62 protein-coding genes, 1 tRNA gene and 1 pseudogene (1 of these 64 cut by a window edge) are annotated in these 55024 nt (G+C 67.7%); 34 read left to right on the forward strand and 30 right to left on the reverse strand.

Going from position 1 to position 55024, the window contains the following annotated elements:
* Positions 1-1275 (forward strand): glutamine synthetase family protein (locus A5713_RS20580; protein ID WP_068098189.1); only part of this gene is annotated, 1275 nt, incomplete at its 5' end.
* A gap of 11 nt (positions 1276-1286) precedes the next feature.
* The gene (locus tag A5713_RS20585) at positions 1287-2390 is read left to right on the forward strand and encodes an amidohydrolase family protein (RefSeq protein WP_068098247.1); all 1104 of its coding nucleotides are present in this window, start codon (positions 1287-1289) and stop codon (positions 2388-2390) included.
* A 17-nt stretch (positions 2391-2407) separates the two neighbouring features.
* On the opposite strand, the gene A5713_RS20590 is transcribed toward A5713_RS20585, so the two are convergent.
* Positions 2408-2863, reverse strand: a complete 456-nt coding sequence (locus tag A5713_RS20590; protein ID WP_067924154.1) for a nuclear transport factor 2 family protein — start codon at positions 2861-2863, stop codon at positions 2408-2410.
* Positions 2864-2942: 79 nt separating this feature from the next.
* Here A5713_RS20590 and A5713_RS20595 point away from each other — a divergent pair, with 79 nt between their 5' ends.
* Positions 2943-3290: a hypothetical protein gene (locus tag A5713_RS20595; protein ID WP_142393428.1), complete on the forward strand. Its 348-nt coding sequence runs from the start codon at positions 2943-2945 to the stop codon at positions 3288-3290.
* Here A5713_RS20595 and A5713_RS20600 read toward each other — a convergent pair.
* From A5713_RS20600 to A5713_RS20625, 6 genes are all read right to left on the reverse strand, one after another.
* The gene (locus tag A5713_RS20600; RefSeq protein WP_068098191.1) at positions 3287-4618 is read right to left on the reverse strand and encodes a cytochrome P450; all 1332 of its coding nucleotides are present in this window, start codon (positions 4616-4618) and stop codon (positions 3287-3289) included. The genes A5713_RS20595 and A5713_RS20600 overlap by 4 nt on opposite strands.
* A gap of 54 nt (positions 4619-4672) precedes the next feature.
* Complete coding sequence (locus A5713_RS20605; protein ID WP_067924147.1) at positions 4673-5092, reverse strand: lipoprotein LpqH; 420 nt, start codon at positions 5090-5092, stop codon at positions 4673-4675.
* A gap of 13 nt (positions 5093-5105) precedes the next feature.
* Positions 5106-5936 carry an SDR family oxidoreductase gene (locus tag A5713_RS20610; protein ID WP_068098192.1) on the reverse strand — a complete coding sequence of 277 codons (831 nt, stop codon included), beginning with the start codon at positions 5934-5936 and terminating at the stop codon, positions 5106-5108.
* Between the two features lie 4 nt (positions 5937-5940).
* On the reverse strand, positions 5941-6414 hold the full coding sequence (locus A5713_RS20615; protein WP_197516430.1) for an SRPBCC family protein: 474 nt from the start codon (positions 6412-6414) through the stop codon (positions 5941-5943).
* Positions 6415-6452: 38 nt separating this feature from the next.
* The gene (gene rpfC, locus A5713_RS20620) at positions 6453-6890 is read right to left on the reverse strand and encodes a resuscitation-promoting factor RpfC (protein ID WP_067924131.1); all 438 of its coding nucleotides are present in this window, start codon (positions 6888-6890) and stop codon (positions 6453-6455) included.
* 105 nt (positions 6891-6995) lie between these two features.
* Positions 6996-7580: a chorismate mutase gene (locus A5713_RS20625; RefSeq protein ID WP_068098194.1), complete on the reverse strand. Its 585-nt coding sequence runs from the start codon at positions 7578-7580 to the stop codon at positions 6996-6998.
* A gap of 54 nt (positions 7581-7634) precedes the next feature.
* Here A5713_RS20625 and A5713_RS20630 point away from each other — a divergent pair, with 54 nt between their 5' ends.
* Positions 7635-8252, forward strand: a complete 618-nt coding sequence (locus A5713_RS20630; protein WP_197516426.1) for a hypothetical protein — start codon at positions 7635-7637, stop codon at positions 8250-8252.
* A gap of 89 nt (positions 8253-8341) precedes the next feature.
* Here A5713_RS20630 and ag85B read toward each other — a convergent pair whose 3' ends face one another.
* Entirely contained in the window at positions 8342-9334 is a 993-nt protein-coding gene (gene ag85B, locus A5713_RS20635) for a diacylglycerol acyltransferase/mycolyltransferase Ag85B (protein WP_067924124.1), read from the reverse strand.
* Between the two features lie 633 nt (positions 9335-9967).
* Here ag85B and A5713_RS20640 point away from each other — a divergent pair.
* Positions 9968-11074 carry a hypothetical protein gene (locus tag A5713_RS20640; RefSeq protein ID WP_068098195.1) on the forward strand — a complete coding sequence of 369 codons (1107 nt, stop codon included), beginning with the start codon at positions 9968-9970 and terminating at the stop codon, positions 11072-11074.
* A gap of 18 nt (positions 11075-11092) precedes the next feature.
* Here A5713_RS20640 and A5713_RS20645 read toward each other — a convergent pair whose 3' ends face one another.
* The 3 genes from A5713_RS20645 to A5713_RS20655 are packed head-to-tail and all read right to left on the reverse strand — an operon-like array spanning position 11093 to position 13964.
* Positions 11093-11641: a YceI family protein gene (locus tag A5713_RS20645; RefSeq protein ID WP_068098196.1), complete on the reverse strand. Its 549-nt coding sequence runs from the start codon at positions 11639-11641 to the stop codon at positions 11093-11095.
* 13 nt (positions 11642-11654) lie between these two features.
* A complete protein-coding gene (locus tag A5713_RS20650) occupies positions 11655-12668 on the reverse strand; it encodes an alcohol dehydrogenase (protein ID WP_068098197.1) in 1014 nt (337 codons plus the stop codon).
* Between the two features lie 9 nt (positions 12669-12677).
* Complete coding sequence (locus A5713_RS20655; RefSeq protein ID WP_067924110.1) at positions 12678-13964, reverse strand: cytochrome P450; 1287 nt, start codon at positions 13962-13964, stop codon at positions 12678-12680.
* A gap of 211 nt (positions 13965-14175) precedes the next feature.
* On the opposite strand from A5713_RS20655, the gene A5713_RS20660 reads away from it, so the two are divergent.
* Genes A5713_RS20660 through A5713_RS20670 form a run of 3 tightly spaced genes read left to right on the forward strand, consistent with a single transcriptional unit; the run spans position 14176 to position 15155 of the window.
* Positions 14176-14574 carry a hypothetical protein gene (locus A5713_RS20660; protein ID WP_068098198.1) on the forward strand — a complete coding sequence of 133 codons (399 nt, stop codon included), beginning with the start codon at positions 14176-14178 and terminating at the stop codon, positions 14572-14574.
* Position 14575: 1 nt separating this feature from the next.
* Positions 14576-14872, forward strand: coding sequence for a hypothetical protein (locus tag A5713_RS20665; protein WP_068098199.1), 297 nt, complete (start codon positions 14576-14578; stop codon positions 14870-14872).
* A gap of 58 nt (positions 14873-14930) precedes the next feature.
* On the forward strand, positions 14931-15155 hold the full coding sequence (locus A5713_RS20670) for a hypothetical protein (protein WP_068098200.1): 225 nt from the start codon (positions 14931-14933) through the stop codon (positions 15153-15155).
* 6 nt (positions 15156-15161) lie between these two features.
* On the opposite strand, the gene A5713_RS20675 is transcribed toward A5713_RS20670, so the two are convergent.
* Positions 15162-16292 (reverse strand): nitronate monooxygenase, encoded by a 1131-nt coding sequence (locus tag A5713_RS20675; RefSeq protein ID WP_067924093.1) that lies wholly within the window; start codon positions 16290-16292, stop codon positions 15162-15164.
* 124 nt (positions 16293-16416) lie between these two features.
* Positions 16417-16881 carry a hypothetical protein gene (locus A5713_RS20680; RefSeq protein ID WP_068098201.1) on the reverse strand — a complete coding sequence of 155 codons (465 nt, stop codon included), beginning with the start codon at positions 16879-16881 and terminating at the stop codon, positions 16417-16419.
* Between the two features lie 106 nt (positions 16882-16987).
* On the opposite strand from A5713_RS20680, the gene A5713_RS20685 reads away from it, so the two are divergent.
* The 7 genes from A5713_RS20685 to A5713_RS20715 all read left to right on the forward strand — a co-directional run bounded on the left by A5713_RS20685 (position 16988) and on the right by A5713_RS20715 (position 24894).
* Positions 16988-18028: a LacI family DNA-binding transcriptional regulator gene (locus A5713_RS20685; RefSeq protein WP_082973075.1), complete on the forward strand. Its 1041-nt coding sequence runs from the start codon at positions 16988-16990 to the stop codon at positions 18026-18028.
* 89 nt (positions 18029-18117) lie between these two features.
* Entirely contained in the window at positions 18118-19335 is a 1218-nt protein-coding gene (locus A5713_RS20690; RefSeq protein ID WP_068098202.1) for a cytochrome P450, read from the forward strand.
* 131 nt (positions 19336-19466) lie between these two features.
* Positions 19467-19982, forward strand: a complete 516-nt coding sequence (locus A5713_RS20695; protein WP_068098203.1) for a hypothetical protein — start codon at positions 19467-19469, stop codon at positions 19980-19982.
* The gene (locus A5713_RS20700; RefSeq protein ID WP_068098204.1) at positions 19979-20827 is read left to right on the forward strand and encodes an SDR family NAD(P)-dependent oxidoreductase; all 849 of its coding nucleotides are present in this window, start codon (positions 19979-19981) and stop codon (positions 20825-20827) included. Before A5713_RS20695 ends, A5713_RS20700 begins: the two co-directional genes overlap by 4 nt.
* 36 nt (positions 20828-20863) lie before the next feature.
* A complete protein-coding gene (locus A5713_RS20705) occupies positions 20864-21805 on the forward strand; it encodes an alcohol dehydrogenase catalytic domain-containing protein (RefSeq protein WP_068098205.1) in 942 nt (313 codons plus the stop codon).
* A gap of 121 nt (positions 21806-21926) precedes the next feature.
* Complete coding sequence (locus A5713_RS20710) at positions 21927-23858, forward strand: NAD(P)/FAD-dependent oxidoreductase (protein WP_068098206.1); 1932 nt, start codon at positions 21927-21929, stop codon at positions 23856-23858.
* 10 nt (positions 23859-23868) lie between these two features.
* A complete protein-coding gene (locus A5713_RS20715; protein ID WP_068098207.1) occupies positions 23869-24894 on the forward strand; it encodes an alcohol dehydrogenase catalytic domain-containing protein in 1026 nt (341 codons plus the stop codon).
* On the opposite strand, the gene A5713_RS20720 is transcribed toward A5713_RS20715, so the two are convergent.
* Positions 24895-25806, reverse strand: coding sequence for a class I SAM-dependent methyltransferase (locus tag A5713_RS20720; protein ID WP_067924083.1), 912 nt, complete (start codon positions 25804-25806; stop codon positions 24895-24897).
* 69 nt (positions 25807-25875) lie between these two features.
* Positions 25876-26307, reverse strand: coding sequence for a D-aminoacyl-tRNA deacylase (gene dtd / locus A5713_RS20725; protein ID WP_068098208.1), 432 nt, complete (start codon positions 26305-26307; stop codon positions 25876-25878).
* Between the two features lie 51 nt (positions 26308-26358).
* On the opposite strand from dtd, the gene A5713_RS20730 reads away from it, so the two are divergent.
* Together A5713_RS20730 and A5713_RS20735 are read left to right on the forward strand one after the other, a co-directional pair.
* The gene (locus A5713_RS20730) at positions 26359-26664 is read left to right on the forward strand and encodes an MTH1187 family thiamine-binding protein (RefSeq protein ID WP_067924078.1); all 306 of its coding nucleotides are present in this window, start codon (positions 26359-26361) and stop codon (positions 26662-26664) included.
* Positions 26665-26711: 47 nt separating this feature from the next.
* Entirely contained in the window at positions 26712-27986 is a 1275-nt protein-coding gene (locus A5713_RS20735) for a competence/damage-inducible protein A (RefSeq protein WP_068098209.1), read from the forward strand.
* A gap of 78 nt (positions 27987-28064) precedes the next feature.
* Here A5713_RS20735 and A5713_RS20740 read toward each other — a convergent pair whose 3' ends face one another.
* Positions 28065-29417 (reverse strand): sialate:H+ symport family MFS transporter, encoded by a 1353-nt coding sequence (locus A5713_RS20740; protein WP_369804506.1) that lies wholly within the window; start codon positions 29415-29417, stop codon positions 28065-28067.
* On the opposite strand from A5713_RS20740, the gene A5713_RS20745 reads away from it, so the two are divergent.
* The 3 genes from A5713_RS20745 (at position 29416) to A5713_RS20755 (ending at position 31282) form a co-directional block, all read left to right on the forward strand.
* Positions 29416-30480 carry an amidohydrolase family protein gene (locus A5713_RS20745; protein ID WP_068098211.1) on the forward strand — a complete coding sequence of 355 codons (1065 nt, stop codon included), beginning with the start codon at positions 29416-29418 and terminating at the stop codon, positions 30478-30480. The two genes, A5713_RS20740 and A5713_RS20745, sit on opposite strands and share 2 nt — an antisense overlap.
* Positions 30481-30582: 102 nt before the next feature.
* Positions 30583-30828 (forward strand): hypothetical protein, encoded by a 246-nt coding sequence (locus tag A5713_RS20750; protein ID WP_067924059.1) that lies wholly within the window; start codon positions 30583-30585, stop codon positions 30826-30828.
* 61 nt (positions 30829-30889) lie between these two features.
* Complete coding sequence (locus tag A5713_RS20755; RefSeq protein ID WP_067924056.1) at positions 30890-31282, forward strand: phage holin family protein; 393 nt, start codon at positions 30890-30892, stop codon at positions 31280-31282.
* On the opposite strand, the gene A5713_RS20760 is transcribed toward A5713_RS20755, so the two are convergent.
* The 6 genes from A5713_RS20760 to A5713_RS20785 form a co-directional block, all read right to left on the reverse strand.
* Positions 31279-32061, reverse strand: a complete 783-nt coding sequence (locus A5713_RS20760) for an enoyl-CoA hydratase/isomerase family protein (protein WP_067924053.1) — start codon at positions 32059-32061, stop codon at positions 31279-31281. The two genes, A5713_RS20755 and A5713_RS20760, sit on opposite strands and share 4 nt — an antisense overlap.
* Positions 32058-33029, reverse strand: coding sequence for an FAD-dependent oxidoreductase (locus A5713_RS20765; RefSeq protein WP_068098212.1), 972 nt, complete (start codon positions 33027-33029; stop codon positions 32058-32060). The genes A5713_RS20760 and A5713_RS20765 overlap by 4 nt, the downstream gene beginning before the upstream one ends.
* Before the next feature lie 62 nt (positions 33030-33091).
* Entirely contained in the window at positions 33092-33673 is a 582-nt protein-coding gene (locus A5713_RS28825; protein ID WP_068098213.1) for a hypothetical protein, read from the reverse strand.
* A 103-nt stretch (positions 33674-33776) separates the two neighbouring features.
* The gene (locus A5713_RS20775) at positions 33777-34271 is read right to left on the reverse strand and encodes an SRPBCC family protein (protein WP_068098214.1); all 495 of its coding nucleotides are present in this window, start codon (positions 34269-34271) and stop codon (positions 33777-33779) included.
* Positions 34271-34900: a nitroreductase family protein gene (locus A5713_RS20780; protein WP_068098215.1), complete on the reverse strand. Its 630-nt coding sequence runs from the start codon at positions 34898-34900 to the stop codon at positions 34271-34273. The genes A5713_RS20775 and A5713_RS20780 overlap by 1 nt, the downstream gene beginning before the upstream one ends.
* Positions 34901-34913: 13 nt before the next feature.
* Positions 34914-35396, reverse strand: coding sequence for a carboxymuconolactone decarboxylase family protein (locus tag A5713_RS20785; protein ID WP_068098216.1), 483 nt, complete (start codon positions 35394-35396; stop codon positions 34914-34916).
* Between the two features lie 126 nt (positions 35397-35522).
* On the opposite strand from A5713_RS20785, the gene A5713_RS20790 reads away from it, so the two are divergent.
* Genes A5713_RS20790 through A5713_RS20800 form a run of 3 tightly spaced genes read left to right on the forward strand, consistent with a single transcriptional unit; the run spans position 35523 to position 38389 of the window.
* Positions 35523-36212 carry a hypothetical protein gene (locus A5713_RS20790; RefSeq protein WP_231980572.1) on the forward strand — a complete coding sequence of 230 codons (690 nt, stop codon included), beginning with the start codon at positions 35523-35525 and terminating at the stop codon, positions 36210-36212.
* 11 nt (positions 36213-36223) lie between these two features.
* On the forward strand, positions 36224-37660 hold the full coding sequence (locus A5713_RS20795; RefSeq protein ID WP_068098250.1) for a class I adenylate-forming enzyme family protein: 1437 nt from the start codon (positions 36224-36226) through the stop codon (positions 37658-37660).
* A 15-nt stretch (positions 37661-37675) separates the two neighbouring features.
* The gene (locus tag A5713_RS20800) at positions 37676-38389 is read left to right on the forward strand and encodes a hypothetical protein (RefSeq protein ID WP_068098251.1); all 714 of its coding nucleotides are present in this window, start codon (positions 37676-37678) and stop codon (positions 38387-38389) included.
* Here the strand turns inward: A5713_RS20800 and A5713_RS20805 are convergent.
* Positions 38375-39352, reverse strand: coding sequence for a nitronate monooxygenase family protein (locus A5713_RS20805; RefSeq protein WP_068098218.1), 978 nt, complete (start codon positions 39350-39352; stop codon positions 38375-38377). The genes A5713_RS20800 and A5713_RS20805 overlap by 15 nt on opposite strands.
* Entirely contained in the window at positions 39349-39741 is a 393-nt protein-coding gene (locus A5713_RS20810; protein WP_068098219.1) for a tautomerase family protein, read from the reverse strand. The genes A5713_RS20805 and A5713_RS20810 overlap by 4 nt, the downstream gene beginning before the upstream one ends.
* A 93-nt stretch (positions 39742-39834) precedes the next feature.
* Here A5713_RS20810 and A5713_RS20815 point away from each other — a divergent pair, with 93 nt between their 5' ends.
* Positions 39835-40704 carry a LysR family transcriptional regulator gene (locus A5713_RS20815; protein WP_068098220.1) on the forward strand — a complete coding sequence of 290 codons (870 nt, stop codon included), beginning with the start codon at positions 39835-39837 and terminating at the stop codon, positions 40702-40704.
* A gap of 80 nt (positions 40705-40784) precedes the next feature.
* On the opposite strand, the gene A5713_RS20820 is transcribed toward A5713_RS20815, so the two are convergent.
* Complete coding sequence (locus tag A5713_RS20820; protein ID WP_067926593.1) at positions 40785-41384, reverse strand: TetR/AcrR family transcriptional regulator; 600 nt, start codon at positions 41382-41384, stop codon at positions 40785-40787.
* 107 nt (positions 41385-41491) lie between these two features.
* Here A5713_RS20820 and A5713_RS20825 point away from each other — a divergent pair, with 107 nt between their 5' ends.
* On the forward strand, positions 41492-43054 hold the full coding sequence (locus tag A5713_RS20825) for an NAD(P)/FAD-dependent oxidoreductase (RefSeq protein WP_068098221.1): 1563 nt from the start codon (positions 41492-41494) through the stop codon (positions 43052-43054).
* Between the two features lie 7 nt (positions 43055-43061).
* Here A5713_RS20825 and A5713_RS20830 read toward each other — a convergent pair whose 3' ends face one another.
* Positions 43062-43670, reverse strand: a complete 609-nt coding sequence (locus A5713_RS20830) for a YbhB/YbcL family Raf kinase inhibitor-like protein (protein ID WP_068098222.1) — start codon at positions 43668-43670, stop codon at positions 43062-43064.
* A gap of 39 nt (positions 43671-43709) precedes the next feature.
* On the reverse strand, positions 43710-44156 hold the full coding sequence (locus A5713_RS20835; RefSeq protein WP_067926600.1) for an SRPBCC family protein: 447 nt from the start codon (positions 44154-44156) through the stop codon (positions 43710-43712).
* Between the two features lie 99 nt (positions 44157-44255).
* On the opposite strand from A5713_RS20835, the gene A5713_RS20840 reads away from it, so the two are divergent.
* The 4 genes from A5713_RS20840 (at position 44256) to A5713_RS20855 (ending at position 49622) form a co-directional block, all read left to right on the forward strand.
* The gene (locus A5713_RS20840) at positions 44256-44975 is read left to right on the forward strand and encodes an MBL fold metallo-hydrolase (protein WP_068098223.1); all 720 of its coding nucleotides are present in this window, start codon (positions 44256-44258) and stop codon (positions 44973-44975) included.
* Positions 44976-45199: 224 nt separating this feature from the next.
* Positions 45200-47488: an isocitrate lyase ICL2 gene (aceA, locus tag A5713_RS20845; protein ID WP_068098224.1), complete on the forward strand. Its 2289-nt coding sequence runs from the start codon at positions 45200-45202 to the stop codon at positions 47486-47488.
* Positions 47489-47913: 425 nt separating this feature from the next.
* Positions 47914-48120: a hypothetical protein gene (locus A5713_RS20850; protein ID WP_067926608.1), complete on the forward strand. Its 207-nt coding sequence runs from the start codon at positions 47914-47916 to the stop codon at positions 48118-48120.
* Between the two features lie 338 nt (positions 48121-48458).
* Complete coding sequence (locus tag A5713_RS20855; RefSeq protein ID WP_068098225.1) at positions 48459-49622, forward strand: LLM class flavin-dependent oxidoreductase; 1164 nt, start codon at positions 48459-48461, stop codon at positions 49620-49622.
* 512 nt (positions 49623-50134) lie between these two features.
* Here the strand turns inward: A5713_RS20855 and A5713_RS20860 are convergent.
* A complete protein-coding gene (locus A5713_RS20860; RefSeq protein WP_068098226.1) occupies positions 50135-50599 on the reverse strand; it encodes an SRPBCC family protein in 465 nt (154 codons plus the stop codon).
* Between A5713_RS20860 and A5713_RS20865 the strand changes: the two are divergent.
* Both A5713_RS20865 and A5713_RS20870 read left to right on the forward strand, forming a co-directional pair.
* A pseudogene (locus A5713_RS20865) lies at positions 50597-50770 on the forward strand (redoxin domain-containing protein); the annotation flags it as partial. The gene A5713_RS20860 and the pseudogene A5713_RS20865 overlap by 3 nt on opposite strands.
* 44 nt (positions 50771-50814) lie before the next feature.
* A tRNA-Val gene (locus tag A5713_RS20870) sits at positions 50815-50886 on the forward strand.
* Positions 50887-50914: 28 nt separating this feature from the next.
* Here the strand turns inward: A5713_RS20870 and A5713_RS20875 are convergent.
* Entirely contained in the window at positions 50915-52195 is a 1281-nt protein-coding gene (locus A5713_RS20875) for an NRAMP family divalent metal transporter (RefSeq protein ID WP_197516428.1), read from the reverse strand.
* 91 nt (positions 52196-52286) lie between these two features.
* Between A5713_RS20875 and A5713_RS20880 the strand changes: the two genes are divergently transcribed.
* Positions 52287-53408 (forward strand): epoxide hydrolase family protein, encoded by a 1122-nt coding sequence (locus tag A5713_RS20880; protein ID WP_082973077.1) that lies wholly within the window; start codon positions 52287-52289, stop codon positions 53406-53408.
* On the opposite strand, the gene A5713_RS20885 is transcribed toward A5713_RS20880, so the two are convergent.
* A complete protein-coding gene (locus A5713_RS20885) occupies positions 53405-54220 on the reverse strand; it encodes an oxygenase MpaB family protein (RefSeq protein ID WP_068098253.1) in 816 nt (271 codons plus the stop codon). The genes A5713_RS20880 and A5713_RS20885 overlap by 4 nt on opposite strands.
* A gap of 76 nt (positions 54221-54296) precedes the next feature.
* On the opposite strand from A5713_RS20885, the gene A5713_RS28450 reads away from it, so the two are divergent.
* Both A5713_RS28450 and A5713_RS20890 read left to right on the forward strand, forming a co-directional pair.
* Positions 54297-54449 (forward strand): hypothetical protein, encoded by a 153-nt coding sequence (locus A5713_RS28450; RefSeq protein WP_156751965.1) that lies wholly within the window; start codon positions 54297-54299, stop codon positions 54447-54449.
* A gap of 45 nt (positions 54450-54494) precedes the next feature.
* Positions 54495-55024, forward strand: the 5' portion of a protein-coding gene (locus tag A5713_RS20890; RefSeq protein WP_068098228.1) for a cobalamin biosynthesis protein. 415 nt of this gene lie beyond the right edge of the window; the window shows 530 of its 945 coding nt (coding positions 1-530); it begins with the start codon at positions 54495-54497; its stop codon lies off the right edge, out of view.

Raw genomic sequence — 55024 nt, forward strand, 5'->3', positions numbered from 1 at the left:
GTGAACCCCGCCGGGCTCACCCTGGCCAAGACCGTTCCGATCCGGCGGACGAACGCGTTCGCCGATCCCGGCCTCGGCGCCAGCCCGTCGTGGCACGCGTTCGCGATCGACCAGAGCGGCATCGCCTTCACCCCCGATGCCGGCGTGATCGGCGACCAACGCCTCCGCATCGACCTGGCGGCCCTGCGCATCATCGGCGACGGGCTCGCGTGGGCGCCGGCCGCGTTCTTCGCCCAGGACGGCGCGCCCGTCCCCGCCTGCGCCCGCGGCACGCTGAGCCGGATCGAGACCGCCCTGTCCGAGGCCGGGATCGAGGCGATCGTCGGCCACGAGGTCGAATTCCTTCTGGTCACCCCCGACGGCGGCCGCCTCCCGTCGACGTTGTGGGCGCAATACGGCCTCGCCGGCGTGCTGGAGCACGAGGCGTTCGTCCGTGAGGTCACCCGGTCGGCGGCCGCGGCGGGCATCGCGATCGAGCAGTTCCATCCCGAGTACGGTGCCAACCAGTTCGAGCTCTCCCTGGCGCCACAAGCCCCGGTGGCCGCGGCCGACCAGCTGGTGCTGTTGCGGCTCATCATCGGGCGCGTGGCCCGCCGCCACGGGCTTCGCATCAGCCTGTCACCCGCACCCTTCGCTGGCGGCGTGGGATCCGGTGCACACCAACATTTTTCGCTGACCATGCCGGACGGGCCGCTGTTCTCCGACGGTTCGGGCACCCGGGGCATGACGGCCGCGGGGGAGAGCGCGGTCGCGGGGGTGGTTGCGGGACTGCCCGCGGCGCAGGGTGTGCTGTGCGGGTCGATCGTGTCCGGCTTGCGCATGCAGCCCGGCAATTGGGCCGGGGCGTACGCGTGCTGGGGAACCGAGAACCGCGAGGCGGCGGTGCGATTCATCGCGGGTGGGCCCGCGAACCCGCGCGGTGGAAACGTCGAGGTGAAGATCGTCGACCCGTCCGCGAACCCCTACCTGGCGTCGGCGGCGATCCTGGGGCTGGCCCTGGATGGGATCAACCGCCAAGCCCCGCTGCCACCGGAGATCACCACCGACCCGGCTTCCCTGTCCGATTCCGAGCGCGATCGCGACGGCATCGTCAGCCTGCACCGGGGACAGGCCGAAGTGATTGCCGCACTGGACCGTTCGGACCTCCTGCGGAGCATTCTGGGCGACCCGGCGGTCGACATGGTGGTTGCGGTCCGCCGCCTGGAACGCGAGCGGTACGGCGATCTCGACACCGAGCGACTGGCGGACAAGTTCCGCATGGCCTGGAGCCTGTGACGGGTCTCGCGATGACGTCCGACGCCCTGGCCCAGCACATCGGCGAAGTGAGGCTGATCGATCAACACGTCCACGGTTGCTGGTTGGCGGCGGGGGACTTGCCACGATTCGAGAACGCGCTCAACGAGGCGAACACCGAACCGATCACGGGCCCGGGTTTCGACTCACAACTCGGCTTTGCGGTGCGCGCCCACTGCGGGACCATCCTGGGCCTGCCCAAACACGTTGATCTTCAATCATATTGGGAGCGCCGCAGCCGGTTCAGCGAGACCGAACTGGCCCGCATGTTCCTGCCGGCCGCGGGAGTGAGCGACTGGCTGGTGGACACCGGGATCGGCGCGGACACCGCCGGCCCCGACGTCATGGGGGAGCTGTCCGGCGGTCGCGCCCACGAGATCGTTCGCCTCGAGGAGGTGGCCGAACAGGCCGCGCGCGCGCCCGGTGACTACGCCGCGGCGTTCGACGACATTTTGCAGCGGCGTGCGGCGACAGCGGTCGGCACGAAGTCGATCCTGGCCTACCGGGGAGGGTTTGACGGCGACCTGAGCGAGCCGCCGGCCGCGCAGGTCGCCGAGGCCGCGGACCGGTGGCGCGAGAGCGGCGGCACCCGGTTACGGGACCGGGTGCTGCTGCGTTTCGGGTTGCACCGGGCGCTGCGGTTGGGCAAGCCCCTGCAGTTCCACGTCGGCCTCGGCGACCGGGACTGCGACCTGCATAAGGCCAACCCGCTGCTGCTGCTCGACTTCCTGCGGCAGTCGGGGGGCACCCCGATCGTGTTGTTGCACTGCTACCCCTACGAGCGTGAGGCCGGGTATCTGGCGCAGGCCTTCAACAACGTCTACGTCGACGGCGGATTGAGCGTGAACCAGCTCGGAGCGCGCTCACCGGCGTTCGTGGCCCGACTACTCGAGCTGGCGCCCTTCCGCAAAATCCTCTACTCGTCGGACGGGTTCGGCCCCGCGGAACTCCACTTCCTCGGTGCGCTCCTGTGGCGCAAGGCAATTCATCGCGTGCTGGACGGTTTCGTAGCCGACGACGATTGGAGCGAGCGCGACGCCATCCGGGTGGTCGACTGGATCGCCCACGACAACGCCGCCGGACTCTACCGGCTCTGACGCCCGATGACGCCGGGTCAGACCAGGTCTGACGCGTCGAATACCCAGCTGGTGTCCGCGTTCGCGAGGTTCTCGAAGTGGTTCGGGGGAGCGAAGGCCACCAGGCTGTTCATGTCCCAATAGTCTTTCCAGACGGTGATCTTGGCCTCGCCGTCTTGCGCGGCGACCTTGTGGACGGTCACGAATCGCAGCACGCCTTGCTCGCCTGAGGTGAACGTCCAGGTCTCGGAATGCTCGTACATCACGTCGGAACCGTTGGACACCAGCACGCCGTCGTGGTTCTCGTAGCCCGCCAGCGGCTCGAGACCCATCTTGAGCCGCTGGACGATGTCTTCCGGTCCGCGCGCCGACAGCGCGGGCACCGGCATGTCGACGTACAGGCAGTCATCGGACAGGAACGTCTTGACCGCGTCCCAGTCCCGGCGCGAAAGCGCCCGCCACAACCCGAGTACGGCGCCCTCGACCGAGATCATAGAGGTTTCTGTCATAGCGCAAATAAACTCGGTAACCGCACGGGTGTCAACACCCGCCAGACCCTGAATGATGAGATCCATGAGCGGACGGGCAAAGATGCTGATCGCGATCGCCGCGGCCGCGATGCTGGCCGGCATATGCGGGGCCATCGCTTACGGATACTGGGGCACCAGCCAGGATTGTCGCGACTGGGTGGCCGCCAACGGCTACCGGCTGACGCGCGACGAGTGGTGGGCGAAGACCCGCGGCTGCGCGGCCAGGACGCCGGCCGGTGACGAGGTGATCCACAGCGAAGGCCTGGCCAGCAAGGCGCTCGGGTGGGTCTGGCAGTTGGCGATCTTCGCGGCGGGCGCCCTGCCGACGGCGATCATTCTCGCGCTCTTCGCTTTTCGGTGGCGCGGCGATTCCCTCGGCGGGAAGCCCTAGCCGTCCACGCGGGCCATCGACCGCGCCGGCCCCAGCGCCACCGGCAGAGACGACCAGCCCCGCAGTACACGCGTGTCGCGCCTGCTTCCCGCACCCGCCGCGCGCACCTCGGGAAACCGTTCGAAGAACGTCCGGAGCCCGACCTCGCCCTCGGCGCGCGCCAGCGCCGCGCCCAGACAGAAGTGCCGACCGCCGGAGAACGCGAGATGCCTTCCCGCGTTGGGTCGTTCGATGTCGAAGCGGTGCGGTTCGTCGAAGACCGACGGGTCACGGTTGGCGGCGGCCAGATAGACGAGCACCAGGTCGCCGCGCTGCAGTCGCTCGCCGGCCAGCTCGACGTCGCCGCGCGCCATGCGCGCGGTCAGCTGCACCGGCGACTCCAGCCGCAGTATCTCCTCGACGGCGTTGGGCCACAGGTCGGGCCGTTGGCGCAATGTGTCCAGGCGGTCGGGAGCATCCAGCAGCATGCGGATCCCGTTGCCCAGCAGGTTGACCGTGGTCTCGAAGCCGGCCGCCAACACCAGCCCGGCGATCGCCTGAAGTTCGTTCTCGTCCAAATACGTTTCCGCCGAGCCGCTTTCGGCTATCTGAATCAGCTGGCTCATCAGGTTGTCGGTCGGCGCGCGCCGTAACTGGCTCAGATGCTCCCCGAGCCAGGAGCTGAAGCCGGCGAGTCCCCGCTGCACACGCCGGTACTGCTGCCACGTCAGCCCGATGTCCAGGCTCGGCGCGGCGAGCTCACCGAATTCCAAGACGCGCCGCCGCTCGCGCTCGGGTACGCCGAGGATGTCGCTGATGATCGCGACCGGAAGCTGCGAGCAATACCGCCCCACGATGTCTACGACGTCGCAGGCGCCGGACTCGGCGGCCAGCTGATCGAGCAGCCCCGTGGCGGTCTGCTCGACACGATCCCGTAGCGCGGCGACCGCCCGGGGAGTGAACACCGCCGAGACCGTCTTGCGGTAGCGGGTGTGGTCTGGCGGCTCGACGGCGAGCAGCGACGGCGCGCGCAGCGGATGCAGCAGGTCGTCGCGGGTGCGGCGCTCCAGCCAGCGCAACGGGCGCGGCAGATTCGCACCGAACATCAGCACGCGGAAGTCGTCGGAACGCAGCAGTTCGTGGGCGAGCGCATGGTCGGCCGTCAGGTAACTGACGCGGCCCTTGACCACCGGCCCCGCGGCGCGGAGTTCGTCGTAGAAGGGCGTCGGGTTGGCGGCCACCCCGGGATCGGCGATCAGCCTGGCGTGCAGGTCACCCCGCCGAACCCCGACCGTCGCGACGCCCCGAATGAAACCGTGCATCGCCAACCAGTGCAATCGTTCCTTCACCGGGCGCCTCCCTGCATCGATGTCACCGAGCCTAGGCCCGGACGCCCCGCCGGGTCAGCACTCGGCGATGATCTTGAACTCGGTCGTCACCACTTTGTCGGGGTTGCTGCTGTTGATGCCGTACGCGCTGCCGGTGATCGTGTACGCGTCGTTGGTGACATCGGCGTGCGCGTCGCCCACCCCGCCTTCCCAGAAGCTCCCGGTGAACCCGTCGACGTTGCGGATCTTCACCCACTGGGGCATCACTCGGTAACCGCTGGTCAACACCACCGCCTCGACGCCGCCGTCGCGGTCCTTGATGTCGATGGTGCGGTACTGCTGGTTCTGGCTGCACGCCGGCGGGCGCGTCGTGTGGGTGGCGCCGTCGATGGTCAGACGGGCCGCCTTCCGGGGTACCGTCGGCCCCGCGCCACAACCCGCGACGCCGACACCGGCGATCAGGACGAGAACAACCGCGTGTAACCGGTGTCGCACCGGTTCACCTCCTTCACTGCCGCTTCGGCATCAGCGCGGGTAGGGATTTGACGATGCTGCGTCGTACGAACTCCGGGCTCAGGCCCTTGAACAAGTCGATCAGGCGAATGCCCTTGGGCACGTACCAGTGCAACCGCTTCGGGTGGTGGTAAGCCTGCCACGCCGCTTCCGCCACACTGCTCGCCGGCATCAACCGGAACGGGCCCTTCTTGGGCGCGGTGGCGTGCAGTTCCTCCGCCGTCCTCGGCGCGCCGCCGTCGCCGGAGTGGTTGGTCGTCGTGGTCAGGATCGCGGTGTCGATCAGGCCCGGCAGGACGTCGGCGACGCGGACGCCGTGCCGGCCCCATTCCACGCTCAGCGCCTCTGTCAGCCCTTTGACCGCGTGCTTGGTCGACGAATACACGGCCAGGCGCGGCATGCCGTAGGTCGCCGACGAAGACGACGTCGAGAACATCAGGCTGCCCGGCGCCTTCTTCAGATACGGCAACGATGCGTAGGCGCCGGTGAGCACCGCCCTGTAATTGATGTCGACGAGGCGCATCGCGGCCTCGTACGGCACGTCCTCGAACCACCCGGATTCACCGATGCCGGCGTTGTTCCACATCATGTCGAGCCCGCCGCCGCTGTTGCCGGCGCAGAAGTCGGCCAGGGCGCCCTCGAGCGCCGCCTTGTCCGTCACGTCAACCCGGCGGGTCCACAGCCGGTCGCCCAGTTCTTCTCGCAGCGTCGTGAGACCGTCGTCGTTGCGATCCACGGCGCCTACACGCCACCCCTTGGCGTGGAACAGCTTTGCGCCCTCCCGGCCCATGCCGCTCCCCGCGCCGGTGATGAAGATCGATTTCACGGCGTCAGTCCGCTTCGACCACATCTTTGATGCGGTTCAGCGTTTTCGTCATGTCGCGGATGTTGCGCCGCTTGCGCAGAAAACCGCCGAACAACCAGTAGATGCCCAGCCACGGCGCCGGGTTGAGCCGGAACGATTCGGTGACGTCCGTGCCGCCGCCGCTGGGCGCCAATCGGTAGTGCCAGTTGTTGACTGCCCGATCGCCGAGCAGCACCGCGAAGCCGAATTCGCGGCCGGGATCACAGGCGGTGACCCCGCACGTCGTCCAATACACCGGGCCGATCTCGTTACGCCGCACGTGACCGCGGAATTTGGCGCCGAGAGCGGGGCCATTCGCGTCGCCCAGCCACTCGGCCTCGAACACTTCGGGGGAGAACCGTCCGATATTGCCGACGTTCGCGATCAGATTCCAGATCTTGTCCGCGGGCGCCGCCATGTGAACAGTCGCCGAACCTTCCATGGCCTGATCCAAACACAGCTTGCCGTCCGGTCATAGACCGCGACGGCGGTTGATCGTCAGCGTGGGGCCGCCGCCTGGATCAGCCCGTTGATGATCTCCTTGATGCCCTGCGCGGGGTGCGAGTACCAGCCGATCGGCAGGCCCGAGGCGGCGCCGCACTTGGGCCATGCCTCCACACCCTGGTCGGCGAAAACCCGGTTGGCTACGGCGATTTGCTGTTCCCTGGATGCGGCGGCCGGGTTGCCGACACCGCCGTAGCGTTCCCAAGTGCCCGGTTTGAATTGGAGCCCACCGTATTCGCCGTTTCCGGTGTTGGCGTGCCAGTTGCCACCGGATTCGCACTGGGCGATCGCATCCCAGTTGGGGGTGGGGGCCGAGGTGGCCACACCGGTGGACGAAGCTATCAACGCTGCAACGAACCCGCCGACCGCCAGGGACTTGACGAGAGGCTTGCAGAGAATTTTCATGTCCTGGATTTCGGCCGCCGTGGCCAAAGCGTTACCTATTCGAAAATGCCACGAGATTGGCCTTCTATCTGCGGATATGCGCGTATTGCGAAGGCGAAAGAAAGTGTTAGAAAGCGATGAGGAAAAACTAAATTATTGCTGGCAATATGACCGAGTCGCTAACGCCAGCGCCCGTTGATGGAGACCGTCGAGCCGACGCGCGCCGATGACCTCGCGGCTGGCGAGGTCGAGCTGCCCGGGACATGCCGGCGAGTGCAGCGGGCCCCACTGGGCCACCACCTGGGACAGCATCGCCTGATTCAGTGCGTCGATCGACGATCGCGACGCCGACAGATCCTCCGCCCCGGTGGGGGCTGCCGCGGGGTCGAGCTTCCAATCCGCGAACCGGGCGTATTCGATGCCCTCGGTAGCGCTGATCTGGTCGCCGAAGATCCGGGTGACGTAATCCGGATCGATCTGCCGGGCGGAGGCCTGGGCGGCCATGTTCGCGAGTTCTTGCCGGACGCGGACCTGGTCTTCGATCGCCCCGTGGGTGGTCCACTTGAAGGCGGCCACCGGCTCGGCGATCTGTAACCGCTGCGCCGCGGCGTCGACCAATTCGTGGAGTGGGCTCGTCTCGTCCGCCCGCACCGGCGATGCGATCAGGATCGCCATCGCGCCGATCACGCCGCCGCAGCGGCGGGCGATCCGGATGCTGCGGCGTCTGGTCATAACCATGATTCTGCGGCAGCCCCGGGCATCCGGGCCGTTCGGAGTTAGCCTGAATTGCTGATGTCGTCGACCATGGACAGCCGCGGCCCGCGCCGCGTTGGCCGAATGCGCGGAAAGACGTTGCGCTCGAAGCAGATTCGCGCGCTGATCGCCGTTGCGCTGGCGATTCCGCTGCTGCTGGGCGCGCTGTTTTTGCTGGTCGGTCGCCTCCATTCGACGCCCGCCGACGCCCTCGAGCACCCCGTGAGCCCCGTCAGCGACGGTCAGTCGAGGGCTCAGGCCGTTCAGACGGCCCAGAGCGTCGTGGCCACGACGGGCCTGCAGACGTCGTCGGCCGGCTACGCGCTGATGTCCTGCAAAGACCGCGACAACCCGCCGTACCAAGGCTCGGTCTACCTGACGTTCACGCTGCCCGCGGCGGCACCGGCCGATGCCTACTTCGCCCGAATCGCCGCAACGCTGGCCGAGCACGGCTGGGCCGAGGGCCTGCCGCCCAACAATCATGCGTGGGCCAGGACGCTCACCAAGGACGCCGTCACCGTGATCGTTTACCGCCACGACGACGAACCGCGGTTGGGCGTACTGCGCGTCTACGGCGAATGCCGGAACATGAACGACCATCGCCGCGACGCCACGACGTGGGCCGATGTCACCGACCAATTCCCCCGGACGGGGTGAACCGCTTCAGACCAAAAGGGGCTACGACGTGCTACTGCGCCCGACGGCGTCGTCGTCAGGCGCAGTAGCGACCTCGGGTCAGGTGGTGGTTATCCGCCGCCGCCGGCCGTGGCACCCAGGGTGCCCTGCAGGTCGGGCTTCATGGCGTTGAGCTGAGCTCCCCAGTATTCCCAGCTGTGGGTCCCGTTGGCGTTGAAGTTGAACACCGCGTTGTGGCCACCGGCCGCGTTGTAGGCGTCCTGGAACTTCAGGTTGCTGCTGCGCACGAAGTTCTCCAGGAACTCGGCGGGCATGTTGGCCCCGCCCAGCTCCGACGGTGTGCCGTTACCGCAGTAGATCCAAAGGCGGGTGTTGTTGCCCACCAGCTTGGGGATCTGCAGTGAGGGGTCGTTGCGCTGCCAGGCGGGGTCGCTCGACGGGCCCCACATGTCGCTGGCCTTGTAACCGCCGGCATCACCCATCGCGAGGCCGATCAGGGAGGGTCCCATGCCTTGCGAGGGGTCCATCAGGGCCGACAGCGAACCCGCATAGATGAACTGGTTCGGGTGGTAGGCGGCCAGGATCAGCGCCGAAGAACCGGCCATCGAGATGCCGACCGCGGCGCTGCCCGTGGACTTCACGCTCTTGTTGGAGGCCAGGTATTGCGGCAGCTCACTGGTCAGGAAGGTCTCCCACTTGTACGTCGAACAACCGGCCTTACCGCAGGCCGGGCTGTACCAGTCGCTGTAGAAGCTGGACTGGCCGCCGACGGGCATGACGATCGACAGGCCGGACTGGTAGTACCACTCGAACGCCGGGGTGTTGATGTCCCAGCCGTTGTAGTCGTCTTGGGCGCGCAACCCGTCGAGCAGGTACACCGCGGGGGAGCCGTTGCCGCCGCTCTGGAATTGGACCTTGATGTTGCGGCCCATCCCCGCCGACGGCACCTGCAGGTATTCGACGGGCAGACCGGGGCGGGAGAAGGCTCCCGCGGTCGGCGCGCCGCCGGCAAGACCGATCAGGCCCGGCAGGGTGACAGCCGCTGCCGCACCGACTAAAAGCCGGCGCCCCCAGGCCCGGACCATCTCGCTCAGATCTGTCATACCTGCCCCTTGTCGCATGTGATCGTCGTCTCAGGCAGGAATTTACCGTGCGAATAGGCAGAATGTCGATCGGGACGCGAGGTGATCTCGGTTTGGTATCGCTTTTCCCGCGTCAATTTCCCCCGGGGGGATAACGGCGCCGCGACGTCGACGCCGCGTGGCCCGCAGCCCGCTATCACCGCTGACTTGTGGGAAGCGCCTGGCAGCGGGGTCGGGTTTGGGGGCGCGGTAATGGCCAGAGCGCCGATTTTCGACCCGACCGGGACGGCGGCCGGCCGCGCGACACCGAACCGCCGCCGAAAACGCGGATTCCGGACCTGGGGATCACGGAGCGCTTTTATCGCCTCGGGAGGAAGGTGCGATTCCCGGCGCTGACGGCCGGCAGACGGCAGGTGCCTCACCTGCCCGTCCGGTCGGCGCATTCGCTGCGCGTGATCCGGCCGGTTGGCCGATGATGGGCGACCGGGGCAGCCGGACTTGCGGCGACCGCGTAGGCTCTCACGAAGCAAGCCGACGGAGACCACGTTTTCTCGGTCCGTTCCGGCTCTCACGAACCACCTCACCAGGGATTTCTGGTGCGCGTCGGTGCGGGTGAGGGTGTCGGAGGCCCGGGACCGATTGGGGCAATGAGTTTTGGACACGGTACTTGGGCTATCAGTGACGCCGGCCGCCGTTGGGTGGGTCCTCGCTGAGGGACACGGCGCAGACGGCACCATCCTGGATCACCAGGAGCTGGCCCTGCACACCGGCCGCGGCGCGTGCGCCGCGAGTACCGCGGAACAAGTGGTGGACGAGATCGCGCGGGTGGAAGCCCAGGCGGCCGCCAGCGAGCATCGTCTGCGCATCATCGGGGTGACGTGGAACGACGAGGCGGCCGCGCAGGCCGCGCTGCTGCTGGAAGCGCTGACCGACGCCGGATTCGACAACGTCGTGCCGGTCCGCCAACTCGAGGCCGTCGAGACGCTGGCCCAGGCCATCGCACCGGTCATCGGCTACGAGCAGACCGCGGTCTGCATCCTCGAACATGATTCGACGACCGTCGTCATGGTCGACACCCACGGCGGGGAGACGCAGACGGCGACAAAGCAGGTGCGCGGCGGCTTCGACGGACTGACGCGCTGGCTGACCGGCATGTTCGACCGCAACGGATGGCAACCCGGCGGGGTCGTGGTCGTCGGCGCGCACAGCGACATCGACGGTTTCTCCTGGCGACTTGAAAACGCGCTGCCGGTACCGGTTTTCGTGCAAACGATGGCCCAGGTGACCATCGCGAGGGGCGCGGCGCTCACCGCCGCCCGCAGCACCGAGTTCACCGACGACCAACTGGTGGTGGACGGTGGGGAACCCGCGGCCACGCCCGCGACACCCCGGAAGCGGCCGTACGCCGGTGCCGTGACCACTCTGGCCGCCGGTGTGGTCACGTTCGTCTCCTCGATATCGCTCGCGGTGGGTTTCCAGCTGGCCCCGGCGAGCAACTCCGCCCCACGGCACGCGGTGCATGCGCCGACCCCACAGGTCGCCGAGGCCGTGGCGCCGCCGCCGGCCGTCGCACCGTTAACCCCCCAGGCGAAAGTGCCCGCGGGCGAACCGATCACGGAACCGACCGCGCCGGAGGTGCAGCAGCCGGACCCCGGTGGCCGGCAGCCGTACTTGACGCGAGTGCTCGAGCACATACCGGCCGACACCGGCGATCAAGCGGGCGACTCGGCATCGCCTGCGCCCGCCCAGCCGCAGCCCTGACGCCGACGGCCCCGCCGTTCAGACGTCTTTCGGGTGGGTCGCGGTGAAGGACACCATCACGTCGTCGGCGACCTTGAGCGAGCCCATCAGCAGTGAGTACGGCTTGACGCCGTAATCGGTTTGGCGGACGGTGGATTCGGTGGACATGCGCCACGTGTTCCCGAGATCCTCTGTGCGCAGTTCGACGACGTGATCCCGCGTCTTTCCCCGAATTTCGAGTTGGCCGATGAGCCGGTACCCGTCGCCTGTTTTCTCGATGCTTCTTGCGCAGAAGCGGATCCCGGGAAAACTGGCCGACTCCAACGACTTCAACGCGTTGGACCGCACCAAAGCCTTTTCCGGCCCGGTCAATCCCTTCACGCCGCCCTCGCCGCGCAGCACCTCGAAGGAATCGACCTCGACAGCCAACTCGGCGGTGACGGGGTCGGTGCCGGCCCACGCCACCGTGGCTTCCCAGCGCGTCATCGCGATGGTGAGCCGGTGGCCCATCCGCGCGGCCCTGCCGGCGACGCCGGTGCGGATCAACAACTCACCGTCAGCAGGGGTGAGGGTCCAGAGCTCGGTCACGGACCGACTGTAGTCACATCGTCAAGACGGTGCGGTAGTGCGCTCTGCCCTGCTCCAGCGCCGCATAGCCTTCGGCCGCCTGCGACAGCGGCAACTCCTCGATCCAGGCGCGGACACCGGACAGGACGGCGAAATGCATGGTGTCCTCGACGTCCTTGGCCGTGCCGGAGGGGTGGCCGACGATGCTGAGCCCCGGCGTGATCAGCTGCACGGGACTGATGGGCAGCGGGTCCGGAGTCACCCCGATGGTCACCAGCTCGCCTTGCGGCGCCAGCCCGCCGACCGTGTCGGCCATGGCCTGGGAGTTGCCGGCGGTGCCCAGGACGACCGTCGCCCCGCCCAGTGCCTGCAGCGCCTCGGCGACGTCACGGCTGGTGGAGTCGATGTAGTGATGGGCGCCCAATTTCTTTGCGTCCTCGGCCTTACCGGTGCCGCGCGCGATCGCGATCGTTTCGAACCCCATCGCGCGGGCGAACTGCACGCCGAGGTGGCCGAGCCCGCCGACGCCGAGGATCGCCACCCGGTCACCGGGCAACGCCTTGGTGTGCCGTAGCGCGTTGTAGGTCGTGACGCCGGCGCAACCCATGGGGGCGGCTTCCGCGTCGGTGAGCTCCGACGGGATCCGGGCCAGCGCGTTGGCCGGCACGGTCACCGATTCCGCGTAGCCGCCGGGGTAGTGCCAGCTCGGCACCTTGCCGTTGACGCAGTGGATGAAAATGCCCTTGCGGCAGGGGTCGCAGTGGTAGCAGCAGCCGCCGAACCAGCCGACCGCGACGCGATCGCCCACCGCGAAATCGTCGACCCCCTCGCCGAGTTCGGCGACGGTTCCGGCGATTTCGTGGCCCGGGGTCAGCGGCCACGACATGTCCGGGAAACCGCCGTTGACGAAGGCGCGGTCGGTTCCGCATATCCCGCACGCGGTGACCGCGATGCGCACCTCGTCGCGACCGGGTGGGGGCGTTTCGACTTCGGCGAGCTCTAAAGGGCCGCCCACGGATTGAATCCGGACGGCTTGATGTGTCGGCATCGGCTTAGCCTAGTGTGCGACAGGTTCTTTCGCCGACCCGTCGGTGTGGTAGTCGACCTGCCAGTGCTTGATCCCATTGAGCCAGCCCGACCGCAGCCGTTCGGGCTTCCCGATCGATTCCAGGTTCGGGATGCCGTCGGCGATCGCGTTGAACATCAGATCGATGGTCATCCGCGCCAGGTTCGACCCGATGCAGTAATGCGCACCGGTACCACCGAATCCCACGTGCGGGTTGGGGTCGCGAAGGATGTTGAAGGTGAACGGGTCCTCGAATACGTCCTCGTCGAAATTGGCCGAGCGGTAGACCATCACCACGCGCTGGCCCTTCTTGATCTGCACGCCGGACAGTTCGTAGTCCTCCAGGGCGGTGCGCTGGAATGACGTCACCGGCGTGGCCCAGCGGACGATCTCGTCCGCCGCCGTGGCAGGTCGCTCCCGTTTGAACAGCTCCCACTGATCGGGAAAATCGGTGAACGCCATCATGCCCTGGGTGATGGAGTTGCGGGTGGTCTCATTGCCGGCCACGGCCAGCAGGATGACGAAGAAGCCGAACTCGTCGTCGGAGAGCTTGTGTCCGTCGATGTCGGCCTGGACCAGCTTGGTGACGAGGTCTTCCCCCGGATTCTTCGCCCGGTCGGCGGCCATCTGCATGCCGTACATGATGAGTTCGACGGACGCGGTCATCGAGTCGTTGGTGGCGAACTCGGGGTCCTGGTCGCCGACCATCTCGTTGGACCAGTGGAAAAGCTTCTTCCGTTCTTCCTGTGGCACGCCCATCAACCCCGCGATGGCCTGCAGCGGCAGCTCGCACGAGACCTGCTCCACGAAGTCACCGCGGCCCTGGGCGGCCGCCTCCTCGACGATGCGCCGGGCGCGCTCGGCGAGGTCGCCGCGCAGGCGTTCGATGGAGCGCGGGGTGAAGGCGCGCGAGATGATCTTGCGCAGTCGGGTGTGCTGCGGCGCATCCATGTTGAGTAGGACGAACTTGCCGCGTTCGACCTGCTCGCCGACTGTGCCGTCCTTGTAGCGCGGCAGGGCGGTGTTCTTCAGGCTGGAGAAGACGTCGCTGCGCAGCGAGATCTCTTTGACGTCCTTGTGCTTGGTGACCACCCAGAAGCCGCCGTCGTCGAATCCGCCCGCACCGATCGGCTGTTCGTTCCACCAGATCGGCGCCGTCCGCCGCAGTTCGGCCAGTTCCTCCACCGGCAGCCGTTCGGCGTGGATGTCCGGATCGGTGAAGTCGAATCCGGGCGGGAGATTGGGGACCGGCTTGGCGGTTGGCTCGACGGTTGGCATGGCCCGCTCCTCGATGACGAAGTGGTCTAGTCGTCTTTGTGCAAATAAACCATTGCCGCACCACGGTTGGGAAGCATTGACACAAGATCGCCGGGTCGAAATTGAAACGTGTTCCTCGTTGCCCGCCCCTCCGGTCGATACCGTCTTGTGGCGCGGGCCCCGATGGATATGCTTTGGTGCAGGTCACCGGCGACGACAGGCGGGGTGGAACATGATTCGGGAACTGCTCAGCGCCGCTGCTGCAGCGGGCATCGCGATCGGCGTCGCGCCGGGCGCCGCCGCCGGATACGACGGCGACGTGCCGGGCATGAATTATCAGGCGTCGCTGGGCGCGCCGTGCGACAACTACGAACGCTTCATCTTCGGCCGGGGCCCCAGCGGCCAGGCCGAGGCGTGCCACTTCCCGCCGCCCAACCAATTCCCGGCGGCCACCACCGGATACTGGGTCATGTCGTATCCCCTGTACGGGGTGCAGCAGGCCGGCGCGAAGTGCCCCGGGCCGCAGGCCGCGGCGCAGTCGGATCGCGGGTTGCCCATGCTGTGCCTGGGGGAGCGGGGTTGGCAGGAGGGATGGTTCACCGGGGCGGGCTTCTTCCCCCCGGCCGAATGAGATGACCATGAGCGACGGTCGGCCCGCCGAAACCGCGCTCCCGCGCTGGCTGCGCTTCGTCCTCGCGTCGGATCGCGCCGGCTCCGCCTGGTACATCGGTACCGGGTTCTTCTTCGCGCCGATCCTGGCCGTGCTGTCGCCATGGCCCGTCGTGACCGCCGTGCTCTGGGCGGTCATCGGGCTGGCCGGGCTGTGGCTGGGTCTACTCGGTATCGCGATGGCTGCGGGCCTAACCCGAGTGTTGCGGTCCGGGGCGGAAATCCCCGAATCTTATTGGCGCGCTTTGGTGAAGTACTGAGGCGCAGCGCCCGGGCTAGAGTCATAGCAACCGGTCCTGTGACAAGAGGAGACTCGAGATGGGCTTCAATCCGAAAGATGCGGTCGACGCGGCCCGGGACATCGCGACCAACGCGGTCGAGAAGGCCTCCGACATCGTCGAACACGCCAGCGACATCATCCGCGGCGACATCGCCGGCGGTGCCAGCGGGATCGTTCAGAACTCGATCGACATCGGTACGTACGCGGTGGACCGGACGAAGGAGATGTTCACCGGCCGCGACGAGGTCGACGACGACGTCTAGAAGTCCTCAGACGGAGGCGGCCTCATTGAGCTCGTCGAGCCTGTTGGTCGCCTCCAAGTACTCCTGCACCCAGCGCTCGATGACGGTCGCCGTCTTCTCCACCTTGGTGAACTGGCCGACGACCTGACCCACCGGGTTGAACGCGACGTCCACGCTCTCGTTCGGGTAGCGGTTGGTCGCCCGCACCGCCATCCCGGACACCATGTACTGCAGCGGCATACCGAGCGGCTTGGGGTTGTCCGGCTGTTCCCACGCCTCGGTCCAGTCGTTGCGCAGCATGCGGGCGGGCTTGCCGGTGAAGGACCGGCTGCGGACGGTGTCCCGGCTGCCCGCCTTGGCGTACGCCGCTTGCTGGATCGGCGTGTTCGAGGATTCCTCGACCATCAGCCACTGCGAGCCCGTCCATGCCCCCTGGGCACCCAGCGCCAGCGCCGCCGCGATCTGCTGGCCGCTGCCGATACCGCCGGCCGCGAGCACCGGCACCGGGGCGACCTCCTTGACCACCTGCGGCCACAACACGATGGAGCCCACCTCGCCGCAGTGGCCGCCGGCCTCGCCGCCCTGGGCGATGATGATGTCGACGCCGGCGTCGGCGTGCTTGCGAGCCTGCGAGGGGGAGCCGCACAGCGCGGCCACCTTGAGGCCCGCCTCATGGATGTGCTTGATCATGTCGGCCGGCGGGGTGCCGAGCGCGTTCGCGATCATCTTCACCTTGGGGTGCTTGAGCGCCACCTCGACCTGCGGAGTGGCGGTCGCCTCGGTCCAGCCGAGCAGCTGCAGGCTGTCGCCGTCGCTGTCCTCGATCGGCACGCCGTGGTCGGCGAGGATCTTCTTGCCGAAGTCCAGGTGCTCCTGCGGCACCATCTTGCGCAGCGTCTCGGCGAGCTCCTCGGCGGACAGGTGCGAGTCCATGCCCTCGTATTTGTTGGGGATGACGATGTCGACGCCGTACGGGTGGTCGCCGATGTTCTCGTCGATCCAGTTGAGCTCGATCTCGAGCTGCTCGGGGGTGAAGCCGACCGCGCCAAGCACGCCGAACCCTCCGGCCTTGCTGACCGCGACCACGACATCACGACAGTGGGTGAACGCGAAGATCGGAAACTCGATACCAAGCTCATCGCAGATGGCGGTGTGCATCTCTACTCCTGGGACGCGGCCGAATTGAAACGTGTTCTAGTTTAGTACGTACCTCATTGACGTGGCCAGCGGGTCCTGACCTGCGTTTTGTCACTACGACCCGTCACGGGCGTCCACCGGCCACTCAGAGCGCCACACTGCGGGCGACCCACAGCGCCAGGAAGGCGAACATGCAACCGGCGCACACCAGATGATCCCGGCAAACCGACCGCGCCAGACGGGTCTGCTCGGGCCGGTCATCGGCCCGGCGCCCGAGTCGCACGGCATCCGGAACCGTTTGCGTCAAGGCCAGCATGATTGGAACTCCGGCGAGAACGGCCGAGAACACCAGAACCCACCACGGCTGGGGCCCGCGCGCGAACTCGTAGGTCAACGCCCCCAATAGGACCACCATGACAACGGCGATCAGCCGGCTCATCGGGCGCGACGTGGTCGTCGCGCGATGGTAGTAAGCCGCGATGGAATCAAGCACTGCGTCGGGCAAACCGGTTGGGGCAGAACGGAACCGGAGGACCTGAACGTCGAATACCAAATCCATCCACAAGACGGCGAACAAGAATCCGCCGCAGGCCGTGAGCAATGAGGCCATGACGCTCCTCCCTCTTCGGCTCACCATTGTTTCGCAGCAAACACTCGTCCGGGTAGGACCGAGCCGATCCGGTTGGTGCACGCCGGGGAGGCCGTCGGCTGCCATGATGGTGTGCGGTGCGGGTAGGGAGGTAGCGGTGCAGGACAGGGGCGCACGCAAACCGGCGACCGGCGTCGACGTCGCGCGCCGCGCCGGCGTGTCTACGGCAACGGTCAGCTATGTGCTCAATGGCGCTCGGGGCCAGTCGATCTCGGCGCAGACCAGGGCGGCCGTCCTGGGCGCGGCAAAGGACCTCGGTTACCGGCCGAACCTGGTGGCCCGCCACCTGCGCACCGGCGGCAGCGGGCTGGTGCTCTACGTGGTGCCGCGCATGGCTCTGGGCGAGGTGCTCATCGAGGTGGCCAGCCGGCTGACGGCCGCGTTGTCGCAACGTGGGCTGGTGCTGTCGTTGCAGGTGGAGACCACGGATGCGCAAGACGTCATCGACGCGATTCACAATTTACGGCCGATGGCGGTGACCAGCGTCTTCCCGCTCAGCGGTCGGGTGCGTGACGCCGTGGAAGCCGCTGGACTGCCGCAGGTCTATCTGGGCAGCGCGAACCTGCAGACGTTGGAATCGCTCAACGACAGCCTCGGCCGGATCTGGGTCGATCATCTGATCAGCCGCGGACATCGTCACCTGGCGTTCGCCTACTCGGGCGACGAGAAACTACGGGCGCAAGGCGACTACTGGCTGAACGGGCTTCGGGCCGCGGCATCGCAGGCCGGTCTGCCCGAGGTGGCCGCGGCAACGGTACCGACCATCGGGGGCGGCGCCGTCGCCGTCGTGGACGAGTGGAAGCAGTCGGGTGTCACCGCGATCTGTGCTCAGACCGATCTGACCGCGCTGATGGTTCTACGCAGCATCCACCAGTTGGGCTTGCAGTGCCCTGGCGACATGGCGGTGATCGGCGCCGATGCGGGTGAACTCGGCAACGTCAGCGACCCGCTCCTCACGTCGGTGTCCTTCAACATCGAGGCAATCGCCAGAGAGGCCGTGACGGCGCTGATGACACAACTGGGCTTGGAGGTCGACGTCGATGTCGATGACAGTCCCGCTGGCGGCGCGACCGAATTCGTCACGCTGATCCAACGCGAGTCCACCTAAGCCTCGGATAGTCGGCAGGGCCCCGGGGGGTTGACTTAATCGCGTAACTAGCTTAATCGTGTAAGCGACCTCGTCTGAAAGGACGGCCCATGACCGTCAGCAACCCGACCCGGGTGTACTACGACCCCTACGATGCGGCGCTGAACACCGACCCGTACCCGATGTTCGCGCGGCTGCGTGAGGAGGCGCCGCTGTATTACAACGCCGACCACGACTTCTATGCGCTGAGCCGCTTCAGCGACGTCGCCGCGGCGCTGGTCGATCACGAGACCTACAGTTCCGCACGAACGGCGATCATCGAGTTGATCAAGGCCGACATCACCATCCCGCCCGGTGTCTTGATCTTCGAGGATCCGCCGCTGCACGACGTGCACCGCAAGCTGTTGTCGCGGATGTTCACGCCCCGCAAGGTGATGGCACTGGAGCCACAGATCCGGAAGTTCTGCGCCGAGAGCCTCGACCCGCTGGTCGGGACCGGACGCTTCGACTTCGTCCAAGATCTCGGGGCGCAGATGCCGATGAAGACCATCAGCATGCTGGTCGGTATCCCCGAGGCCGACCGGGAGGCGATTCGCGATCACTCGAACGCACAGATGCGCACCGACGACGGTGAGCCGATGAAGGCGGCGTCAGAGGGCCTGGTGCTGGGAGAGATGTTCGGCGAGTACCTCGACTGGCGCGCACAGCACCCCGCCGACGACATCATGACCGAGTTGCTCAATGCGGAGTTCGTCGACGAGACCGGTACCAGGCGCCGGTTGACCCGGGAAGAGATCCTCAACTACGTCAACGTCGTCGCCGGTGCGGGTAACGAGACCACCGTCCGATTGATCGGGTGGACGGGCAAGGTGCTCGCCGACCACCCCGACCAACGTCGCGAACTCGTCGAACGCCCGGAGCTGATCCCGCAGGCGATAGAAGAACTGCTGCGGTTCGAGACCCCGGCTCCGCATGTCGCTCGCTACGTCACTCGCGATGTCCAGCTGCACGGGCAGACCGTGCCCCAAGGGAGCATCATGTTGTTGCTGCTGGCCGCCGCGACTCGCGACCATCGTCAGCATCCGCCCAGCGGTGACGTGTTCGACATTCGCCGCCAGGTACATCAGCATGCGGTCTTCGGCGTGGGCGCGCACTACTGCCTGGGGTCGGCGCTGGCGCGACTGGAAGGCCGGATTGCGCTCGAGGAAATCCTCAAGCGGTTCCCCGAATGGGATGTAGACGTGGCTAATGCTCGGTTCTCCACCACGTCGACGGGTCGGGGCTGGGACACGCTTCCCGCCCACACCTATGCCGCAAAGTGCGGATGACTCCGAACATCTCGGCCCCCAGGGGTCGATCCGATTCAGCGCCGGCACAACGAGACCGGCACGTCGGCCCCGCAGATCCGCCGCAGCCGCCGAAGACCGGTCGCTATCGCCTCGACGTTGTCGGTCCTGATGTGCCGGAGATCGTCTGCGGCCTGGGAGGATGGCTCTTCGACCACGCCACGGCCGGCTGGGACGTGCGGGCCAGAATTGAGACGGTAACTGGGGAGCGTGCACTGCGGATACTGGGCGCTGAAATGTCGGACTTCGGCGAGACGCTGAGCCTCTCCTACTGGACCGAGGCGCCAGACGTCGTCGCCGTATCGGTCCGAGCCTGCCTGCAGCACAAGCCGATTCGCCAAGGAATCCTTCACGCGCTCGAAAATTTCCGTACCGACGTATTGCTGTGGGGAGATCACTGCCCCTCGTCGCTGCTTCGCGCACACCATGCGGTGCCCGTGCACTGCAGCCTGGCCGCGCGCGCCTTCGCGGACATAGCCCGCGCCGCCACGGACGGCGGCTGCGTCTCCTCACCCGCCACGCTGTTTCGCCTCACACCGGGGCGAGCGCACCCCGTGCGACGGAGGCGCCACGGCGTGCGACCTTCCTGGGCATCGGGACACACCAACGGTCAGGGCGCGCACGCGTGAAGACGATCGTGATCACCGGCGCGACGGCCGGCATCGGCTTGCACAGCGCCGAGCAACTCGGCGCCCAGGGTCATCACCTGGTGCTCGTTGGCCGCAGTGAAGCCAAGCTCGGCGCCGCAGCCGCGAGAGTCCGTGCCGCCGGCGCGGTTCACGTCGACACGGTGGTGGCCGACTTCCAATCACTGAGCGCGGTCGATGCGGCGGCACATGTCATCCTCGACGGCTACGACCGACTCGACGTCTTGATCAACAACGCCGGCGGGCTGTTCCGGCACCGCACTCTGACACAGGACGGGTACGAGGCCACCTTCGGCGTGAACCACCTGGCGGGTTATCTGCTGACCGAACGCCTCAAACCCTTGCTGATACACACCGCCCCGGCGCGCGTCGTCATCACCGCCTCCTCGGGGCACTCCCACGGGTCCATCGACTTTGACGACCTGCACTTCGAACATCGCTACGACGGCTTCAGGGCCTACTACCGATCCAAACTGGCCAACGTCCTCTACACGCGCGCCCTGGCCACCGAGCTGACGGGCAAGGGGGTCACCGTCAACGCCCTGCACCCGGGCATGGTGGCCACCGACATCTGGGACAGCACACCCGCTTTGGCGCGCCCGCTGGTCGCAGCGGTCAAACGAGTCGCGATGCTGACTCCCGCCCAAGGTGGTGCTCGCATCACCCATGTCGCCGTCGAACCGCGGCTCGAGACCGTCACCGGCGCCTACTTCAGCCGAAATCGCGTCAAGCAACCCTCCAAGCTTGCGCGCGACGCGGCGCTGGGCACCCGGCTGTGCCGCGTCAGCGACCAGCTCACCGGCATGGACCGCAACCCCCTTCGCTGATCCCACCCGTCGCCACTCACCGAGGAGCAAGCACCTATGAAAGCCTGGCACCTGATCGCGGCCCACCAGCCGTTGCAGCGCGTGGAATGCGACGACCCCCGGCCCGGACCGGGTCATGTCGTTCTTGACGTCCGCGCCGCGGGCCTGTGCCACAGCGACGTCGGATTCCTCGACGGCACCCTGACCCCGTTGCTCCCCAAGCTGCCGATCATCCCCGGCCACGAAGTGGCCGGCGTCATCGCCGAGGTGGGCCCCGACGTCGGCGATCTGGCCGTCGGCGACCGCGTCGTCATCGAATTGAGCGAACATGGAGCGCCCGGCTGGTCAGCCGACGGCGGCTTCGCCGACAAGTGCCTGGCCTCAGCCAAGGGCGTCATCAAACTGGCCGATCAGATCAGCTTCGCCCAAGCAGCCACCGCCACCGACGCGGGCCAAACCGCCTACGGAGCCGTCATGGGAGTCGGCGCGCTACAAGCCGGGGAACGCGTCGGAATCGTCGGTCTGGGCGGATTAGGTCTCACCGGTGCACGCATCGCGGTGGTGGCTGGGGCCGAGGTTTTCGCCGCCGAACCCAAACGGGATGTCTGGGAGCTGGCGACGCAAAACGGCGTCACCCAGGTCTTCGAGGACGTTCGAGACCTGGCGCCCCTGCAACTGGACGTCATCGTCGACTTCGCCGGATTCGGGACCACCACCGCCGGCGCCATCAGCGCGGTCCGACCGGAAGGACGGGTCATCCAGGTTGGCCTCGGGGTCAACGAAGCCACCATCCCGACCACCGAACTCGTCTACAAAGAAGTGGCCCTGCGCGGGGCGCGCGGTGGGCACCCCGGCGACCTGGAGGCCGTGCTGGGCCTGATGGCCGCCGGCCAGCTGTCCATCCACACCGAGACCATCGGATTCGATGACATCCCCGAAGCGATCGAACGGCTCAAGACCGGTGACACCCGAGGACGCCTGGTCGCCGAAACCGAGTGACGTCGGATGACGCGCCGTAGCGCGCTATTGATCCGTTCCCTCGCCAGCGGGTAGCGTAGTGCTGCCAATTACGACACGGTACGTAGCGTAATTGGAGTCATTCACCGAGAGGATCCGCTCGATGCGCAGCGCCTATGCCGGCGTTCCCTTCAACACGTCCACGGCGGACATCGAAGCCGCCCTGGCGGACGTCAGCATTCCGACGCTGCTGCTTTCACTCGTGCACATCACCGGCGACCCCCGGTTCATCCGCGAGTTCAAGCAGATGGGCGTCTTCCTCAACGAGATCCAGGGCTTCATGTCCGAGGAGGACAAGGCCCGTGCCCGCGCCGCGGCCCTACCGGTGATCGCCGACTATCGGGACCGCGGTTGTCCCGAACCGAAGCCACTCGGCCTCGACCTCATCCGGGAGATGATGGACTGGGCGGCCTGCGAGCACGTGACCGACGACTACCTGCCGCTGGTGCTGGAAGAGATGGACCTCGACGGCGTCGACCCGCGCCGCCCGCCGGCGCTGCCGGCCGAAAGCGCGGCCGACACCCCGGTCTTGGTCGTCGGCTGTGGCGAGTCGGGCATTCTGGCCGGAATCCGGCTCAAGCAGGCCAACATTCCCTTCACCATCGTGGAGAAGAACGCCGGGCCGGGCGGAACGTGGTGGGAGAACAGCTATCCGGGCGCCCGCGTCGACGTGGCAAACCATTTCTATTGCTACAGCTTCGAACCCAACAACGACTGGACGCATTTCTTCGCCGAGCAGCACGAGCTGCAGGACTATTTCACCCGGGTGGTGACCAAGCACGATCTGGCCGAGCACGTGCTGTGGAATACCGAAGTGCTGGCCGCCGAGTGGATCGACGACGACGGCACCTGGAGCGTTCGGTTGCGCGGCGCCGAGGGCCAGACCAGGACGGTGCGAGCCAGGGCCCTGATCACCGCGGTCGGTCAGCTGAACCGGCCCAGCATCCCCGACTTCGACGGGGCCGAGACGTTCGCCGGCCCGGCGTTCCATTCCGCCGCCTGGGACCACTCCGTCGATCTGAGCGGCAAGCGGGTGGCACTCGTCGGTGCCGGCGCCAGCGGATTCCAGATCGCACCCGCCATCGCCCCAGAAGTCGAGCACCTCACCGTGTTTCAGCGGACGGCACAGTGGATGTTCCCCAACCCGATGTACCACGATGAGGTCGGCGAGGGCATGCGCTGGGCGATGCGCCACCTGCCGTTCTATGGCCGGTGGTACCGCTTCCTGGTGCTCTGGCCCGGCTCCGACAAGGGCCTGGACGCCGCCGAGAGCGACCCTGACTTTGCCGACCAGGAGCATGCCGTCAGCGACATCAACGCCGCCGCCCAGATGATGTTCTCCCAGTGGATCACCAGCCAGATCGGGGAAGGGGACGAGCTGCTGAGCAAGGTGATGCCCGACTATCCGGCTTGTGGCAAACGGACGCTGCAGGACAACGGCAGCTGGCTGCAAACGCTGCAGCGGGACAACGTCGAGTTGGTGCGCACACCGATTCGGCGGATCACTCCCCACGGCATCGTCACCGAAGACGGTGTGACGCATGAGGCCGACATCATCGTGTACGCCACGGGTTTCCGGCACACCGACGTGCTCTGGCCGCTGAAGATCACCGGCCGCGACGGCGTCGACCTGCGCGAGTCGTGGGGGAGCCGGCCGTACGCCTACCTCGGCATCACCGTTCCGAAGTTCCCCAACCTGTTCATCATCTACGGACCGGGGACTCACTTGGCGCACGGAGGCAGCCTGATCTTCCAGTCCGAACTGCAGATGCGCTATATCGACCAGTGCCTGGCGCGGCTGGCCGACCCGGACGTGCACTCGCTGGAACCGAAGCCAGAGGCCGCCACCGATTGGCACGAGCGCACCCAGACCCAGATCAAAAAGATGGTGTGGGCGCACCCCGCGGTCAAACACTCCTACTTCAAGAACGCCGACGGCGAGATCCACACCGTCAGCCCCTGGCGCCTCAACGAGTACTGGGCCACGGTGCGCGAGCCCGACTGGTCACAGTTCGTCATGCGACAAAGGAAGTGAGCGCCCCATCATGCGTACGGTAGTCGTCGACGGGCCGCACAGCATTCGGGTCGACACCCGGCCCGATCCAGCCCTTCCCGGCCCCGGCGGGGCGATCGTCGAGGTCACCGCCGCCGGCATCTGCGGATCGGATTTGCACTTCTACGAGGCGGACTTCCCGATGCCGGCCCCGATCGCGCTCGGCCATGAAGCCATCGGCACCGTCGTGGAAGTCGGCGGCGACGTGCGCACGATCAAGGTGGGCGACCCGGTGATGGTCTCGTCGGTGACCGGGTGCGGTGCCTGCGCGGGCTGCGCCACCCGCGATCCGGTCATGTGCCACAACGGCTTCCAGATCTTCGGCGGCGGGGTGCTGGGCGGCGCGCAGGCCGACCTGCTGGCCGTGCCGGCGGCCGACTTTCAGCTGCTCAAAATGCCGGAAGCCATCAGCACCGAACAGGCGTTACTGCTCACCGACAACCTCGCCACCGGCTGGGCGGCGGCCCAGCGTGCGGACATTCCGCTCGGGGGCACCGTGGCCGTCATCGGCCTGGGCGCTGTCGGCCTGTGCTCCCTACGTAGTGCGTTATTCCAGGGCGCCGCAACGGTTTTCGCCGTCGATCAGGTGCAGGGACGGTTGGACCGCGCCGTCCGGTGGGGAGCGACACCCCTGCGGGCACCCGCGGTCGAGGCCATCCTCGAAGCCACCGGGGGCCGCGGCGCCGACGCCGTGATCGACGCCGTCGCCACCGACGCGTCCCTGACCGACGCGCTCAACGCGGTGCGGCCCGGTGGCACCGTCTCGGTTGTCGGCGTGCACGACATGAACCCGTTCCCACTGAACGCGCTGGGATGCCTGATCCGCAGCATCACGCTGCGGATGACGACGGCGCCGGTGCAGCGGACCTGGCCGGAATTGATCCCGCTGCTGCAGTCCGGGCGCCTCGACGTCGACGGCATCTTCACCACCACGCTGCCATTGGAGGAAGCGTCCAAGGGCTACGCCACCGCGGCATCCCGCTCGGGCGACGACGTGAAGATCCTGCTGACGCCCTAGCTACCGGGTCGCCGTGATGTATTGGGACCGCATGAAACCGTCGATCTTGACGTCGACGTCCGGCGGGGTCATGCCATAACCGGCCTGCAGTTCGAGCGTGTTGCGGACGGGTTCGACCGCCCATCCGTGCGCGGCCAGCCGTTCGGCGGGGTCGGTCCGCGGCTCGTATGTCAGGGCGGAGAAGTCGACATCGCCGGACAGGTTGACGCCGGGATGGGACGCTTCCAGGGCCTTGAGTTGGTCGTGATCCAGGCGGGACCCCAGCGCCCCGATGGCGATTCGGCTGCCGGGTGCACTGAGCCCGCTGATCCGGGTGAGGAGCGTGTTCTGGGCCTCGTCGGTGAGGTAGGGCAGCACTCCCTCCACCGACCAGGCGCTGGGGCGTTCTACGTCGAAGCCGGCGGCCTCCAGCGCCCTCGACCAGTCGGTGCGCAGGTCGGCGGCGACCTCGACCCTGGGGGCCTTGGGTTTGGCGCCGTGCTGGGCGAGCACGTGCGCCTTGAATTCCAGCACCTTCGGCAGGTCGATCTCGAAAACCTTTGTGCCCTGCACCCATTCGAGTCGGTATGCACGGGAGTCCAGGCCGGCGGCAACGATCACCGCCTGACGGATTCCCGCATCGCCGGCCGCGATGAAGAAGTCGTCGAAGAACCGGGTCTGCACCCCGTAGAGGCGGGGGAAGGCCATCTCGTCTTCGGACGTTCCCGGGTTGGCGATCAGGCCCGCCAGATACGGGTCGCCCGAGGCCTCGATGAAGGCCTTGGCGTAGTCGTCGCGGACCAGCGGTTGCGGGCTCAGCGCATGCAGCGCCCGCCAGCCGGCCACCAGCAACGCGGTGTAACCCACGCTGCTGACGATGTCCCAGTGGTCGTCGTCGGAACGCAGCGAGCCGAATTCGGGCGTCGCGCTCATGGTCGGGCCTCCTGTCAAAAATCCGGCCACCGAAGAGCCGGCGTCGTCAACGTACCCGGAGTTCCTGTGTCAGAGCTCCAGAACAACTGTGACCGGTCCGTCGTTGACCAACTCGACCTGCATGTTCGCGCCGAACACCCCGGTCTGGACCTCGGCGCCCAACCGCCGCAACGCCTCGGCGAACGCCTCGACCAGCGGCTGCGCGACCGCACCCGGGGCGGCCGCGTTCCACGACGGTCGCCGGCCCTTGGCGGTGTCGGCGTACAGGGTGAACTGACTGACGACCAGAATCGGGGCGTTCACGTCCGCCGCCGACCGTTCCTGGTCGAGAATCCTTAAATACCAAACCTTTTCAGCGAGCCGCCGCGCCTTGTCCGAATCGTCGGTGTGGGTCACGCCGACGAAGGCCAGCAGGCCCTGACCGGACGGCCGGATGGCGCCCACCACTTCGCCTTCGACCGACACCGTCGCCGACGTAACCCGCTGCACCAAGACCCGCACGAGGCTCGATGCTGCCAGTCCGGCCCGGGAAAGGTTCGGTAGGCTCGTCGGGTGTCCGTGCTCGTCGCCTTTTCCGTCACACCGATGGGTGTCGGTGAGGGGGTGGGCGAGATCGTCGCCGAAGCGGTTCGGGTCGTTCGTGATTCCGGCCTGCCCAACGAGACCGATTCGATGTTCACCGTCATCGAGGGCGAAACCTGGGAAGAAGTGATGGCCGTCGTGCAGCGCGCGGTCGAGGCGGTGGCCGCCCGCGCGCCCCGGGTCAGCACGGTGATCAAGGCGGACTGGCGGGCCGGGGTCAGCGACGCGATGACGCAGAAGGTCGCCTCCGTCGAGCGTTACCTGGAGGGCGGCTAGCCCGTCGCCGTGGCTCGGCTCGGCGCTCCCGCCCTGCCAGTAGGCTCGTGGCGGTGAGCGCACGCGCAGGCATCGTCGTCACCGGAACGGAAGTCCTCACCGGGCGGGTCCAAGACGCGAACGGCCCGTGGATCGCCGACCGACTGCTGGAGCTGGGCGTCGAGCTGGCGCACATCACCATCTGCGGCGACCGCCCGGCCGACATCGAGGCTCAGCTGCGCTTCCTGGCGGAGCAGGGCATGGACCTGATCGTCACCAGCGGCGGCCTGGGGCCCACGGCCGACGACATGACGGTGGAGGTGGTGGCGCGGTTCTGCGGTCGCGAGCTGGTGTTGGACGACGAGACCGAGAACAAGATCGCCGACATCCTCAGGAAGCTGATGGGGCGCTTCGAGGGCGTCGACTTCGAAGCGGTGCGCGCCGCCAATCGCAAGCAGGCGATGATTCCGGCCGGGGCACAGGTGCTCGACCCGGTCGGCACCGCGCCCGGCGTCGTCGTCCCCGGCAAGCCGACCGTCATTGTGCTGCCGGGGCCACCGCGCGAGCTGCAGCCGATGTGGCGCCGGGCCATCGAGACGCCCGCGGCGCAGCAGGCGATCGCCGGCCGGACGCTCTACCGCCAGGACATCGTGCGCATGTTCGGGCTGCCCGAGTCAGGTTTGGCCGAAACGCTGCGCGACGCCGAGGCGTCGGTTCCCGGCTTCGAATCACTCGAAATCACGACCTGCCTCCGACGGGGCGAAATCGAGATGGTCACGCGCTACGAGCCGGACGCCGCGCCCGGCTACGCAAAGCTGATGCAGCTGGTGCGCGACCGGCACGCACAGCAGCTCTTCTCCGAAGACGGTTCCACGGTGGACGATCTGGTCGCCCGAGCGCTGGCCGGCCGCCGGATCGCGACGGCCGAATCCTGCACCGCCGGGCTGCTGGCCGCGCGGCTGACCGACCGGCCCGGCTCGTCGGACTACGTGGCGGGCGGGGTGGTGGCCTACGCCAACGACGCGAAGGCCGAGCTGCTCGGCGTCGACCCGGCGCTGATCGAGGCGCATGGCGCGGTGTCCGAGCCGGTGGCCGAGGCGATGGCGGCCGGCGCGCTACGCCGATTCGGCGCCGACACCGCCGTCGCGATCACCGGTGTCGCCGGCCCGGGCGGGGGAACTCCGGAAAAGCCCGTCGGCACAGTGTGTTTCACGGTGACGCTGGCGGACGGCTTCACGGACACCCGCACGTTGCGGCTGCCCGGGAACCGCTCCGACGTCCGGGAACGCTCGACGACGGTGGCGATGCACCTGCTGCGCCGCGCCCTCACCAGCCCCGAGTAGGGATGTCGTCGAGGTTGCCGCCATGGTCGTGGGCGACGCCCCGATCACAGCCGTGGCGGCCATCTCGGCGTGACTGACTCACCTCGGATCGGCTGCCAGGAAGGCGGTTTGCGCGGTGCCGAAACGAATTCCCGTGGCGTCCTTGCCGATCAGCGTCAGCAACGCGACGGCGATCAGCACCGGAACGATCGTCGCCGCCAGCGCGAAGGGATAGCCGTGCGACTCGGCCAGGCGCTCCTGAATCGGCAGGTTGAACGCCGCCAGTAGGTTGCCCAGTTGGTAGGTCACGCCGGGGTAGAGCCCGCGGATGGCGTCCGGCGACATCTCGGTCAGGTGGGCCGGGATGACACCCCAGGCGCCCTGCACGAACAACTGCATCAAGAACGCGCCGAGACACAACATGGCCGCGGTGCGTGAGTAGGCGAACAACGGCACGATCGGTAGCGCCAACAGCGCGCAGAAGATGATGGTGTGGCGGCGGCTGAACCGTTGCGACAGCGTGCCGAAGAACAGCCCGCCGATGATGGCGCCGACGTTGTAGACGATCACGATCCACTTGACCGTCGCGCTGGACAGGCCGGCGCCGTGGTTGGCGGTGGCCGTCAAAAATGTCGGGTAGACGTCCTGGGTGCCGTGACTCATCCAGTTGAAGGCGGTCATCAGCAGCACGAGGTAGAAGAACCGGCGGATGATCTTGGCGTCGCGCAGCACGTCGCGGATCTTGGTGCTGGTGAGCTTCATCTGGTCCTGCGCGGCCTCCCAGACCTCGGATTCCTCCACCCGGTACCGGATGATCAGGCTGACCAGCGCCGGAATGATGCTCAGCGCGAACAACCACCGCCACGACAGGCCGAGCCAATTCATCACGACCAGCGATGCGACGCTCGCCAGCAGATAGCCGAACGCATAGCCCTCCTGCAACAGGCCGGAGAAAAAGCCGCGCCGCTCGACGGGAACCTTCTCCATGGCCAGCGCGGCGCCCAACCCCCACTCGCCGCCCATGCCGATGCCGTAGAGCAGCCGCAGGATCACCAGCACGGTGAAGTTGGGGGCGAACGCGCACAGGAAGCCCACCACCGAGTAGAACATCACGTCCACCATCAACGGCAGCCGCCGACCAACACGGTCGGCCCACAGCCCGAACAGCAGCGCGCCGACGGGACGCATGATCAGGGTGGCGGTGGTGACGAACGCGACCTCCGCCTTGCTGTGGTGAAACGTCTTCGCGATGTCGGCGTAGACGAGCACGACGATGAAGTAGTCGAAGGCGTCCATCGTCCAGCCCAATAGGGCCGCGATGAAGGAGTTCCGCTGATCCGCGGTCAACTTCTGCCGAGGGCTTTGAGTGGTCACGTCAGCATCGTGGCGTACCGGGCACCGTAAAGCGAGCCGTTTCGACATGCAATCCGCGAGAGTAAGTTGCGAATACATGCGGATCATCGACGCCGACGGACATGTTGCCGAGAACCCTTCACTGGCGACCGAAGCGATCAGACGCTGGCCGCAATACGTCAAGCCCGCGGCCGACGGCAGCAGGTTGATGTTCGAGGGGCGCAGCTACCCGGAGGATCAGGGCCCGGGTGCCGGGTGTCCGCCCCAGCACGGGATCAGCAAGGCGCCGGACATCAACTGCCGCTCGACCGAAGGCGTGCTCGGCGACGCCGATCGCGACCACATCGACACCATGGTGTTGTATCCGAGTCTGGGCCTGTGCGCGCCCACGCTGGAGGATCCGGAGTTCGCGGCGGGATTCGCCCGGCTCTACAACGAGTGGATCGCGGACTACTGCGCCCCGTCGGGCGGGCGGCTACGCGGCGTCGCGGTGACCCCGATCGAGCACGGCCAAGCGGCCATCGACGTGATGACCGAAGCGAAAGATCTTGGGCTGGTGGCGACTTTGGTTCCGCCGGCGCTCAAGAACCGCAACCTCGACCACCCCGACCTCGATCCCTTCTACGCCGCCGCGGTCGACCTGGAGATGCCGGTGGGGATTCACGGCGCGCCGGGCATCCACCTCCCGAAGATCGGCGTGGACCGCTTCACCAACTACATACAGGTGCACTGCATCAGTTTCCCGTTCGACCAGATGACCGCAATGACCGCGCTGGTATCCGGCGGCGTCTTCGAGCGCCACCCGCGGTTGCGGGTCGCCTTCCTCGAGGCTGGCGCGGGTTGGGTCCCGTTCTTCATGGATCGCCTGCACGAGCACTACGAGAAGCGCGGCGACTGGGTCGAGGACGGCTGGCGCCGCGATCCGCACGAGTACCTGGCCGCCGGGAACATCTGGGTGACGTGCGAGCCGGAGGAGCCGATCCTGCCCGGGGTGATCGACGTGCTCGGCGCCGACTTCATCATGTTCGCCAGCGACTACCCGCACTGGGACGGCGAATGGCCGGAGAGCACCAAGCATTTGCGCACCCGCGCCGATATCAGCGAGGAGGCCCGGGAAAAGATCGGCGGACTCAACGCGCAGCGCTTCTACAACCTGAACTAGGCTCTCGCGGCTCACCGCCCGGGGTTTCAGCCCGCACGATCCTGCTGGGCGGCGACCCGATAGCCTCCTAGCACCGGGGTTTTTTGGAGGCGATGATCTGACATGACCGACAAGTGGTTCTCCGATTTCAGCGCGCCGGGACAGCTGACCCTCGCGGACCTGTGCGACCAAATCGAGCAGAAGATCCATGTCAACGCGGACAACCAGAAAGCCCCGCAGGAGTTTCCCGATTGGCAGGCGTGTGTGGCAGATCGGGACGCGACCATCCAGAAGTTGAGCGCGGCTGTTGTCAACCTGTGCCAGATGGTGAAGTACCTGGCAGCGGAAGGCCAGCGCGGCGACGCCTAGCGACGAATGTCGACACGAATGGGCTGCCCTTCGCCGACGGCCGGTGGCAGGATCTTGGACCATGGGCCCTTTTCTGCTTCGCGCCGCACTGACCGGTTTCGCGCTGTGGCTGGTCACGAAGTTCGTCCACGGGATCACGTTCGTCGGCGGTGACACCAAGCTTCAGCGGGTCGGCATCATCTTCGTCGTCGCCGTCATCTTCGGTCTGGTCAACGCGTTCATCAAGCCGATCGTCCAGCTCTTGTCGATCCCGCTGTACGTCCTGACCCTCGGCCTGTTCCACGTCGTCGTCAACGCGCTGATGTTGTGGATCACCGCGTGGATCACCGAGCACACCACGCATTGGGGTTTGCAGATCGACCGTTTCTGGTGGACGGCGATCTGGGCCGCGGTCGTCTTGTCGATCGTGAGCTGGCTGCTGTCGCTGATCATTCGCGACGTCAGCCGCCGCTAGCGGCCCTGCCAGCGCGGCGGTCGCTTCTCGGCGAAGGCGCGCGGCCCCTCCTTGGCGTCCTCGGTCTCGAAAATGCGGTCGCTGTGCCGGGTTTCGTTGTCGTACGCCGACTCGAGATCGAGCGCCAAACCCTCGACGGCGGACTGCTTCGTCGCGAACACCGCGAGCGGGGCGTTCGCCGCGATGCGCTCGGCGTAGTCGTACGCGGTGTCCATCAGCCGCTCCGGCGGGACCACGCGGTTGATCAGCCCCATCGCCAGCGCCCGGTCCGCGTCCACCATGTCGGCGGTCAGCAATAGCTCCATCGCCAGCGGGTAGGGCATCTGACGCGGCAGTCGCACGGTGCTCCCACCCCCGGCGAACAGGCCGCGCTTGGGCTCCATCACCGCGAATCGCGCGGCCGGCACGGCGACCCGAATGTCGGTGGAGCTCAGCATCTCGAAGCCGCCGGCGACGCAGGTGCCGTTGACCGCGGCGATGACCGGTTTGTAGACGGGGAAGCGGTGCAGGACGGCGTGGATGGCGTCGTCCTTGTTCCATCCTTCCGGTTGCGGCAGGTCGCCGGTGAGCTCCGGGATGAACTTTTTGAGGTCGGCGCCGGTGCAAAAGTCTTGCCCCACACCGGTGATCACGGCCACCCAGGCGCTGGTGTCGTCGCGGAATGCCGCCCAGGCGTGGGCCAGGTCGCGGAAGTGCTGCATGTCGAGCGAGTTGCGGGTTTCGGGACGGTTGATGGTGATGGTCACGATGTGGGCGTCCAGCGCGTAGTCGATGCTCATCGTGCCTCCGACTGACCGGCCAGCCGGACCACGTCGCGTGCGCAACCCCACGACAGGGTCACGCCGTTGCCGCCGTGGCCGTAGTTGTGGATGCATAGCGCCCGCCCCAGCGGCTCGACCGCCACCCGCACCGACGGGCGGTCGGGACGCAGCCCGGTGATGGTCTCCACCACCTCCGCTTCGGCGAGGCGCGGCTCAATCCGGCGGCAGCGGTGCAGGATTCGCTCGGTCACTTCGGGGTCCGCGGTGGTGTCCCAGCGGTCGGGGATGCTGATCCCGCCACACACGACGCGCTGGGGATGGGGGAAATAGCAGGTCCATTCCGGGCCGCCGTTGATCTCCAAAAACAGTTGCCGCAGACCGGGATTGGTGAGCACGACGTGCTGGCCGAACAGGGGGCGAACGGTGTCGTCTCCGGCCAGGCGTCCGGCGGCGAGACCGGTGCAGTTAACCACGATCGGCGCGGCGTCGGCGACCTCGGCCAGTGACCGCACCGGATGCTCCTCGATTTCACCGCCGGCCGCGGCCAGCCGGCGCGTCAGGTAGTCGAGATAGTGCGACATGTCGATCATCGGCAGCGTGGCCCGGAAGCCATTGCCGAAGCCGTCCGGCAGGTCCGTTGGGTCGGCCGGGCGCAGGTGGGGGATCAATCCCGCGGCGGATGCCATCGCCTCGGTCGCGGTCAGCTCGCCGGCGGCCAGCGCCGGCGCCAGTTGGACGCCCGAGCCCGCATCGGTGGCGAGTTCGCGAAAGACCCCCAGGGAGTGTTCGGTCCAGTCCAGTGTGTCGCTGGCCCGTTCGGCGGGCCGCGGTGGCAGCCATACCGCGCCCGCCACCTTCGATGTGGTGTGCTGTGGCAGGGCGGCGGTCCAGACCCGCACCGGCCAACCGGCCTCGGCCAGGCACACCGCCGATGTCAGCCCGCTGACACCGGCACCGACGACGACGATCTGTTGCGCACTGGCCACGGCGCCACCGTAGCGAAAGTAGCCCTACCGCGGGAGGTGCGGCCGGGTCGCGTCGGGACTTGTCAGTTGTGCGGGGGCGGCGGCGACGGCTGCTGCCCGGCCTGGCCGCCGAGCAACCCGTTGAGCAGGCCGAGGGTGCCCTGCACACCGGCGGGGGGCGTGGTGGGCGGCGGGGTGGCGTCCGGCGTCAGCTGCCACGGCTGGCAACCCGAGGTCTTGAATGCCTTGTCCGTCGGGTCGATCTGCACCACCTGCGGCTTCTTGCTCATGCTGTTGTCGATGATGTTGCCGTCGGGGTTGCCCGTCCGCTTCCAGTAACAGGTGCCGTTGTTGACGGGTCCACCCGAGCTGTAGATCCCGGGGACGATGTCGGTCCCGACGTTGTAGATACCGTCCTTGTCGATGCTCGTCTTGGGTCCGGGTGCCGGCGAGGCCGCCGGTGAAGCGCCCGGTGACGGCGCCGGTGAGGCGGACGACGGCGGGGGTCCCGGCGGGGGGCCCTGCGACGCCGCAGGCGACGGCGACGGTGCAGGCGTCTGGTCCGGGTCGGCCCCCGCGGTCCCCGCCGACGCCGTCCAACCCGCGATCACAAGTCCCGCGACGGCCAACCGCGTCGCGGTAGGAACACCAGCCTCAAACCCCATAGCACGCCAGCGTACCGGGACGAGCAGCCTAAATCACGTGAGGCGCCAACCGCCGGCCGCCGCGTCGGGACGCATAACCCCTGGTCGCAGCCGGCGGCGGACCTTACGCGAGCCGGCGCACCCGACCGGCGTAGCCGAGCGCATGCTCATACGTCTTGAGGTTGTCGCGAGAGATCTTCGCGTGCACCGGGCGTTCGAGAAGGAAGCGCAGCACCGGGTTGTAGGCGCGATAAGTCTCGTGGAAGGTCAGCAGGGTGGTCCCGTCCGGCTGTTCCTCGAGCCGGTGATAGCCCTCGGCGCGGGACCACAGCGGCGCGCCGACGGCGACGTAGCGCGACAGCTTGTTCTTCTCGGCTTCCGTGACGGTCTCCCACGACCGTGCCCGGCCGCCCGACAGCAGGTACTTGGGCACCTCGTAGACGCAGGTGCGGACCAGGCCCTCGCCGGCCTCGTTGCCCTCGTTGAGGATCTCCATGCTGCCGCCGGGCCATTCGAGGACTCGCGGCCGCGGCGCGTCGGGCGGGGCGGGCGGATGCAGCACCCGCCACACCTTCGCCGGTGGCGCGTCGACGTGGAACCGCACGGTGTAGGACTGCATCAGCCGTCTCCCCAGCTATCCCAGAATGTGACGGTCTCGGCGGGCGGCCGCGCGGCCGGCCGGAAGTCGGTGCCGATGGTGTAGGCCACCGGGAACAGCGCGGCCTGCGTAACGGTGTCCGGGATGCCGAGCAACTCCGCCACCTCCCGCTCCTTGGCCAGATGCATCGTCGTCCACACCGATCCCAGCCCGCGGGATCGCAGGGCGAGCAGGAAGCTCCAGCCGGCCGGGATGATCGACGCCCATGCCGACGCGGCGGTCAACAGGTTGGAGTTGTCGATGCGACTGTCCAGGCACGGGATGACATGCACGGGGACCTTGCCCAGCGTCTCGGTCAGCGCCAGGGCGCCCGCGTACACCCGCCGGGTCTGCGGGTCGGAGGTCTCCTTGGCCGCGTGCGCCAGATAGTCGGCGCCGACGCTGCGGTAGATCTCGGCGATGGCGGCACGCTTGTCGGCATCGGTGATCACCAGCCACCGCCAGTCCTGCGCGTTGCTCGCGGTCGGCGCCTGCATCGCCAGCCGGATGCACTCGAGGATCACCTCGCGGCCCACCTGCCGGTCCAAGTCGAGACGCCTGCGCACCGACCGCGTCGTCGTCAGCAGTTCGTCGACGGTGGCCAGGTCCATCCCGTGTTCCTCACTAGAGATCGATTGCGCAGGACTGATCGACGCCCAGCACGGTCAACGAGCGCCCCAGGCCCAGGAAGACCGCGACACAGAGGGTGAGATCGAGGATCTCAGGGTCGGAGAACGACTCTCGCAGCCGCCCGAAGAAGGCATCGTCCAGCGACGCATGGTCCGTCGCGAACCGCTCGGCGTACTCGATGGCGAGTCGCTGCCGCGGCGTATAGCCGGGGTAGCTGGCGTACGCGGCGACGTTGTCGTAGAGCTCCGGCGCGACACCGGCGTCCACCACCGATTGGGCCCGGAAACCGGCGCAGGCGACGCAGTCGTTGATCTGCGCGATGCGCATCCTGGCCAGCTCGCGCTCGTCGGCCGGCAGCACGCTCTGTTGGTATGCGCCGCGGATCATCCGCTCCACCATGTCACCGAGTTGCGGCCGCAGCGTCCAGATCATGGCGGCTTCGCCGCCCGGGCCGTCCGGCACGTTGAGGCGGGCCATCGGCGACTCCTGCGGTGAGGTAGTTACTGAGTCGAGCAAACCAGTTCGCAACTCGGCTGTCCAGGGCGCGATGCGCACCCGTAGACCCGACAATACGTTCGGAGTTACCGTCTCGACGTGCTGTTCATGCACGAGGTGCACAAGGTACGCGGGCGCTGCGAGGACGACTTCGAGGCCGCGTTCCGGCAGGGCTGGATGCCCATGCTCGCCGCCGGTGACGATGCGCGGCTGCTCTGGTACGCCGACCACGCCCAGGGCAGCGGCCCGTCCTACACCGTCGTGACCGTCACCGCGGTCCGGGACGGCGCGGCGTGGGAGCGCCTGGCGCTGCGGGTGCAAAGGGGCGATCTGCAGGCGTGGATGCGCGAGCTGGACGAACTGCGCTACGACGTCGACGCCAAGCTGCTCGCGCCACTGCCGTGGTCGCCGTTGCAAGAGATGCGGCTGGAGGAGGTGCCGGTCGACGGGCGGGAGCACGAATTGAGCCTCTACATGGAAGACACCATGTGGCCCTTCCCGGACAGGTTCGACGAATACATCGAGCGCAGCGGCGACGTGTACGCCCAGAGCCTGGAGCGGCCGTCGTCAATGCTGTTGATCCAGGCGGCTTTTCAGCCCGCCCTGGGCAGTCACCTGCACCGCGAGGTCATCCTGATGCAACGCATTGAGCAGCCCGAGCAACTGCTCGCGCTGCTCCGCACCCGGATCCCCCACGAATTTCGCGCCCCGGGGACCTGGATGCACGACGCCCTCGAACTGCGGGACCAGTGGGCCAGTCGGCTGCTGCGCACCTCCGCGTGGTCACCCCTGCACTGAGCCTGGACCCCATGAATATCGGAACGATCCTCGAAGCCGCCGCGACGAACGATCCCGCTCGCGTTGCGCTCATCATCGACGGGCGCTCGATCGGTTACGGCGAGCTGGCGGACACCGTGCGCCGGTGCGCCGCCGGCCTGGCCGACCGCGGCGTGGTGGCCGGCCAGCGCATTGCGGTCGTCGATGGCGGAAGCGTGCTCTCGATCGCGGCCGTGCTGGGGGCGGCCCGCATCGGCGCCGCGGCCGCGCTGATGAACCCGGCGCTGACCCCGCCTGAACTCCGTGGGCTTTTGACGAATGCGGGCTGCGCCGAAGTGGCCGTCGCGGGGCAGCCGTACATCGGCCGGCTCCGAGAGGCCGGTGCGCCAACGGTATTGGGTGCCGAGCTGCTGCTGGAGGGCACCGATGCCGCGGCGCCTGATGAGATCGTCGACCGCGATGCCCTGATCCTGTTCACCAGCGGGACTACGGGACTGCCGAAGGCCGTCGGCATCACCGGCCGGCAGCTGACACGGCGGATCAAGGGGATGGCGGCGCCGTTTCGGGCCGACGCCAAACCCTCGGTGGGGATGATGTGCGTTCCGTTCTTTCACGTCGGGGGCGCGCTGGGCACGCTCGGCAGCCTCTACTCGGGCAACACCTCGGTGGTACAGCCGCGCTTTGACGCCGGCGAGTGGCTGCGCCTGGTGTCCCAACATCGGGTGACCACCACATTCCTCGTTCCGACGATGCTGCGACGCATCCTCGACCATCCGCACTTCGCCGACGCCGACCTGTCGTCGTTGGTCGCCATCGCCTACGGCGCCGCCGCCGCACCCGTCGCTTTGGTGCGCCGGGCGATGGCCGCCCTGCCGCATGTGGCTTTTGCCAACGTGTTCGGGCAGACCGAGACCCTCGGCGCCTACACGACGCTGATGCCCGCCGATCACCGCGATCCCGCACGGGCGGGATCCGTCGGCCGGCCGCTGCCCGGGGTCGACGTGCGCCTGGTGGACCCCGAAACGGGAGAGGACGTGAAGCCCGGGACGGTGGGCGAGTTGTGGGTGAACACCACCCAGAACGTCACCGACGGCTGGCTGCGCACCGGTGACCTGGCCCGCCAGGACGCCGACGGCTACCTCTTCCCGTGCGGACGGCTCAGCGACACCATCAATCGCGGGGGCGAGAAGTTCGGGCCGACCGAAGTCGAGGAAGCGCTGCGTTCCCACCCGGCGGTACGTGACGTCGCGGTCGCCGGAATCGCCGACGACGAGCTCGGCCAGCGGGTGGGAGCTGCGGTGGTGGCTTGCGCCCCAGTGACTCTGGAAGATCTGCGATCGCACTGCCGCGAGTCGCTCGCCTACTTCAAGCTGCCCGAGCGGCTGGCGCTCGTCGACGACATCCCCTATAGCTCGACCGGCAAGGTCAGCCGCCGCCAGCTCGCCACGCTGATCGCCATTCAGGGCTGAAACCAAGGAGTGTCGATGCTGTTCCTCCACGAGACCCACCAGGTGGTCGGCGCACGGCAGGACGAATTCGAGGCGGCCTACCGCGAGGGCTGGATGCCCACGCTCGCCGCCGGCGATGAAGCGCGGCTGCTCTGGTACACCAACCACGCCCACGGGTCTGGGCCGTCCTACAACGTGGTCACCATCACCGGCATCGCCGACGGCGCGGCCTGGGAAAGGCTCGCGCGCCGGACTCGAAGCGGAGACCTGCGCCCATGGATGCGCAAACTGGACAACCTTCGCCACGAAGTGACGGGCAAGCTGCTGCTGCCGGTCAACTGGTCACCGTTGCAGTCGGTCGATCTGGCCGGCGTGCCCACGACGGGCCAGACGCACCCGCTGACGATGTTCATGGAAGACACCGGTTGGCCGTCCGCGCCGCTCGACGACTACATCCGGTCGTGGGACGAAATCTACTATCGGCCGCTGTCCCAGGCGCCGGCCAGGATGCGCATCCTCGACATCCAGGCGTGTTTCCAGGTGGCACATGGGAGCCACCGGCGCCGGGAGGCCATGCTGTGGCAGAAGATCGACGACTCCAACAACTACGCGGCGCTCGTCCACCTGCTGACCAAGGAGATCCCGCCGGAGCACCGGGGGCCCGGCAGCTACATGTTCGACGCCCTGCAGTACCGCGACCAGTGGCAGAGCCGGCTGCTGCGGACGTCGGACTGGTCACCGCTGTACTGAGGCCGTTCGGTTGAGGATCCGGGCGGCCTGCTCGACCATGTCGGCCAGGATGTCGGCGGCGGGCCGGACGTGGCGAATAAGCCCCACCCCCTCGCCCACGAGTATGGCCGCGGTGTCGAAGTCCTCTGCCGCAACGGCATTTTCGTACTCGGCCACCGCGTCGGGCAGCGACGCCGCCAACCGGTCCTCGTTGCCGTGCCACCTGTCGAGGAAGGCGTTGCCCAGCGCCCGCGCGTTGTAGTCTTCCGGCCAATCCAGCCGCCGCACAAGGTCATAGGCGCGCGTGCGAAAGGTGTCGTCACCGCTTGCCGTCAGCGCCCGCTCGTGCGCCCTCGGCGACACCAACGCCTCCGGCGACGCCCAGAACCTGGTGCCCACGAGCGCGCCGTCGGCGCCGAGCGCCAGCGCGGCGGCCAGGCCGCGCCCGTCGCTGACCCCGCCCGCGGCCAGCACCGGCGTGCCCGGTGCGCGTTCGACGACCAGGTCGACGACGTCGGGCACCAGCGTGAAGGTGGACCGAAGGGTCATGCCGTGCCCGCCCGCCTCGCCGCCCTGAGCCACGACGACGTCCGCGCCGGCATCCAGGGCCCGGCGCGCGTGGTCGAGCGTCTGCGCCTGCGCGATCAGCGGGACGCCCGCGGCGCGAACGCGATCGGCGAACGGCTGCAGCTCACCGAAGGACAGCATGATCGCGGCGGGCCGCCGCTCCAGGGCCTCGTCGAGCAGCCCGGGCTGGCGGGTCAGGCTCCAGGTGATGAACCCGCATCCGACATTTGCCCCCTCGGCTCGGGCGAATTCGCGCCGCAGCCATTGCGTGTCGCCGTAGCCGCCGCCGATGAGGCCCAGGCCGCCGGCCGCCGTCACCGCGGCCGCCAGCCGCCCCCCGGAGATCATCGCCATCGGGGCGAGCACGACGGGGTGTTCGATGCCGAAGAGCCTGGTGACTCGTGTGTCGAGGCTCATCGCAGCTCCCCGGTGAGAAACTGCGCCCGGCCGTGGCCGAAAGACCAATCCTCGTCGCCGTTTTCGGTGACCGAGACGATCAGGTCGGACCCGTCGAGCCCGCACCGCTCCGCCAGGTTGCCGGCCAGCAGCTCGTAGAACTTCTCCTTCATCGCCCGCGTGCGCCGCCGACTCACCACCTGCACGATCACCTGCTGCGCCGAGCGGGTGATGCCGAGCCCGGTATCCAAAGCGACGATTTCGTGGGCCGGATGGGTCCGCACCACCTGGTAGCGGTCCCGCGGGGGCACGCCGAACGCTTCGACGACGGCGTCGTGAACGGCGTCGAGCAGCGCCCGGACCTCCGACGGCGTGCGGCCCTCGATGAGGTCGATGTACAGCAGCGGCATTTCGTCTCCTCCGATTGATGTTCTGGCAATGACGGTAGGTTCGCAGCGAGCGCCTGTGAAATGCCCGCTGTCATCGATCTATGCTTGTCAGGCATGGGCGTCACGGAGAGCGGCAGGGTCGAGTTGCGCCACCTGCGCGCCTTCGAGGCGGTCGCGCGGCTCAGTTCGTTCACCCGGGCCGCCGACGAACTCCGCATCACCCAACCGGCGCTCAGCCGTACCATCCGCCAGCTGGAAGACGCACTCGGCGTCACGCTGGTGGACCGCACGTCGCGGCACGTCGAGACCACTCAGGCCGGGCGGGCGTTCCTCGACCACGTCGAGCGGCTCCTCGCGGAGCTGGAGCGTGCCTTCGGCGCCGTACGCCGGCAGGCGAGCATCGGCCTCGGCTTCAGCTGGTTGCTACCCGACCCGTGGGCGCAGGACACCGTGGCCCGTTTCGAGCGGGCCACCGGGACGACGGTACGGCTGGTCCGTACCGACGATGCGCTCAGCGCCGTGCAACAGGGCCGGGTCGACGTCGCCGTTGTCCGCGGGCAGGTGACGTCAACGGCCGTCCGGGTCATGCACCTGTTCGACGAGACCCGGGTGGCCGTGTGTTCGGTCCACTCGCCGTTGGCCGGCAGAAGCGAGTTGGACTGGGCTGAGGTGCCGCAGTGGCCGCTGGTCGTCAACACCACCAGCGGGACCACCGGGCCGTGGTCGTGGCCGGCGGACGAAGGGCCGAAAGCCATTGTGGAGACAGCCAACTTCGACGAATGGCTGGAATCCGTCGCCGCGGACCGCGGCATCGGCGTGATCCCCGACGTCGCCGTTCGCCGCAACATCCACCCCGGCGTCCGATTCGTCGCGCTGCGGGGTGCACCCCAGAGCCCGGTCTCGCTGGCGTTTCTGCCGCGCGCCCGCAACGCCGTGCTGCGCCGCTTCGTCGAGGCCGCCGTCGAGAGCGCGCGGAACGTTTGAGTGTGCGCTGACGGCTTCGAGTGTGCGCACACGGCGCCGTTGCTCGGCGTGTCGCCACCGTGGGCGCACACTCAACGGGATCAGGCGAGCAGCGCAAAACCCGAGCGCAGCAGCGCCAGGCTGGACGCCACCAGTTCGCCGAGATCGCCGGTGCATCCGTTGCGGCCCCAATTCTCCACCGCCACAACGAGAGCCGCCGCCAGGGCCGAGCCGGCGACCTCGGCGAGCAGGTCGATATCCGCCACGTCCGGGTTGCGCCGCTTGACGAAGGCGGTCAGCACCTGCGCGAACGACGCTTGCACGACACGCAGATGGCTCTCGATCCGCTCGGCGCTGATCAACTCCGCGCGGGCCGTCGCGGCCTGGCGAACCACCTCGAGATCGTGCGGGAAGGCCGCGACGCTCGCGAGCACGGCGTCGAAGAGCGACTCCGAGGCGGGCCGCCCCGCGAGCGCCTCGGCCAGCCATTCCAGCTGCGTCTCATAGTCCTGGAAGAGCACCGCCTCCTTGGTGGGGAAGTGGCGGAAGAACGTCCGTTCGGTGACGCCGGCCTCGCGGGCCAGCTCGGTCACGGTGACGTTGGCGAATCCCTTGCGCGCAAAGCTGTTCAATGCCGCGTGGCGCAGTGCCTCGTGCGTCGATCGTCGGCGTAGCTCGTGGCGGTTCGTCGGCGCGCTCATCCCACCGGGATGGTATCCGAGCCGATCGGAGCGCGTCAGGACTGACATCTTCCAATTATGTCAGTACTGACATATTCTTGTCACGCGCCGACCCCTGGGAGGAAGCCATGGCGGACTATGACGCGATCGTCGTGGGAGCGGGCCACAACGGCTTGACCGCGGCGACGGTGTTGCAGCGCGCGGGCCTGCGGACGCTGTGCCTGGAAGCCAACACCTACGCGGGCGGCATGGCGGCGACCGTCGAGCTGATCGACGGCTTCCGTTACGAGATCGCCGGTTCCGTGCAGTTCCCGACGGCGAGCCAGGTCACCAAGGACCTCGGGCTGGACACGTTGCCCAGGGTGGAGCCGGACGTGATGTCGACCAACATCGGCGACCGCGGTGAGGAACCGATGGTCTTCTACCGCGACCCGATGCAGCTGATGACTCACCTGAGCGAGAAGCACGGCGTCGAGGCCGTCACCGGCATGGCCGAACTGATCGGGTGGAGCCAGGGTCCCGCCAAGGCGCTGGGGCGCTTCGACGTTCGCACACCACCGAAGACCCTCGACGAGATGTACGCGTGCGCGGCCAACGACGCCGAACGGCGGGCCATCCACGAGATGCTGTTCGGGTCGGCGATGGACGTCATCGACCGATACCTGCCGGACAAGGACAAGCACGCGGTCATGCGGGGAATGCTCGCGTTCCTCGCGATCAACTCCACCTACCGCGGCCCCTACACACCGGGAAGCGCCACCTGCCTGGCCTTCGCCCTGGCGGTGCCGGACGACTCCACGGCGATGATGACCAAACTCAAGGGCGGCATCGGCGCCCTCACCGAACACCTGCGGGAGCTCTTCGTCTCCCACGGTGGTGAGATCCGCTTCCGCACCAAGGTGGAGCAGATCCTCGTCGAGCGCGGCGCGGTGACGGGGGTGCGGTTGCGCGACGGGTCGACGATCACCGCGCCGATCGTGGTATCCAACCTCGCGCCGGACGTCACGCTCACCGACCTCGTTGCGCGCGAGCATGTTCCGGCGGAGCTGATCTCGCGGCTGTCCGGCCGTGACCACCGGGCCTCCTTCGTGCAGATCCACTTCGCCCTTGACGGACTGCCCGAATTCGCCGCCCCCTACGAGTTCTTGAACGAAGAGGGCATGCAGCAGTCGGTCGGAATCTTCGGCGCTCCGGAGGAGCAGCAGCTGCACTGGGAGAACTGCCGGCGGGGCATCGTGCCGGACAACCCGTCGATGGGAATGCAGATACCGTCGGTGCATGATCCGGGCATGGCGCCGCCCGGCAAGCACGCCGCCAGCGCCTACGCGTACGCGTTCCCGGTCGAAGTCGACCGACAGGACCATGGGCGACTCAAAAACGAGATGGCACAGCGTGTTATCGACAAGATCACCAGGCTGGCGCCCAACTTCAGGGACATCGTGATCCGCCACATCACGTTCGCCCCCTACCACATGAACACGATGTTCGGCGCGCCCGCCGGTGACTTCTGCCACGGCCTGCTGCATCCGGACTTGATGGGCCCGAACAGGCCGGGCCCCAAGGGATTCCTCGACTTGCCGATCCCGATCGACGGCCTCTACCTCGGCGGTGCGGGATGCCACGGCGGGCCGGGCATCACCTTCACGCCCGGCTACAACGCCGGCTTTCAAGCGCTCGACGACATGGCCTGAAGCGCGGTCAGCCGCCGAAGGTTCCGGTGAGCTGCGCCTGCGCGGTCGCGGCGCCGGCGATCGTGTTCTCCGCCTGGACGCCGGCCAGGCCGTCGGGCAACCGGTAGTCGTTGGGAAGCTGGTAGAGCGTGAACCGGTAGTGGTGGGTGCCGGTTCCCGCGGGCGGACACGGACCTTGGTAGGCGCGCTGTCCGGAGGTGTTCGGCAGGGTGGTCGCCCCGGCGGGCGTCTGACCGTCGGCGGTGCTGCCGCTGCCCGGAGCGATTCCGGTGACGACCCAGTGCACGTACAGCCCGTTGACGGCGTCGGGGTCGTCGACCACGAGCGCCGCGCCCAGCGGGGCCGACCATGTCAATGGCGGCGCCATGTTGGCGCCCTTGCAGGTGTACTGCACGGGGATCGCCGCGCCGTCGGCGAACGCCGGGCTGGCGATGCTCAACGGTCCGCCGGCGGGCGCGGCCGGGACGCTGCGCCCGAGGGTCGTCACCTTCGGCGTCGACGGCGCCGTCATCCGGGTGTCGCCGTGCCCGCCGCAGCCGGCCATGCCCAGCACCGGCGCCAGCGCCGCCATGGCGAATGCGATCCGCCGAGGGCTGCCTGCCGTCATGGTTTTCATAGGGAAAGTGTCGCCGACCTGGGCGCCGTAGAAAAGGTGCTAGCTTCCGGCCTTCTTCACCTCCAGGACCCGCTTGCGCAGGCCCTTGGTGGCGGTGTCCATCAGGCTTTTGGTGCCCCGCTTGAGCAGGAACCCCGGAACCGGCATCAGTAGGTCGACGGTGAGGTCGAAACGGACGCGGGTGGAATCCCCGTCGGGGGTCAGCGTGTACCGGCCCTCCTGCGCGCGCTGCTGTTTGGCGCTGTCCAGCGTCCAGCTGACACCGTCGTCGTGAACCACGTAGGACAACACCTGCTCCTCGGTGAAGCCCACCAGTTTGACCACTTGCCGGGACCTGAGCGGATGACCCTCGTCGTCGCGCTCGAGGATGTCGACGGTTTGATGCACCGAGGACCAGTCGGGCAACGACTCCAGGTCGAACAAGACGTCCATGACCTGATCGGGGGTGGCCTCGATGACGACTTCTCGGGATTCGGTGACAGCCATGGGTGCAACATAGCCAGAGCAACGACGCCAGAAACCCACTTTCCCGCGATAGTCGTGTGCCATAGTCGTGCCACCGATCCGGCGCTACCGTCGGAAGCCGTGCAGTTGACCTGGGAACGGCTGAGCGAGGGAGTGCACCGCACCCGGCTGCCGTTCTGCGATGTCACGGTCGGGCTGGCGTGGGGGAGCACCGGGGTGCTCCTCGTCGATACCGGCTCCACCCTCACCGAGGCGGCGGCGATCGACGCCGACGTACGGCGGCTCGCTGGACGCCCAGTCACTCATATTGTGTTGACACACAAGCATTTCGACCATGTCCTGGGCTCGTCGGTGTTCGCCGGGGCGGAGCTCTACTGCGCGCCCGGAGTCGTCGGCGCGCTGTCCTCGGCGACGGGCGCGCTCCGCGACGACGCGCTGCGCCACGGCGCCGAACCCCGCGCGATCGACCGCGCGATTGCGGCCCTGCGTCGCCCCGACCGGGGGCTGTACAACGCGGTCATCGACCTCGGCGACCGCACCGTCGAGGTTGCGTACCCCGGCCGCGGCCACACCACGTCCGATCTGGTGGTGGTGGTGCCCGGGACGAACCCGGACCACCCGATCGTCGTCTTCACCGGTGATCTGATCGAAGAGTCCGGAGATCCGGCCATCGACGCGGACTCCGACCTCGCCGCGTGGCCGGCATCCCTCGATCGGGTGCTTGCACTCGGCGGATCGGAAGCCCGCTACGTCCCGGGCCACGGACATGTCGTCGACGCGGAGTTCGTGCGTCGCCAGCGCGACTGGCTCAGCCGACGCGCGGCCGGCGGGCCGAAATGACGAAAGAGACTGCGCTGCAAGACGTTGCGACCTCGAGCGGTCGCCCCGGTGCGCGACCCGCCCCGATCGGCGGCCACTCCCCGGCCGGGGGAGGCGCTCGATGGCTGTCGGAATACGGCACGACAACAGTTTTGGCTCGGGTCTTTTGACCCCTGATTGAACGGCCTGTTCCGGGGATAGACTCTCGTTTTCAGGGGAATCTCGCCGAAGAGGAGCTCACGGCCATGGCCATCATTGACTCGGACACCGAGGTCCGGACATCGTTCGCAGACGACATCGCCGCCACCCAGCGGTACATGGACGGCCCGCGCTTCGCCGGCATCACCCGCCTCTACAACGCCCGCCAGGTAGTCGAGCAACGCGGCACCATCCCCACCGACTATCCGGTGGCGCGCAACGCGGCGGCGGCCTTCTACGACCGGCTGCGCGAACTGTTCGCCGCCAAGAAGAGCATCACGACCTTCGGCCCCTACTCGCCCGGCCAGGCGGTGGCCATGAAGCGGATGGGCATCGAGGGCATCTACCTCGGCGGCTGGGCGACCTCGGCCAAGGGTTCCACCACCGAAGACCCCGGCCCCGACCTCGCCAGCTACCCCCTGAGCCAGGTGCCCGACGACGCCGCGGTGCTGGTGCGCGCCCTGCTCACCGCCGACCGCAATCAGCAGTACCTGCGCCTGAACATGAGTGAGCAGCAGCGAGCCACCACACCCGCGTACGACTATCGCCCGTTCATCATCGCCGACGCGGACACCGGCCACGGCGGTGATCCGCACGTGCGCAACCTGATCCGCCGTTTCGTCGAGGTCGGTGTGGCGGGCTACCACATCGAGGACCAGCGGCCGGGCACCAAGAAGTGTGGTCATCAGGGCGGCAAGGTGCTGGTGCCGTCCGACGAACAGATCAAGCGGCTCAACGCGGCTCGCTTCCAGCTGGACATCATGCGCGTGCCGGGGATCATCGTCGCGCGCACCGACGCCGAGGCGGCCAACCTGATCGACAGCCGTGCCGACGAGCGCGACCAGCCGTTCCTGCTCGGCGCCACCAACCTCAACATCCCTTCGTACAAGGCGTGTTTCCTGGCGATGGTCCGGCGGTTCTATGAGCTGGGCGTCAAGGAGCTCAACGGCCACCTCCTCTACGCGCTGGCCGATTCCGAGTACGCCGCCGCCACGGCCTGGCTCGAGCGCCAGGGCATCCAGGGCCTGATCTCCGACGCGGTGAATGCGCGGCGGGAGGACGGCCACGACTCGATCGACGACCTGTTCGACCAGGTCGAGTCGCGGTTCGTGGCCGCCTGGGAGGACGACGCCGGGCTGATGACCTACGGCGAGGCCGTTGCCGAGGTGCTCGCATTCGGCGAGAGGGAGGACGAGCCCGTCGGCATGAGCCCCGAGCAGTGGCGCCAGTTCTCCGAGTCCGCGTCGCTGTACGCGGCCCGGGAGAAGGCGAAGGAGCTTGGGGCGGACCCGCCGTGGGACTGCGAGCTGGCGAAGACGCCGGAGGGCTACTACCAGATTCGCGGCGGAATCCCGTATGCGATCGCCAAGTCGCTGGCGGCCGCTCCGTTCGCCGACATCCTGTGGATGGAGACCAAGACCGCCGACCTGGCCGACGCCCGGCAGTTCGCCGAGGCGATCCACGCCAAGTTCCCCGACCAGATGCTGGCCTACAACCTCTCGCCGTCGTTCAACTGGGACACCACCGGCATGAGCGACGAGGAGATGAAGCGCTTCCCCGAGGAGCTCGGCAAGATGGGCTTCGTCTTCAACTTCATCACCTACGGTGGCCACCAGATCGACGGCGTGGCGGCCGAGGAGTTCGCCACCTCCCTCAAGCAGGACGGCATGCTGGCGCTGGCCCGGCTGCAGCGCAAGATGCGCCTGGTCGAGTCGCCGTACCGCACGCCGCAGACGCTGGTCGGCGGCCCGCGCAGCGATGCGGCGCTGCAGGCGTCCTCCGGGCGGACGGCGACCACGAAAGCGATGGGCAAGGGCTCGACCCAGCATCAGCATCTGGTGCAGACCGAGGTGCCCAAGAAGCTGCTCGAGGAATGGCTGACGCTGTGGAGCGAGCACTACCACCTGGGCGAGAAGCTGCGGGTGCAGTTGCGGCCCCGGCGCGCCGGCTCGGACGTGTTGGTGCTGGGCATTTATGGCAATGGGGACGAGCAGCTCGCCAACGTCGTCTTCGACCCCATCAAGGATCGGCACGGCCGCAGCATCCTGACCGTCCGCGATCAGAACACCTTCGCGGAGAAGTTGCGCCAGAAGCGGCTGATGACGCTGATCCACCTGTGGCTCGTGCACCGCTTCAAGGCCGACGCGGTGTACTACGTGACTCCGACGGAGGACAACCTGTACCAGACCTCGAAGATGAAGTCCCACGGCATCTTCAGCGAGGTGAACCAGGAGGTCGGCGAGATCATCGTTGCGGAGGTGAACCGGCCGCGCATCGAGGAGTTGCTGAAGCCCGACCGCGTCGCCCTGCGAAAGCTCATCACCAAGGAGGATTAGCCGGCGGATCCGTGCTCGCCGCTGCCGAAGGCGTTGGACGGCAACACGATCCGGGTTTCGGGCCCAGCACGGCGCCCGGGGTGGTTATCCAATTTACGAATAAGAAAATTTCTTATTGCCACGTTTGTAAATTCCCGCATGACAACAGTTGTCAGCGGATACGATTTGGCTCGCCGATGGTCCATTAGCCCGAGATGGGCCATCGGCCCCAACTCCTTCAGCCGCAAGGGCTTTCCGCTCGCGCCACCACCCGCACCCAGCACCGCCCCGGCCCTACATCAAGGGCCGTCACCGGGCGTGCCTTGCTGCGGTATTCACTCGACGCCCTACGCACAATGTGTCTTGTAGCAACAGTTGCACACGTGTATTATTGCCTTCATGGAAGCGCGCCACGCACGACGCGCTGCACCGGGAAGGAGCGGTTGATGAAGGCGCAGATCAAGACGGCGGTTGCAGTGTTCGGCGGGATGTCCGCGATCGCCCTGGCGGTGGGATTCGGCGGGGTCGGCGTTGACCCGGCGGGCGGCGCGTCGGCACCGGCGGCGCACACGCCGTCCAGCACGGCGGCGGCGACGACCGGCGGCACCCACGTGGCCACCCTGGCCAGCTGCGTGTCCGGCCTCGACTGCTAGGCCCGCCGCGGTTCCGGTGGCCCATCCGCGTGATGGGCCACCGGCGTTTTCGGGGGGAAGTCACGGCGTCGAATCCCGTTTGCCGCCGCGCAACCCGGGGTAAGGAGAAGTGGACCCACTTGCACGCCGGTGCGGGTGGGGTTTGCGACTCCGTCCGTCGGCTGAACCGGCCGTACTGCGCCGAGACCAAGGCTTGCTCCCTAGTCGGCGGGGCTGGGATCACCCGGCCCCGCCGGCTGAAAACTCCCGACTTCGCCGAACGTCGCGCCGCCAACGCCCTAGGCCGGGCACCGCATTCGGGTTATGGTTCTGCCCAACTCGGATGCAAGGGGACTTCAATGGCGAAGCTCAGGTTTGGATACTTCATCGCCCCGTTCCATCGAGCGGGCACCAACCCGACGCTCGCCTTGCAGCGTGACCTCGAGTTCATCGAGCACCTCGACGCACTCGGCTTCGACGAAGTCTGGTTGGGCGAACACCACTCGGCGGGCAGCGAGATCATCAGCTCGCCGGAGATCTTCATCGCCGCCGCGGCCGAACGCGCCAAGCGGATTCGCTTTGGCACCGGGGTCATTTCGCTCTCGTACCACAACCCGCTCTGGGCCGCCGATCGGCTGATGCTGCTGGATCACCTCACCCATGGCCGGATCATCGGCGGCGTGGGTCCGGGTTCACTGCCCAGCGACTCGTCGATGATCGGCCTCACCCCCACGGACACCCGCGAGCTGCTCGAAACGAACCTCGACATCGTCGTCCGGCTGCTGGCGGGGGAGACGGTCAGCGCCAAGACGGCCACGCACCAGTTGTTCGACGCCCAGCTGCAACTCGCCCCGTACTCGGACGGCGGAATCCCGCTGTCGGTCGCCGCGGTCGCGTCGCCAACCGGTGCACGGCTGGCGGGCAAGCACGGCATCGGCCTGCTGTCCATCGGGGCGACGCTGACCGTCGAGGGTTTCAACGCGCTCTCCTATCACTGGGGCATCGTCGAGGAGCGCGCGGCGGCCTTCGGCACCCAGGTCGACCGCAAGAACTGGAGCCTGGTCGGCCTGTTCCACCTCGCCGAGACCGAGAAGCAGGCCCGGGAAGAGGTCAAGTTCGGCATCGAGCCATGGTTCCGCTACTTCCAGAAAGTGGCCGCCTTCCCGCAGATGACGATGCCGGGCGAGCAGCTCGACGAGATGATCGACGTCATCAACGACAACGGGGCGGGCGTCATCGGTACGCCCGAGCGGGCGCGCGAGCAGGTGCAGCGCCTGTGGGATCAATCCGGCGGGTTCGGCTGCATGCTGCAGATGGGCCACGAGTGGGCCAACCCGGCCGCCACGCGACGATCGGCCGAGTTGTTCGCCGCCGAAGTCATGCCGCATTTTCAGGGCCAGGCGCAACCGACGCTGGATGCCGCCGCGCGAGCCGGACAGGCCCGCGACAGCCTGGCGCAATCGCAGCTGGACGCCGTCGCGCACATGACGCAGAAGTATGAAAGCGAAAAGCGTACGACGTGACCATCCGTGGGTAACGCCCGTCGACCGGTGCGAAAGACAATCGCCCAAGCGAGACGTTAACCGGCGCCATCGTGTGCCGCGCCCGCACCGGCTGTGGAAACCAACGGCCACCCCGCCCCGGCGGTGGGATCGATGCGGTGGCTGCACGCCGGCCGGCCACGGGGTACGGCGGAATTTGAGGTCGAAAGACCCTGACGATCCGACTCCGACGAGCGGAACGTTAATGCCCTCGGGCATTAAGTTCAGCACGAGGATGACGGAGTTGAGTCATGTCGCAAGTCACCAGAATCATCGTTGCCCTGATGATCACCTGCAGTGCGTTAACCACGTCGGGGTGCACCTGCACCCAGTCCCCGGGAGGTCTGGTTTGCAGCTGGTGAGAGGTTGGCGACCTCACGCTTGAGTGAGAAGCGCCGCGAGAAAGCAGTTCGCAGCGGGCTGCTGATCGTTACGCGCTCAAATACGCAACGAGCGCGAGCAAGCCACGCACACAAAGCAATTCGCCGCTGCCCTTATCGCGCGCTGCCAGATTCACGTTCGGCCGCTTTCACCAGCTGGCTGGCGAAGTATCGGACCGCACCGGCCATGGCGGCACGCACCACCGGACCCGTCCCGCGCACACCCTCGGTGAACGAACCGGTCCAGCGGATGTCGGTTCCACCGGCCGGGTTCGGCGTGAACACCACCTCACCCGAATAGTCCTTGGCCGGGGTCGGGGGGCCGATGAGCTTGTAGGCATGCCGGCGATCCTGCTCGTACTCGACGGTCTCCTCCTGCACCAGTACCGGCCACAGTCCCACCTTGCGGATGGCCCCGATCCCGCCGGGCGCGGGATCGCCCTGCCGCGCCCAGCTCGACTGCACGACGATGGGCTTGGCCCACTTCGACCAGTTGGCGCCGTCGGTCACGAGCCGGAACAACGTCGCGGCGGGCGCGGTGCTGGTGCGGTTGACCTCGAATGAAAACGTCCTGCCCACGGCGAGGTCAGCCAGGCCTATGGCGTGTTCAACGACGAGGCCGGGTACCCCAACCGCGGCACCTTCGTGATCGACCGCACCGGCATCATCCGGTTCGCCGAGTGCAAACAGCCCGGCGAATCCCGCAACCAGGGGCTGTGGACCGACGCGCTGGCGGCTTTGCGGGACTGAGTTTTGGGTGCTCGGGCTTGGGGCGTGTAGCCTCCCCGGGGCACGGGCGCGTAGCTCAGTGGTAGAGCTCTGGTTTTACACACCAGCGGTCGGCGGTTCGATACCGTCCGCGCCCACTCATCGGACTCGTCGGCTCCTCACTGTTCACCGGCCGACGATCAGCGACGCGATCAGGGCCAGGGCGCACACGCCCATGATCGCGACGATGGCCCATCCCATGACGTTGGCAAACCGGTTGTTGGTGTGCCGGCCCATGATCGCCCGGTTGTTGCCGACCAGCGTGATCATCGCCATCAAGGGCGGGGCGAGCACGCCGTTGACCGCGGCGGCGTAGTAGAGCATCCGGAACGGGGGAATCCCGATGAAATTCAGTCCGACACCGAAGAGCGTCGCCAGGGCGATCACCACGTAGAAGGCGCGCGCCTCGCGGAATGTGTAGCCCAGCCCGGCTTTCCAGCCCAGCGCCTCCGAGAGCGCGTAGGAGGCGGAGCCGCTCAGCGTCGGCACGGCCAGGAAGCCGACGCCGATGATCCCGATCGCGAACAGCAGATAGGTCAGGTCGCCGGCCAGCGGCCGCAGCGCCAGCGCCGCCTGGTCGGGGGTGTCGACGGCTACCACGCCTGCCGGGTGCAGCACGGACGCGCACGTCAAGATGATGAAGAACTGCACGATGTTGGAGAAGCCCATCCCGACGGCGGTGTCGGCGCGCATGTCGCGGATGTCGCTTTGGAGCACGACCGGCACGCCCTTGCCGTAGAACTGCATCCGGCCGCGGGCGAAGTCCTCCTCGGCCTCCTGGTCGGCCTCCCAGAAAAAGCAGTAGGGCGTGATGGTGGTTCCGAGCACCGCCACGATGTTCAGCGCGTAGTCGCGCGACCATTCGATGTGCGGGGTGAACGCGCTGACCGCCACCGTCGGCCACCACGGATGCTGGACGACGAACGCTGCCACGACGTAGGCCAACAGGCTCAGGCACACGTACTTCAGGAACCGCGCGTATGCCGGGTAGGGCACCGTGATCTGCAGGACGAGCGAAATCGCGACGATCACCGCCAACCACGCCAACATCGGGGCGTGGATCAGCAGCTGGCCGGTGGCCGCCATTGCGCCGAGGTCGGCCCCGACATTGACGGTGTTGGCGATCAACAGCAGCGACACGGCCACGTAGAGCACGCGGCGTGAATAGTGTTCGCGCAGCACCGCCGCCAGGCCGCTGCCGGTGACCATGCCGATTCGTCCGCAGATCTCTTGGATCGCACCCATGAACGGGTAGGTCCAGGCGGCCACCCACAGCTGGGTATAACCGAACTGGGCGCCGGTTTGGCTGTAGGTCTGGATGCCCGACGGGTCGTCGTCGGACGATCCGGTGACGAACCCGGGTCCCAGAATGTGCCACGCGGCCACGGCGCGGGCACGAAGGGACACGCCCGAATGATGGCACATGGCTCGGCTGATGACGGGGTTCTTCTGTGGTTCGCGCCGGTGTGGCAGCCTCATGGGCGTGGCTGGTGAACCCGTGGAACCGTTTCGCATCGACGTGCCCGACGACGTCCTGGACGACCTGCGCTCGCGCCTGGCCCGCACCCGCTGGCCGGAGGCCGAATGCGTGGACGACTGGAGCCAGGGCGTGCCGCTGGCCTACACCCGCGACCTGGCCGGCTATTGGGCCGACGAATACGACTGGCGCTCACGCGAAGCCGGGCTCAACCGCTTCGACCAATTCACCACCGAGATCGACGGGCTCGACATTCATTTCATTCACCAGCGCTCCCCGCACGACGGCGCGTTCCCGCTGCTGATCACCCACGGCTGGCCCGGCTCGATCGTCGAGTTCCACAAGGTGATCGAGCCACTGACCAATCCGGCGTCCGGGCGCGCCGAGGACGCCTTCCACGTGATCTGCCCGTCGCTGCCGGGATACGGATTCTCCGGCAAACCCACCCGCACGGGCTGGGGCGTGGAGAGGATCGCCGACGCCTGGGAGGCGCTGATGCTGCGCCTGGGCTACGACCGCTACGGCGCCCAGGGCGGCGACTGGGGCGCCGCCGTGACGACGCAGATCGGCCGAAACCAGGGCCACTGCGCGGCGATCCACCTCAACATGCCGATCGGGCGGCCCGCGCCGGAATCCCTGAAGAATCCGACGGAAGAAGAGCAGCGGGCGCTGGCCGCGTTGGCCGAGCACCGCGAGTGGGGCACCGGCTATTCCAAGCAGCAGTCGACCCGGCCGCAGACGCTGGGTTACGGGCTGGCCGATTCGCCGGTGGGGCAGCTGGCGTGGATCGTCGAGAAGTTCTGGGCGTGGGCCGATTGCGACGGCCATCCCGAAAACGTGTTCACCCGAGACGAGCTTCTCGACAACGTCATGGTCTATTGGGTGACCGACACCGGCGCGTCCTCGGCCCGGCTGTACTGGGAGAGCTTCAGGGCCTGGGGGCAGCTGGGTCGCGTCGAATTACCCACCGGGGTCGCGGCTTTCCCCAAAGAGATCCTGGGCGCCCCGCGGTCGTGGTGCGAGCCGGTCTACAACATCACGCATTGGACGACCATGAACCGCGGCGGACACTTCGCCGCCTTCGAGCAACCGGAGCTGTTCGTCGAGGATGTGCGCGCGTTCTTCGCGACCGTGCGGCGCTAGACGATCCGCCGGCCGCGTCGCGCCCGAAAGCGCATGTCCCACAAGTAGATCCGGTAGCCAAGTATCCAGGTCCCGTGCGGCAGGAAGAGGTCCGCCAGCCGCAGTGCGGACAGCAGCCACTCGAACCGACGCTGCTGTGCCTGCGACCAGTCCAGCCGCATCAAGGAGCGAAACTCCGGAGCCAAAAACCCCGTCGTCGCGAACAGATTGAACGGGCCGGCCAGCACGCGCAACGGCCACGGCAGGAAGGCCAGCGACGCCACGCCGCGCAGGTGCTCCAGCACCGACGGGTCGATGCGCAGCTCGTCGAGCGAGCGCTTCCAGTACTCGTCGAACGCCGCCCGGTCCGGCGGCCACATGCGTTCGGGCACCTGCAGCGTGGTGCCCAGCCGCCTGGCGTCGAGATACACGGCGTCGGCAGCGTCGTCGTCGAGGGGGCCGTACAGGAACTCGTACTGGTCGACGAAATAGCGGTACAGGCACGACGCCACCCACAGCTGCAGTTTGGGGTCAAAAGCGTTGTAGGACACCGGGCTCGACGACGTGGAGTGGACCTGCCGGTGCACGGTGTCCACCGCGCCTCGGATCAACGCGCGGTCGGACTCGGTGCCGATAGTGGCGGCCGCCAGGTAGGTGCCGGTGGTGCGGGCCCGCTTGAATGGATGCTTGTAGACGTTGCCGCTGTCCACCGGGCTCTCCAGCACGCCGTAACCGACGCCGGGCAGGGACAACTGCATGATCACGTTCGCGGCCGGCAACAGCAGCGCCGCCGGGTTTAGCAGGTCGGCAACCCGGGTCGCGGGCCGCTTCATCGCGGACGACGCCATGGCTTCGAGTCAACCACGTCCCGGACGTTACATCCGCCCGAAAACGGGCACGCCTAGCCAGATGAGCACCCAATTCGGCGTCTCGGCCACCGGCCCGGCGCGCCACCGGGCGACCGCAGCGGCGGGCGCGTTCGAGTCATCCCTCCTGATGTGGTGGGTGATCGTCGTGCTGATCGCCGCGGTGATCGTCGCGGGCATCTTCGCCATGGCCTAGGCAGCGCTTGTCGTCGCGACGGCTGCGTTGTGAGACGCTGCCGGGGTGGTTGCGACGCGGACCCGGCTGGCCGGCGTGCTGGCCGGATATCTGGCCGACGTCGCGCTCGGCGACCCGGCGAGGGGGCATCCGGTCGCGGCGTTCGGCCGACTCGCCGCGGGGCTGGAGCAGGTGACCTACCGCGACAGCCGGGCAGCCGGCGTGCTGCACGTCGGCGCCCTGGTCGGGGCGGTGGGATTGCTCGGCGCCGCGCTGCAACGCACCGCCGACCGCGCCGGCCGGCCCGCCTCGATCGCGGTTACCGCCGCGGCCACCTGGGTCTCGGTGGGTGGAACCACGTTGGCGCGCACCGGCCTGGAGATGTCGGACCTGCTGGCACGCGGAGACATCGAAGCCGCGCGCCGGCTGCTGCCGGCGCTGTGCGGGCGCGACCCGGCCTGGCTGGACGGCCCCGGCCTGACCCGTGCGTCGCTGGAATCGGTCGCGGAAAACACTTCCGACGCCCAGGTGGCGCCACTGCTGTGCGCGGCTGTCGGCGGGGCGCCCGGGGTGCTGGCGTACCGCGGCATCAACAC

Origin of the sequence: Mycobacterium sp. E2497 (assembly GCF_001668695.1) — a bacterium.
Classification (GTDB): Bacteria; Actinomycetota; Actinomycetes; order Mycobacteriales; family Mycobacteriaceae; genus Mycobacterium.

What these genes read in the sequence shown, in the direction of transcription:
- A5713_RS20805 (WP_068098218.1), bottom strand. Translation starts at nt 39,352, where the DNA reads ATGAGCCTCGACACACGAGTCACCAGGCTCTTCGGCATCGAACACCCC.
- A5713_RS28825 (WP_068098213.1), bottom strand. Translation starts at nt 33,673, where the DNA reads ATGGGGTTTGAGGCTGGTGTTCCTACCGCGACGCGGTTGGCCGTCGCG.
- A5713_RS20850 (WP_067926608.1), top strand. Translation starts at nt 47,914, where the DNA reads ATGAAGGCGCAGATCAAGACGGCGGTTGCAGTGTTCGGCGGGATGTCC.
- A5713_RS20785 (WP_068098216.1), bottom strand. Translation starts at nt 35,396, where the DNA reads ATGGCCCGCCTCAACGTGCCGGACGGCCCGGGCGGCGAAGCCGCCATG.
- aceA (WP_068098224.1), top strand. Translation starts at nt 45,200, where the DNA reads ATGGCCATCATTGACTCGGACACCGAGGTCCGGACATCGTTCGCAGAC.
- A5713_RS28450 (WP_156751965.1), top strand. Translation starts at nt 54,297, where the DNA reads ATGAGCACCCAATTCGGCGTCTCGGCCACCGGCCCGGCGCGCCACCGG.
- A5713_RS20670 (WP_068098200.1), top strand. Translation starts at nt 14,931, where the DNA reads ATGGGCTTCAATCCGAAAGATGCGGTCGACGCGGCCCGGGACATCGCG.
- A5713_RS20755 (WP_067924056.1), top strand. Translation starts at nt 30,890, where the DNA reads ATGGGCCCTTTTCTGCTTCGCGCCGCACTGACCGGTTTCGCGCTGTGG.
- A5713_RS20675 (WP_067924093.1), bottom strand. Translation starts at nt 16,292, where the DNA reads ATGCACACCGCCATCTGCGATGAGCTTGGTATCGAGTTTCCGATCTTC.
- A5713_RS20705 (WP_068098205.1), top strand. Translation starts at nt 20,864, where the DNA reads ATGAAAGCCTGGCACCTGATCGCGGCCCACCAGCCGTTGCAGCGCGTG.
- A5713_RS20595 (WP_142393428.1), top strand. Translation starts at nt 2,943, where the DNA reads ATGAGCGGACGGGCAAAGATGCTGATCGCGATCGCCGCGGCCGCGATG.
- A5713_RS20820 (WP_067926593.1), bottom strand. Translation starts at nt 41,384, where the DNA reads ATGAGCGCGCCGACGAACCGCCACGAGCTACGCCGACGATCGACGCAC.
- A5713_RS20830 (WP_068098222.1), bottom strand. Translation starts at nt 43,670, where the DNA reads ATGAAAACCATGACGGCAGGCAGCCCTCGGCGGATCGCATTCGCCATG.
- A5713_RS20650 (WP_068098197.1), bottom strand. Translation starts at nt 12,668, where the DNA reads ATGCCGACACATCAAGCCGTCCGGATTCAATCCGTGGGCGGCCCTTTA.
- A5713_RS20655 (WP_067924110.1), bottom strand. Translation starts at nt 13,964, where the DNA reads ATGCCAACCGTCGAGCCAACCGCCAAGCCGGTCCCCAATCTCCCGCCC.
- A5713_RS20815 (WP_068098220.1), top strand. Translation starts at nt 39,835, where the DNA reads ATGGGCGTCACGGAGAGCGGCAGGGTCGAGTTGCGCCACCTGCGCGCC.
- A5713_RS20780 (WP_068098215.1), bottom strand. Translation starts at nt 34,900, where the DNA reads ATGGACCTGGCCACCGTCGACGAACTGCTGACGACGACGCGGTCGGTG.
- A5713_RS20660 (WP_068098198.1), top strand. Translation starts at nt 14,176, where the DNA reads ATGATTCGGGAACTGCTCAGCGCCGCTGCTGCAGCGGGCATCGCGATC.
- A5713_RS20790 (WP_231980572.1), top strand. Translation starts at nt 35,523, where the DNA reads ATGCACGAGGTGCACAAGGTACGCGGGCGCTGCGAGGACGACTTCGAG.
- A5713_RS20800 (WP_068098251.1), top strand. Translation starts at nt 37,676, where the DNA reads ATGCTGTTCCTCCACGAGACCCACCAGGTGGTCGGCGCACGGCAGGAC.
- A5713_RS20795 (WP_068098250.1), top strand. Translation starts at nt 36,224, where the DNA reads ATGAATATCGGAACGATCCTCGAAGCCGCCGCGACGAACGATCCCGCT.
- A5713_RS20585 (WP_068098247.1), top strand. Translation starts at nt 1,287, where the DNA reads ATGACGTCCGACGCCCTGGCCCAGCACATCGGCGAAGTGAGGCTGATC.
- A5713_RS20625 (WP_068098194.1), bottom strand. Translation starts at nt 7,580, where the DNA reads ATGGTTATGACCAGACGCCGCAGCATCCGGATCGCCCGCCGCTGCGGC.
- A5713_RS20855 (WP_068098225.1), top strand. Translation starts at nt 48,459, where the DNA reads ATGGCGAAGCTCAGGTTTGGATACTTCATCGCCCCGTTCCATCGAGCG.
- A5713_RS20760 (WP_067924053.1), bottom strand. Translation starts at nt 32,061, where the DNA reads ATGAGCATCGACTACGCGCTGGACGCCCACATCGTGACCATCACCATC.
- A5713_RS20720 (WP_067924083.1), bottom strand. Translation starts at nt 25,806, where the DNA reads ATGAGCGCGACGCCCGAATTCGGCTCGCTGCGTTCCGACGACGACCAC.
- A5713_RS20590 (WP_067924154.1), bottom strand. Translation starts at nt 2,863, where the DNA reads ATGATCTCGGTCGAGGGCGCCGTACTCGGGTTGTGGCGGGCGCTTTCG.
- A5713_RS20685 (WP_082973075.1), top strand. Translation starts at nt 16,988, where the DNA reads ATGGTGTGCGGTGCGGGTAGGGAGGTAGCGGTGCAGGACAGGGGCGCA.
- A5713_RS20715 (WP_068098207.1), top strand. Translation starts at nt 23,869, where the DNA reads ATGCGTACGGTAGTCGTCGACGGGCCGCACAGCATTCGGGTCGACACC.
- A5713_RS20810 (WP_068098219.1), bottom strand. Translation starts at nt 39,741, where the DNA reads ATGCCGCTGCTGTACATCGACCTCATCGAGGGCCGCACGCCGTCGGAG.
- A5713_RS20835 (WP_067926600.1), bottom strand. Translation starts at nt 44,156, where the DNA reads ATGGCTGTCACCGAATCCCGAGAAGTCGTCATCGAGGCCACCCCCGAT.
- A5713_RS20690 (WP_068098202.1), top strand. Translation starts at nt 18,118, where the DNA reads ATGACCGTCAGCAACCCGACCCGGGTGTACTACGACCCCTACGATGCG.
- A5713_RS20885 (WP_068098253.1), bottom strand. Translation starts at nt 54,220, where the DNA reads ATGAAGCGGCCCGCGACCCGGGTTGCCGACCTGCTAAACCCGGCGGCG.
- A5713_RS20740 (WP_369804506.1), bottom strand. Translation starts at nt 29,417, where the DNA reads ATGTATTCGCAACTTACTCTCGCGGATTGCATGTCGAAACGGCTCGCT.
- A5713_RS20680 (WP_068098201.1), bottom strand. Translation starts at nt 16,881, where the DNA reads ATGGCCTCATTGCTCACGGCCTGCGGCGGATTCTTGTTCGCCGTCTTG.
- A5713_RS20630 (WP_197516426.1), top strand. Translation starts at nt 7,635, where the DNA reads ATGTCGTCGACCATGGACAGCCGCGGCCCGCGCCGCGTTGGCCGAATG.
- A5713_RS20710 (WP_068098206.1), top strand. Translation starts at nt 21,927, where the DNA reads ATGCGCAGCGCCTATGCCGGCGTTCCCTTCAACACGTCCACGGCGGAC.
- A5713_RS20745 (WP_068098211.1), top strand. Translation starts at nt 29,416, where the DNA reads ATGCGGATCATCGACGCCGACGGACATGTTGCCGAGAACCCTTCACTG.
- A5713_RS20825 (WP_068098221.1), top strand. Translation starts at nt 41,492, where the DNA reads ATGGCGGACTATGACGCGATCGTCGTGGGAGCGGGCCACAACGGCTTG.
- A5713_RS20665 (WP_068098199.1), top strand. Translation starts at nt 14,576, where the DNA reads ATGACCATGAGCGACGGTCGGCCCGCCGAAACCGCGCTCCCGCGCTGG.
- A5713_RS20750 (WP_067924059.1), top strand. Translation starts at nt 30,583, where the DNA reads ATGACCGACAAGTGGTTCTCCGATTTCAGCGCGCCGGGACAGCTGACC.
- A5713_RS20775 (WP_068098214.1), bottom strand. Translation starts at nt 34,271, where the DNA reads ATGCAGTCCTACACCGTGCGGTTCCACGTCGACGCGCCACCGGCGAAG.
- ag85B (WP_067924124.1), bottom strand. Translation starts at nt 9,334, where the DNA reads ATGACAGATCTGAGCGAGATGGTCCGGGCCTGGGGGCGCCGGCTTTTA.